This is a genomic window from Kitasatospora sp. NPDC048545, from assembly GCF_040651155.1.
In the GTDB taxonomy this organism is placed as follows: Bacteria; Actinomycetota; Actinomycetes; order Streptomycetales; family Streptomycetaceae; genus Kitasatospora.
In genome coordinates this window covers 1-57671 of the sequence record NZ_JBEZIQ010000047.1, presented here as the reverse complement: position 1 = coordinate 57671, position 57671 = coordinate 1, and the positions used below count along the sequence as shown (strand labels likewise).

44 protein-coding genes (1 of these 44 running past the window's edge) are annotated in these 57671 nt (G+C 73.8%); 20 read left to right on the top strand and 24 right to left on the bottom strand.

Translation table 11 applies throughout. From position 1 onward, the window contains the following. From AB0D10_RS33910 to AB0D10_RS33900, 3 genes are all read left to right on the top strand, one after another. Positions 1 to 1182, top strand: partial view of a glycosyl hydrolase family 65 protein gene (locus tag AB0D10_RS33910; RefSeq protein WP_360262862.1) — the 3' end only. 1212 nt of this gene lie to the left of the window's left edge; only the last 1182 of its 2394 coding nucleotides appear in the window; the start codon falls outside the window, past its left edge; its stop codon occupies positions 1180 to 1182. 361 nt (positions 1183 to 1543) lie between these two features. Continuing rightward, the gene (locus AB0D10_RS33905) at positions 1544 to 2770 is read left to right on the top strand and encodes a SpoIIE family protein phosphatase (RefSeq protein ID WP_360262904.1); all 1227 of its coding nucleotides are present in this window, start codon (positions 1544 to 1546) and stop codon (positions 2768 to 2770) included. Between the two features lie 454 nt (positions 2771 to 3224). Then, entirely contained in the window at positions 3225 to 4265 is a 1041-nt protein-coding gene (locus tag AB0D10_RS33900; RefSeq protein ID WP_360262860.1) for a zinc-dependent alcohol dehydrogenase family protein, read from the top strand. 73 nt (positions 4266 to 4338) lie between these two features. Here AB0D10_RS33900 and AB0D10_RS33895 read toward each other — a convergent pair whose 3' ends face one another. Next, positions 4339 to 4782, bottom strand: a complete 444-nt coding sequence (locus tag AB0D10_RS33895) for a hypothetical protein (RefSeq protein ID WP_360262858.1) — start codon at positions 4780 to 4782, stop codon at positions 4339 to 4341. Between the two features lie 194 nt (positions 4783 to 4976). Between AB0D10_RS33895 and AB0D10_RS33890 the strand changes: the two genes are divergently transcribed. Then, positions 4977 to 5429, top strand: a complete 453-nt coding sequence (locus AB0D10_RS33890) for a hypothetical protein (protein ID WP_360262856.1) — start codon at positions 4977 to 4979, stop codon at positions 5427 to 5429. Next, a complete protein-coding gene (locus tag AB0D10_RS33885) occupies positions 5315 to 5731 on the top strand; it encodes a hypothetical protein (protein ID WP_360262854.1) in 417 nt (138 codons plus the stop codon). Before AB0D10_RS33890 ends, AB0D10_RS33885 begins: the two co-directional genes overlap by 115 nt. Before the next feature lie 112 nt (positions 5732 to 5843). Here the strand turns inward: AB0D10_RS33885 and AB0D10_RS33880 are convergent, their stop codons facing one another. The 3 genes from AB0D10_RS33880 to AB0D10_RS33870 all read right to left on the bottom strand — a co-directional run bounded on the left by AB0D10_RS33880 (position 5844) and on the right by AB0D10_RS33870 (position 9153). Further along, entirely contained in the window at positions 5844 to 6989 is a 1146-nt protein-coding gene (locus AB0D10_RS33880) for an NADH:flavin oxidoreductase (RefSeq protein ID WP_360262852.1), read from the bottom strand. Positions 6990 to 7172: 183 nt separating this feature from the next. Then, positions 7173 to 7718: a MarR family transcriptional regulator gene (locus AB0D10_RS33875; protein WP_360262850.1), complete on the bottom strand. Its 546-nt coding sequence runs from the start codon at positions 7716 to 7718 to the stop codon at positions 7173 to 7175. 112 nt (positions 7719 to 7830) lie between these two features. Continuing rightward, positions 7831 to 9153, bottom strand: coding sequence for an NAD(P)/FAD-dependent oxidoreductase (locus AB0D10_RS33870; protein ID WP_360262848.1), 1323 nt, complete (start codon positions 9151 to 9153; stop codon positions 7831 to 7833). Positions 9154 to 9225: 72 nt separating this feature from the next. Here AB0D10_RS33870 and AB0D10_RS33865 point away from each other — a divergent pair, with 72 nt between their 5' ends. Further along, positions 9226 to 9519, top strand: coding sequence for a SpoIIE family protein phosphatase (locus AB0D10_RS33865; RefSeq protein ID WP_360262846.1), 294 nt, complete (start codon positions 9226 to 9228; stop codon positions 9517 to 9519). Here the strand turns inward: AB0D10_RS33865 and AB0D10_RS33860 are convergent. The 8 genes from AB0D10_RS33860 to AB0D10_RS33825 form a co-directional block, all read right to left on the bottom strand. Then, positions 9401 to 10465, bottom strand: coding sequence for an NAD(+)/NADH kinase (locus AB0D10_RS33860; RefSeq protein ID WP_360262845.1), 1065 nt, complete (start codon positions 10463 to 10465; stop codon positions 9401 to 9403). The two genes, AB0D10_RS33865 and AB0D10_RS33860, sit on opposite strands and share 119 nt — an antisense overlap. Positions 10466 to 10609: 144 nt before the next feature. After that, positions 10610 to 10966, bottom strand: a complete 357-nt coding sequence (locus AB0D10_RS33855) for a UBP-type zinc finger domain-containing protein (protein ID WP_360262903.1) — start codon at positions 10964 to 10966, stop codon at positions 10610 to 10612. A 425-nt stretch (positions 10967 to 11391) separates the two neighbouring features. After that, entirely contained in the window at positions 11392 to 12492 is a 1101-nt protein-coding gene (locus AB0D10_RS33850; RefSeq protein WP_360262843.1) for a D-TA family PLP-dependent enzyme, read from the bottom strand. Positions 12493 to 12666: 174 nt separating this feature from the next. After that, on the bottom strand, positions 12667 to 13434 hold the full coding sequence (locus AB0D10_RS33845) for a 3-oxoacyl-ACP reductase (protein ID WP_360262841.1): 768 nt from the start codon (positions 13432 to 13434) through the stop codon (positions 12667 to 12669). A gap of 5 nt (positions 13435 to 13439) precedes the next feature. Beyond that, a complete protein-coding gene (locus tag AB0D10_RS33840; protein ID WP_360262840.1) occupies positions 13440 to 14813 on the bottom strand; it encodes an aldehyde dehydrogenase family protein in 1374 nt (457 codons plus the stop codon). Then, a complete protein-coding gene (locus tag AB0D10_RS33835) occupies positions 14810 to 15538 on the bottom strand; it encodes a gamma-glutamyl-gamma-aminobutyrate hydrolase family protein (RefSeq protein ID WP_360262838.1) in 729 nt (242 codons plus the stop codon). The genes AB0D10_RS33840 and AB0D10_RS33835 overlap by 4 nt, the downstream gene beginning before the upstream one ends. After that, positions 15535 to 16893, bottom strand: coding sequence for a glutamine synthetase family protein (locus AB0D10_RS33830; RefSeq protein ID WP_360262836.1), 1359 nt, complete (start codon positions 16891 to 16893; stop codon positions 15535 to 15537). The genes AB0D10_RS33835 and AB0D10_RS33830 overlap by 4 nt, the downstream gene beginning before the upstream one ends. Next, positions 16890 to 18455 carry an amino acid permease gene (locus tag AB0D10_RS33825; RefSeq protein WP_360262834.1) on the bottom strand — a complete coding sequence of 522 codons (1566 nt, stop codon included), beginning with the start codon at positions 18453 to 18455 and terminating at the stop codon, positions 16890 to 16892. The genes AB0D10_RS33830 and AB0D10_RS33825 overlap by 4 nt, the downstream gene beginning before the upstream one ends. Before the next feature lie 215 nt (positions 18456 to 18670). Here AB0D10_RS33825 and AB0D10_RS33820 point away from each other — a divergent pair, with 215 nt between their 5' ends. From AB0D10_RS33820 to cydB, 6 genes are all read left to right on the top strand, one after another. Continuing rightward, on the top strand, positions 18671 to 19420 hold the full coding sequence (locus tag AB0D10_RS33820) for an FCD domain-containing protein (RefSeq protein WP_360262832.1): 750 nt from the start codon (positions 18671 to 18673) through the stop codon (positions 19418 to 19420). Positions 19421 to 19615: 195 nt separating this feature from the next. Further along, positions 19616 to 21274 (top strand): beta-1,3-glucanase family protein, encoded by a 1659-nt coding sequence (locus tag AB0D10_RS33815; RefSeq protein WP_360262830.1) that lies wholly within the window; start codon positions 19616 to 19618, stop codon positions 21272 to 21274. A gap of 430 nt (positions 21275 to 21704) precedes the next feature. Further along, positions 21705 to 21947 carry a DUF6296 family protein gene (locus AB0D10_RS33810; protein WP_360262828.1) on the top strand — a complete coding sequence of 81 codons (243 nt, stop codon included), beginning with the start codon at positions 21705 to 21707 and terminating at the stop codon, positions 21945 to 21947. 149 nt (positions 21948 to 22096) lie between these two features. Further along, positions 22097 to 22630 carry a hypothetical protein gene (locus AB0D10_RS33805; protein WP_360262826.1) on the top strand — a complete coding sequence of 178 codons (534 nt, stop codon included), beginning with the start codon at positions 22097 to 22099 and terminating at the stop codon, positions 22628 to 22630. A gap of 458 nt (positions 22631 to 23088) precedes the next feature. Further along, the gene (locus tag AB0D10_RS33800) at positions 23089 to 24471 is read left to right on the top strand and encodes a cytochrome ubiquinol oxidase subunit I (protein WP_360262824.1); all 1383 of its coding nucleotides are present in this window, start codon (positions 23089 to 23091) and stop codon (positions 24469 to 24471) included. 9 nt (positions 24472 to 24480) lie between these two features. After that, positions 24481 to 25494, top strand: coding sequence for a cytochrome d ubiquinol oxidase subunit II (cydB, locus tag AB0D10_RS33795; RefSeq protein ID WP_360262822.1), 1014 nt, complete (start codon positions 24481 to 24483; stop codon positions 25492 to 25494). Positions 25495 to 25674: 180 nt separating this feature from the next. Here cydB and AB0D10_RS33790 read toward each other — a convergent pair whose 3' ends face one another. Both AB0D10_RS33790 and AB0D10_RS33785 read right to left on the bottom strand, forming a co-directional pair. Next, a complete protein-coding gene (locus AB0D10_RS33790) occupies positions 25675 to 26031 on the bottom strand; it encodes an STAS/SEC14 domain-containing protein (protein ID WP_360262820.1) in 357 nt (118 codons plus the stop codon). Between the two features lie 431 nt (positions 26032 to 26462). After that, entirely contained in the window at positions 26463 to 27953 is a 1491-nt protein-coding gene (locus tag AB0D10_RS33785) for a hypothetical protein (protein ID WP_360262818.1), read from the bottom strand. A gap of 391 nt (positions 27954 to 28344) precedes the next feature. Here AB0D10_RS33785 and AB0D10_RS33780 point away from each other — a divergent pair, with 391 nt between their 5' ends. Both AB0D10_RS33780 and AB0D10_RS33775 read left to right on the top strand, forming a co-directional pair. Continuing rightward, complete coding sequence (locus AB0D10_RS33780; protein WP_360262816.1) at positions 28345 to 29697, top strand: histidine kinase; 1353 nt, start codon at positions 28345 to 28347, stop codon at positions 29695 to 29697. Continuing rightward, positions 29694 to 30356, top strand: a complete 663-nt coding sequence (locus AB0D10_RS33775; RefSeq protein WP_360262814.1) for a response regulator transcription factor — start codon at positions 29694 to 29696, stop codon at positions 30354 to 30356. The genes AB0D10_RS33780 and AB0D10_RS33775 overlap by 4 nt, the downstream gene beginning before the upstream one ends. Before the next feature lie 358 nt (positions 30357 to 30714). On the opposite strand, the gene AB0D10_RS33770 is transcribed toward AB0D10_RS33775, so the two are convergent. Next, positions 30715 to 31461 carry a phosphotransferase gene (locus tag AB0D10_RS33770; protein WP_360262812.1) on the bottom strand — a complete coding sequence of 249 codons (747 nt, stop codon included), beginning with the start codon at positions 31459 to 31461 and terminating at the stop codon, positions 30715 to 30717. Positions 31462 to 31806: 345 nt separating this feature from the next. Here AB0D10_RS33770 and AB0D10_RS33765 point away from each other — a divergent pair, with 345 nt between their 5' ends. Beyond that, positions 31807 to 32613, top strand: a complete 807-nt coding sequence (locus AB0D10_RS33765) for a SpcZ (RefSeq protein ID WP_360262810.1) — start codon at positions 31807 to 31809, stop codon at positions 32611 to 32613. Between the two features lie 24 nt (positions 32614 to 32637). Here AB0D10_RS33765 and AB0D10_RS33760 read toward each other — a convergent pair whose 3' ends face one another. From AB0D10_RS33760 to AB0D10_RS33740, 5 genes are all read right to left on the bottom strand, one after another. Next, positions 32638 to 33510 (bottom strand): TauD/TfdA family dioxygenase, encoded by an 873-nt coding sequence (locus AB0D10_RS33760; protein WP_360262808.1) that lies wholly within the window; start codon positions 33508 to 33510, stop codon positions 32638 to 32640. Between the two features lie 33 nt (positions 33511 to 33543). Next, complete coding sequence (locus tag AB0D10_RS33755) at positions 33544 to 34239, bottom strand: hypothetical protein (protein WP_360262806.1); 696 nt, start codon at positions 34237 to 34239, stop codon at positions 33544 to 33546. Then, positions 34202 to 35248, bottom strand: coding sequence for a GSCFA domain-containing protein (locus tag AB0D10_RS33750; RefSeq protein WP_360262805.1), 1047 nt, complete (start codon positions 35246 to 35248; stop codon positions 34202 to 34204). The genes AB0D10_RS33755 and AB0D10_RS33750 overlap by 38 nt, the downstream gene beginning before the upstream one ends. Before the next feature lie 71 nt (positions 35249 to 35319). Beyond that, the gene (locus AB0D10_RS33745; protein WP_360262803.1) at positions 35320 to 45045 is read right to left on the bottom strand and encodes an amino acid adenylation domain-containing protein; all 9726 of its coding nucleotides are present in this window, start codon (positions 45043 to 45045) and stop codon (positions 35320 to 35322) included. Beyond that, entirely contained in the window at positions 45045 to 49202 is a 4158-nt protein-coding gene (locus tag AB0D10_RS33740; RefSeq protein WP_360262901.1) for an amino acid adenylation domain-containing protein, read from the bottom strand. The genes AB0D10_RS33745 and AB0D10_RS33740 overlap by 1 nt, the downstream gene beginning before the upstream one ends. A gap of 862 nt (positions 49203 to 50064) precedes the next feature. Between AB0D10_RS33740 and AB0D10_RS33735 the strand changes: the two genes are divergently transcribed. Beyond that, positions 50065 to 50418 carry a nitrilase-related carbon-nitrogen hydrolase gene (locus AB0D10_RS33735; RefSeq protein ID WP_360262801.1) on the top strand — a complete coding sequence of 118 codons (354 nt, stop codon included), beginning with the start codon at positions 50065 to 50067 and terminating at the stop codon, positions 50416 to 50418. 108 nt (positions 50419 to 50526) lie between these two features. Then, positions 50527 to 51594 carry a tRNA (adenosine(37)-N6)-threonylcarbamoyltransferase complex transferase subunit TsaD gene (tsaD, locus tag AB0D10_RS33730; RefSeq protein ID WP_360262799.1) on the top strand — a complete coding sequence of 356 codons (1068 nt, stop codon included), beginning with the start codon at positions 50527 to 50529 and terminating at the stop codon, positions 51592 to 51594. 117 nt (positions 51595 to 51711) lie between these two features. Here the strand turns inward: tsaD and AB0D10_RS33725 are convergent, their stop codons facing one another. Together AB0D10_RS33725 and AB0D10_RS33720 are read right to left on the bottom strand one after the other, a co-directional pair. Beyond that, positions 51712 to 52713 (bottom strand): LacI family DNA-binding transcriptional regulator, encoded by a 1002-nt coding sequence (locus tag AB0D10_RS33725; protein WP_360262797.1) that lies wholly within the window; start codon positions 52711 to 52713, stop codon positions 51712 to 51714. A 121-nt stretch (positions 52714 to 52834) separates the two neighbouring features. Then, on the bottom strand, positions 52835 to 53317 hold the full coding sequence (locus AB0D10_RS33720; protein ID WP_360262795.1) for an Imm21 family immunity protein: 483 nt from the start codon (positions 53315 to 53317) through the stop codon (positions 52835 to 52837). 95 nt (positions 53318 to 53412) lie between these two features. On the opposite strand from AB0D10_RS33720, the gene AB0D10_RS33715 reads away from it, so the two are divergent. Continuing rightward, positions 53413 to 53547: a hypothetical protein gene (locus AB0D10_RS33715; protein WP_360262793.1), complete on the top strand. Its 135-nt coding sequence runs from the start codon at positions 53413 to 53415 to the stop codon at positions 53545 to 53547. 163 nt (positions 53548 to 53710) lie between these two features. On the opposite strand, the gene AB0D10_RS33710 is transcribed toward AB0D10_RS33715, so the two are convergent. Continuing rightward, positions 53711 to 56302, bottom strand: a complete 2592-nt coding sequence (locus tag AB0D10_RS33710) for an IPT/TIG domain-containing protein (protein WP_360262791.1) — start codon at positions 56300 to 56302, stop codon at positions 53711 to 53713. 113 nt (positions 56303 to 56415) lie between these two features. Here AB0D10_RS33710 and AB0D10_RS33705 point away from each other — a divergent pair, with 113 nt between their 5' ends. Both AB0D10_RS33705 and AB0D10_RS33700 read left to right on the top strand, forming a co-directional pair. Continuing rightward, positions 56416 to 56832, top strand: a complete 417-nt coding sequence (locus tag AB0D10_RS33705; RefSeq protein ID WP_360262899.1) for a recombinase family protein — start codon at positions 56416 to 56418, stop codon at positions 56830 to 56832. An 83-nt stretch (positions 56833 to 56915) separates the two neighbouring features. Continuing rightward, a complete protein-coding gene (locus AB0D10_RS33700; protein ID WP_360262789.1) occupies positions 56916 to 57236 on the top strand; it encodes a hypothetical protein in 321 nt (106 codons plus the stop codon). On the opposite strand, the gene AB0D10_RS33695 is transcribed toward AB0D10_RS33700, so the two are convergent. After that, a complete protein-coding gene (locus tag AB0D10_RS33695) occupies positions 57223 to 57459 on the bottom strand; it encodes a recombinase (RefSeq protein WP_360262787.1) in 237 nt (78 codons plus the stop codon). The genes AB0D10_RS33700 and AB0D10_RS33695 overlap by 14 nt on opposite strands. Positions 57460 to 57671 lie beyond the last annotated feature (212 nt).

The window sequence follows — 57671 nt, the reverse complement described above, 5'->3', positions numbered from 1 at the left end:
GCCGGCGACGGCCGGGAGGAATCCCAGCAGGTGCACCGCAACCCCCTGTCCGGCCGCTGGCTGCCCGACCACAGCCACCTCCAGCGGCACGTCGGATCGGCCGTCGCCTACAACGTGTGGCAGTACTACCAGTCCACCGGGGACCGGGACTTCCTGGCTGCGGCCGGCGCCGAGATGCTGCTGGAGATCGCCCGCTTCTGGTCCTCCGCCGCCGACTACGACCAGGACCGGGAACGCTGGTCGATCCGCGGCGTGCTCGGCCCCGACGAGTACCACGACGCCTACCCCTGGGAGACGCGGCCCGGCCTGGACGACAACGCGTACACCAACGTGCTGGCCTCCTGGGTGCTGGCCCGCGCCCAGGACGCCCTGGACGTCCTGCCCGGCTACCGTCGCGACGAGCTGCGCGAGCGCCTCGCCCTCGACGCCGCGGAGCTCGACCGCTGGCAGGACGTCGGCCGGCGCCTGCACGTCCCGTTCCACGACGGCGTCCTCAGCCAGTTCGACGGCTACGAGCGGCTCGCCGAACTCGACTGGCCGGGCTACCGGCGCCGCCACCCGGACCTGCGCTGGCTCGACCGGATCCTGGAGGCCGAGGGCGACACCGTGAACCGCTACAAGGCCTCCAAGCAGGCCGACGCGCTGATGCTCTGGTACCTGTTCTCCGCCCGGGAGGTGCGCGACCTGCTGCGGCGCCTCGGCCACCCGGCCGGCCACGAACTGCTGCGCCGCACGACCGACTACTACCTGCGGCGTACCGTCCACGGCTCGACGCTCAGCTCGGTGGTGCACGCCTGGGTCCTCACCCGCTCCGACCGCCGCGCCTCGTGGCACTACTTCCGGGACGCCCTGGTGGCCGATCTCCGGGACAGCCAGCACGGCACCACCGCGGAGGGCGTCCACCTGGGCGCCATGGCGGGCGCGGTCGACCTGCTGCAGCGCTGCTACACCGGGCTGGAGGTTCGCGAGGACGCCCTCTGGCTCGACCCGCACCTGCCCTCCGCCCTCCACCGGCTCGACCTGGACCTGCGCTACCGGGGCCACTGGGGCCTGGCGATCACCGTCGAGCGCCGAGCGGTCACGGTGAGCCTGCGCGAGGACCGGCAGGAGCCCGTCCACGTCCGGCTGCGCGGCACCGAGGTGACGATCCGGCCCGGCGAGACCCGGCTCCTGCACCTCTGACGAGCCCGAACCGTGACGGGCCCGGGCTCGGTGCGCCGTCCCGGACGCCGTCGGGGAGCGGGGACGCCGCTCGACGGTCCGGCGGCTCCCGGCGGACACTGGCAGGAACGGAGCCCCCGGCGCGCCCGGCGCCGCCGGGTCACCCTGCCGGCGCCGCCCGGAGGCGGCTCCGCCGCGGAGAGGAACACGGTGGCCGACGCCGAACCGCGCCGCTGAGACGCCCCCACGGAGGTGAGTGATGAGCGAGAGTGCCGAACGACCGGCCCCCGTCGTCGGGGGAGTGGACGTTTCTCCGGCCGCCGGGACCGCCTCGGGCCGGGCGGTGCGGCACACCGGGGGCGGCGGGGCCGGCGCGGATGCCGTGACCGGCCCGGCGGCCGACTACCGGGCGGTGTTCCGCGCCCTGCCCGGCATGGTCGCCCTCCTCTCGCCGGACCTGGTGTACGTGGACGCCAACGAGGACTTCGTACGGATGTCGGGCCACAGCCGGGACCGGCTCGTCGGCCGGTACCTGTTCGACGTGTTCCCCGACAACCCGGAGGACCCGACCGCCACCGGTGCCCGCAACCTGGAGGCGTCGCTGCGCAGGGTCCTGGCCACCGGTGAACGCGACACCATGGCCCTGCAGCGCTACGACGTCGAATCGACCACCGTGCCCGGCGACTGGCAGGAGCGGTACTGGAGCCCGGTCAACGAGCCCGTCCTCGACGCCGACGGCCGGGTGGTGCTGCTCGTCCACCGGGTCGAGGAGATCACCGAGCTGATCCGGGCCCACGGCCTGCCGGAGGGCAACCGCGCCCGCGTCCTGGAGGCCGAGCTCTACACCCGTGCCCGCGAACTGCAGGAGGTCAACGAGCGCCTGCGCGCGGCGCACGCCCGTGAACGGGAGGTCGCGCTCGCACTCCAGGAGGCCATGCTGCCCGCGCCCAGACCGCTCGGGCAGCACGACGCCGCAGTCCGCTACCGGCCGGCCGTGGGCACGCTCAACGTCTGCGGCGACTGGTACGACCTGGTCGAACTCCCGGGCGAGCGCATCGCGGTCGCCGTCGGGGACGTGGTCGGCCACGGGCTGCTGGCCGCCGGTGTGATGGGCCAGCTCCGCAGCGCCCTCAGCGCCGCCTCACGGGTCGCCGCCGGACCGGCCCAGGCCCTGGAGGTCCTCGGGCTGTACGCCCGCTCGGTCGACGGCGCCGAATCCACCACCGCTGCCACCGCCTTCGTCGACTGCACCGCGCGGACCGTCACCTACAGCAGCGCCGGGCACCCCCCGCCCGTCCTGGTGCGCGGCGACGGCACCGTGGAGTTCCTCGACGGCGCCACCGACCCACCGCTCGGCGCCCGCCCCGAACACCGACCCCGGCCGGAGGCCGTCACCGGCTACGCCGAGGGCGACACCCTCGTCCTCTACACGGACGGGCTCGTGGAACGCCGCCGGGAGGACATCGACACCGGCCTGGGCCGGCTCGCCCGGGCGCTCTCCGACAACCGCCGCGCCGACCCCGGCGCGCTCGCCGACCGGGTCCTGTCCGCGCTGCTGCCGCCCGGCGGCGCCACGGACGACGCCGCGCTGATCATCGTCCGGCTGTGAGGCACCCGCCCGCCCGGCCACGGACCGACCGGCCCGCCCCGCGCACCCGGGCCGACCGGCCGGCGGCGCGGGACCGACCGGCCGTCGGCCCGGGACCGACCGGCCCTGCCGCCCCGCGGCCGGCCGCGGTCTGCTGGAACCGGGCACCCGTCCCGCCGCGCCGGGCCAGGACGGCCGCAGGCACCGGCCGTGCCGATCGGCGTGCTCACCGGCGGCCCCACCGCGGACGCATCGGAACGGGACTCATCGGCCGGCCGGAGCCGAGGGCCGCCGCCCCGGCGGTCACCGGCACCTGCCCCCGTGACCCGTTCGACCTGGTCACCGGCCTCGCCCGCAGGGTCGCCCGCGCCGCGGCCCGCACCGCCCCGATGACCGGCGAGTGCCCGCCGCCCTCCGAACCCGACCCGAACGGCCCCGCCCCCGAGGGCCGCGGAAACGCAGACGGGAGACCGCGATGAACACGGCGCAACCGGTGCCGGCCGAGACCGGGGCCTGGGTGGTGGCCCGCCCCGGGCCGGTCGACGGAACTCGACCGGGCCCGTTGGCGTGGGAGCGACGGCCGGTGGACGCGCCCGGGCCGCACGAGCTCCTCGTGGAAGTGGAAGCCTGCGGGGTGTGCCGCACCGACCTGCACCTCGCGGAAGGCGACCTCGCCCCTCACCGCGCGAGGTGCACGCCCGGGCACGAGGTGGTCGGGCGGGTACGGGCGGCCGGCCCGGAGGCCCAGGGGTTCGCCGTCGGGGACCGCGCCGGAGTCGCCTGGCTGGCCGGGACCTGCGGCAACTGCGCCTACTGCCGCAACGGGCGCGAGAACCTCTGCCCCGACTCGCGTTACACCGGCTGGGACCGGCACGGCGGCTACGCCGGACACCTGACCGCCGACGCCCGCTTCGCCTACCGCCTGCCCGAAAGCCCGCCCGCCGAGGAGCTCGCCCCGCTGCTGTGCGCGGGGATCATCGGCTACCGGGCCCTGGAGCGGGCCGACCTGCCGCCGGGCGGGACCCTGGGCATCTACGGCTTCGGGGCGTCCGCGCACCTGACCGCGCAACTCGCCCTCGCCAGGGGCGCACGCGTCGCCGTGTTCACCCGGACCCCCGCGGCCCGACGCCTGGCGCTGGAACTCGGCGCCCACTTCGCCGGCGACTCGTACGACCCTCCGCCGCGCCCGCTGGACTCCGCCATCCTCTTCGCCCCGGTAGGCGAACTCGTGCCCGTCGCCCTGGCGGCCCTCGACCGCGGCGGCACGCTCGCCGTCGCCGGCATCCACCTCACCGACATCCCGACGCTCGACTACCGGCACCACCTCTTCCAGGAACGCACCCTGCGCAGCGTCACCGCCAACACCCGGGCCGACGGCGTGGCCTTCCTCGCCGAGGCGGCCCGGATCCGCCCGGTCGTCCACCTGACCCGCTACCCGCTGCGAGGGGCCGACACCGCGCTCGCGGACCTCGCCGCGGACCGGGTCACCGGTGTGGCCGTACTCGTCGCGGAGTAGCGGACGACGGAACAGGCGAACAGCGGAACAGGCGAACGGCCGACGCCGCCGGGCGGTTCCGGACCGGGATCCGTCAGTACGGGAGGTTCCGAGCGGGCCGCCCACTGGTGTGCGACGCGGTGTTCCCGTCGTGCCGGGCCGTCGACGGCGGCGGCACCCGGCCGTCGTGGGCACCCGGGCCGGGACCGGCACCCGGGGCGGGCCGCCCCTGCAGGCAGGCGCGGGCGCACGCCAAGAGCAGGGCGGCGCACCGCAGATGGTGGTTGACCACGGGGACCGGGGTGCCGCGCAGGCGGTCGGCGGTGTGCAGCGCGGCGGCGGCCTGCTGCAGCAGCTCGCCGGTGCGGTGTATGGCGTGCCCCCGGTCGCTGGCCCGGTATTCCTTGGCCAGGGCTTCGGCGGCGTGGGCGAGTTCGCCGACACCCGGGTCCTCGACCGGTTCGGCACCGAAGAACTCCAGCGCGTACGCCAGTTCTGCCAGCCGGGCGCTGCGGCGCCTGTCCCACCACGTGCTCACGCTGCGATCATGCACCACGACGCGCCGTGGTGGGTGCGGAATCGGCCAACTCCCCCGCACCGGCGCCGACTCGGCGACCCACGCCCCCGTCGGCCGGACGGGACGCCGGCTGCGGCCCACCGTCCCCGGCGATCACCGGTGCGGCGCCCCGGTGGTACGTTCACCGACACTGCACCGAAGGGGAGCGCAAGCCGATGGACAACGAACTGCGGCAGGCAGCCGTCGCGGCGCTCGGCGCACTCGGGCGAAGCCACGACTACCGCGACCGCGCGGATGCCGGGCAGGGCCTGGCCGGGTTCGCCGAACTGCCCGAGGCCGTCGGGCCACTGCTGGAGCTCGTGCTCGACCGGGGTGACACCTTCGTCACCCGGCAGACCGTACGAGCCCTGCTGCGCCGAAAGGACCAGGCCGGGCTGGCAGTGGTCGCCTCCGCGCTGGCCGTCGCCGACGAGAACCACGCCGACTGGATCCACACCGCCGTCGACGACGTGTTCGGCGTCTTCGCCGACGACCGGGACGCAGCGATGCGGCTGTGCGAGGAGATCTCCCGGGACGCCGTCGGCGACGGTCCGGCGCGGGCGGCCCGTCAACTGCACCTGATCCTGGCCGAGATCGACCCCGTCCTCGGGCCCGCGCGGCACCCGTAGGCCGCGGGCCGGTCGGAACGGCGGGACAGCGGGACAGCGGGACAGCAGCGGTCGACTACCGCTACGCCCACCACGACGGCGGCCGGGCCGAACTCTCCGCGTACCGGCTCCCGGACGACCTGGCCGAGCGGTGCGTACGGCTGGCCGGGGACCTCGGGCTGGTCCTGGCCGGGATCGACCTGATGCTCGCCGACGACGGCGGGGTCTACTGCTTCGAGGTCAACCGCAGCCCGGCCTTCACCTACTTCGAGTCCCACACCGGCCAGCCGATCGCCCGCGCCATCGCGCTCGCGCTCCGCTGACACCGTCGCCAACGGCACGGCCCGCACCGGCACCAGCGGATGTCGCCGCGCCCTCGTGGGCTGCCGGGTCCCGGCCGCACTCGCCGTGCGGCCGGGACCCGGGGCGCTGTGGTCAGCTCAGGGTGCGGACCGCGGCGGCGTCGTAGGAGCGCAGGTCGGCGAAACGGCCGGAGAGGACCTTCTCCGCCCACTGCGGGTCCTGGAGGAGGGCGCGGCCGACTGCGACCAGGTCGAACTCGTCGCGCTCCAGCCGGTCGAGCAGGTCGTCGATGCCCTGGACCGGGGCGCCCTCGCCCGCGAAGGCGCGGATGAAGTCCCCGTCGAGGCCGACCGAGCCGACGGTGATGGCGGGGCGGCCGGTGAGCTTCCTGGTCCAGCCGGCCAGGTTGAGGTCCGAGTCGTCGAACTCGGGGACCCAGTAGCGGCGGGTCGAGGCGTGGAAGGCGTCGACCCCGGCCTCGGCGAGCGGGGAGAGGATCGCCTCCAACTCCTGCGGGGTCTCTGCGAGGCGGGCGTCGTAGTTCTCCGACTTCCACTGCGAGTAGCGGAAGATCACCGGGAACTCCGGGGAGACGGCCCCGCGCACCGCGGCGACGAGCTCGGCCGTGAACTTCGTCCGGGCGACCGGGTCGCCGCCGTATCCGTCGGTGCGGCGGTTGGTGCCCGCCCACAGGAACTGGTCGAGCAGGTAGCCGTGGGCGCCGTGCAGCTCGACACCGTCGAAGCCGATCCGCTCGGCGGCCGCGGCGGCCTCCGCGAACGCACCGATGACGGCGTCCAGGTCGGCCCGGGTCATCGCTCGGCCCGTCCCCTCGGTGCCGTCGAGCCGGATGCCGGACGGGCCGACGGCGGGGGCGTCGGCGAACGGCGGGTCGCCCTGCTTGCGCACCATGCCGATGTGCCAGAGCTGCGGCACGATGGTGCCGCCCGCCGCGTGGACGTCCTCGGCGACGCGGGCCCAGCCGGCCAGCTGCTCCTCGCCGTGGAAGCGCGGGATGCTGTCGCTCTGCCCGGCGGACTCGTGGCCGACGTAGGTGCCCTCGGTGACGATCAGGCCGACGCCTGCGGCGGCGCGGCGGGCGTAGTAGGAGCGCACGTCCTCACCGGGCACGCCGCCCGGGGAGAACTGGCGCGTCATCGGCGCCATCACGATGCGGTTGGGCACGGTCAGCCCGTTGATCGTGACGGGCCGGGACAGGATCTCGGCCGCGCGGGAGGCGGAACGGTCGGCGGCCGCGGCGGGCTCGGTGACGGTCATGGGGTTTCCTCGCGGGTAACGGTGGTGTGCGCCGGATCGAAACGGTTGCCCGTGCCAACCGCCCCGGCGGCCTCCGCATTTCGCCGACCGTGCCGACCTCGCCGTGATCCGTGCCACACCGGCGCCGGGTACCCCCGTCGGCCATGGCGGGGCGGCGTTCCGTCCCGCCGGTCGCGCGGCGGGTCAGCCGCGCGCGGTGGTGGAGCCGGTGCGGGTCCGGGTGGGTTCGGTGGTGCGCAGGCGTTCGATGTGGTGCCGGGTCAGGTCGCGGGCGCGGTCGAGGAAGTCGGTGATGACGTCGAGCTGCTCGGGGCCGAAGTGCGCGAGCACCTCGCTGCGGGCGCCGTCGACCAGCGGGCCGATCAGTTCGTGGGCGCGGGTGGCGGCCCGGGGGGTGGCCCGCACGACGGACTTGCGCCGGTCGGTGGGGTGGGCGGCGCGGGTCAGGTAGCCGGCGCGTTCGAGCCGGTCGAGCATCGTGGTGACGCTGCCGGTGGTCAGCCCGAGCCGGTCGGAGAGGTCGGTGGGGGAGGATTCCTCCACCTCCCGCAGGAGGATCTCCAGACACCGCAGGTCGGTCTCGTTGACACCGAGAACGCGGGCGCATTCGCGGTCGAAGTCGTCGACGGCCGCCTGGTAGGCCTCGACGCTGTCGTTGAGCCGGGTTTCCCCGGCGGTGCGCTCGTCGTTCAAGGCGTCGTGTCCCCCGGGGCCGGTTTTGCTGGACATTCAAGATACCTGGCTTCCGTGATGGCCCGTGGCCGCGTGCCGGGCCCCGGCCGGGCGGGGCGAGCACCCGGGCCGGCGGGGCGGAACGGGCACCCCTCGGGCGGGCGGGCGTCTACGCGTCGCCGCGGTAGGCGGACAGCTGGTCGAGGAACCTGTTCCTCAGCACCGGGACCCTGCTCGTGACACTGAAGTAGCTGCGGGCCCCGAACAGGGCCAGACGGCCGATGCCGGGCCGGTAGAGCGGGTCGGCGGCGGTGGTGCCGTTCTGTCCGAGCGAGTCGGCGACGCGCCGGAAGCCGTAGGGGATCATCTCGGCCTCGTAGTCGCCGACCGCCTGCAGCAGGGGCTTGTGGCCGTTCGCGGCGGCCGTCACCTGGCGGCACAGCAGCGCGGCGTCGCGCAGCGCGGTGTTGGCCCCCACGCCCTGGCCGGGGGTCATGGTGTGGATCGCGTCGCCGAGCAGGGTGATGTCGGTGGTCTTCCAGGGCTCGACCGGCTCGGAGGTCGCGATCTTGAGCGGGAAGGCGGTCTGCGGGTCGGACAGCTCGAAGATCCGGCGCAGCCCGGGGTGCCAGTTGCGGGTCGAGGCGAGGATCGTGTCGATCAGCTCCCTGCCGCGCTGCCGGGTGACGTCCGCCGGGAAGTTCTCGTGCCGGCTCCAGACCGAGAGGTTGAGGTAGTCGCGGGTGTTGTCGAACTGCAGCCCGGACCAGTCGTCGAGCAGCGCCCGGTCGGCCGGGTCCTTGGGGTTGCCGTCGGCGTCCCACTTGAACTCCATCGAGTGGAGCATGCCCATCATGCCCTTGGTCCCGAAGATGAGGGATATGCCCTCCAGGGCCTCGGGCGGGACCAGTGCGCGGGTCTCGGGGGTGAGCGCCGTCTTGGTCGCCAGCGCGGTGATGCCGGTGTCCTTGACCCGGGCGTGCGGCAGGAACTGCTCGCGCACCTTCGAGCGCGAGCCGTCGGCCGCGACCAGGAGGTCTCCGGTGGCACTGGTGCCGTCACCGAAGTCGGCGCGGACCCTGCCCCCGGGGATCCGGTCGTAGCCGATGAACTCCTTGCCGTAGTGCACCACGTCGTCCATCCCCGTGAAGAGCACCTGGCGCAGGGTGGAGCGGGAGACGGAGCGCTCGGCGTCGACCGCGTCCTCGGCCTCCGGCAACCGGAAGGTGGCGGTGGTGCGCATCGACTGCGTCAGCACGTTGAAGCGCCGCGGGTCCCTGGCGCAGGTGGCGACGAAGGTGTCGAACAGCCGGGGCGGCAGGCAGTCGTGCAGGGCTCGGCTGCCGGTGGGGTCGATTCCGACCCGGTAGCCGTACAGGCCGTCGCTGCGCGACCCGTAGCGCTCGTAGACGGCGACCGACACGCCGGCCTTCTTCAGGCCGTGGGCCAGGCACATCCCTCCGGTGCCGCCACCGATGATCAGTACGTGCACGGGCAAAACTCCTTTGAAAGCCATTCCTCTTGAAGTTCAAGATAAATATAGCTTGGAGTCCGAGACACTTGATTGTCAAGCAATCTGCCGCGGCGCCTGCCGACCGGCAACGGGAGCCCCCCCCGGATCGGCGGCATCCTGCTCGGCGCGATCGCTCAGGCCGAGTACGAGGAGCACGAGGCCCGGCTCGAAACGGGCGACACCCTCGTGATGTTCACCGACGGGCTCATCGAACGGCGCGAACCGTTCAGCGGGCCGCGGCGGGAGGGGGCAGGCGCAGGTCCGCCAGGTCCGGGGGGACGGGCGAGTCGAGGCGGAAGAACGGCGCGGACTCCCCGTCGGTCGCGGTGGCGGGTGCGTCGGTGAGCCGGAAGCGGTCCCGCAGCCGGCCGTAGAAGTCCGTGGGCCGGAGACGGATGAGCCGCACGCGCTGCGGGGCCCGGTAGACGCCGATCCAGTCACCCGGGTCGATGATCCCCCGCGGCTGCCCGTCGATGCTGACCGCGGCGCGGCCGGAGTGCGGCAGGATGCGCAGCGCGATCGGTTCGTCGGGGGCGGCGACGACGGTGCGGTTGAAGGTCATGTGGGCGGCGATCGGGGTGAACACCACCGCGTCCATGTGCGGGGATAGCACCGGGCCGCCGGCGGCGAAGCTGTACGCGGTCGAGCCGGTGGGCGTGGCGACGACGAGGGCGTCGGCCGAGTAGGCGGCCAGCAGCCGGCCGGAGATGTAGACGCCCGCGCTGAGCTGGTGGTCGCGGGCGAGCTTCTCCACCACCACGTCGTTGAGGGCGTTGACGTCCAGGGCCACGCCCCAGCCGTCGCCCGCGGTGTCCTCCGGCCGCACCTGCGGCGGCGGCAGGGCGGGGCCGCGCCCGTAGCAGAGGAAGGCCTCCATCTCTGCGGGTATCTCCGGCGGCCTGGAGGCGCGCATGGTCAGCGTCATCCGCTCCTCGACCGGGGCGTGCCCGGCGTGGACGGCGTCGAGGGCGACGGTGATGTCGCGGGCCGGCACCTCGGTGAGGAAGCCGACCTTCCCGAGGTCGACGCCGAGCACGCTGGCCCCGGTCGTCACGGCGATCCGGGCGCCGCGCAGGAAGGTCCCGTCCCCGCCGAGGGTGACGACCAGGTCCGGGTCCCCGGCGGCGTGGGCCTCCTCCCGGCCGGAGCGGAGCCGCCCGTCCGGCGACCGGACGTCGGTCTCGGTGCAGGGGACACCGTGCGCCTCGCACCAGGCCCGCACGACGCGCGCACCGTCCCGCGCGGCGTCACGGCCGTGATGGACGACCAGTCCGACGCGGTGCACGGACATGGGGACCTCGCCTTGTCGCCGCGTTGCCGCGGTCCCGCCCGTCGGGGTGCGGTGGCCGCGCGCTCCTACCCGACCCATGGTGGCGCCTCGACGGGCGATCGGCTCGCCGGGGCGGGTGCCCGCTGACCGCCGGGCACCCGGCGGTCAGCGGGCGCCGAGCAGGTCCTGCCAGTCGGCGGGCACCCGGCCGGCGGGACCGGGAATCGGCTGGTCGACCGGATGGTTCCGCGGTGGCGCCAGCTCGGGCCCGGTCTCGAAGTACTCGGACGTGGCGTAGTTCCAGAACCACGCCTCGTCGGGTTCGAAGCTGCGGATCACCGGGTGTCCGGTCGCCCTGGCGTGGGCGGTGGCGTGCTTCGCGAGGGAGTCGTCGCAGCAGCCGATGTGCCCGCACAGGGCGCACCGCCGCAGGTGGACCCACCAGCCGCCGGCCGCGTCGCACTCGACGCAGCCGGTGCCGCTGGGCGGTACGAGCGGGCTGACGGCGTTCTCGGGGATCATGGGCGTTCCTCCGGTGGTCGTGCCTTCACGGTAGTCGCCGCCGTCCGCACGGGCTTGCCGGGTGCCGCCCGTACCCGGCTCTCCGCGGGTTCGCACCGGGAACGTGAGCAACTGCTCGTTGACCTCGTCGGCGTAGGTCCGGCGGAGGCCGTGGTCGGCGCCCTCGATGGGCACGAAACCGCTGTCCCTGATGAGTTCGTGGCTTCGCGGGCCGCAGGCCTCGACGGGCGGGACGCGGTCCGCGGTGCCGTGCAGGACCAGCACCCGAATGTCGTACCCGGGGTGCCCGGGGTGCCCGGAACTCCGGCACCGGACCACCCGTCCACCCCACCACCTCGTGGGCGACCTCACCCGTCCGACCGCCCGACGGCCGCGCCGCGCCCTGACGGCGACGGCGCGGCCCCGGCCCCGGGTGGGCCCCCCGGTCAGGCGTTCCTGCCGCGGGCGGCGACGCGCCAGCGGTCCACGAGCTCGCCGTCGCGGACCACGGCGACGTCGTCGACGAGGTTCACCGCCACGCAGACGTGATTGGGGATCACCCGCAGCCGCTCGCCCAGCGCGGGGAGGTCGCCGTCGGCGGGCCAGACCACGGTGGCGTGGTGCTCGGACAGCGCCGTGATGCGGGCCTCGGGGTGGTCGATGAGCCGGCCGAAGCCCGTCGCCCAGGCGGGCCGGTCGCCGCCGAGGACCTTGCTGCCCGCGTCCACGACCACCCGGCGGGGTGTGGCCCCGTCCCCTTCGTGCCGACTGACCACGGTGGCCGCGACCGTCAGGGCGATGTCCTCGACGGCGCACCGGCCGAGTTCCCACTGCTGGGCGTCGCCGAACACGTAGACGCCCGGCCGTGCTTCGGTGATGGCCGAGGTCCCGGTCAGTTCCGCGGTGGGCGTGGAGCCGCCGCTCACCCGGGTGACCTCGAAGCCCGCGGCGGTGAGCGCCTCGGCGGCCTCGCCGAGGGCCTGTTCCTCCTGCGCGGCGGCCTTGGCGGGCATCTGCGGTGCGTAGCCGTGGCCGGGGAAGGTGAACACGCCGGCGACGCGGAGTCCGGCGCGGGCCGCCGCCCCGGCCACCTCCACGGCCTGGGCGGGGCTGACGCCGCTGCGGTGGTGTCCGCTGTCGATCTCCACCAGGACCTCGATCCCGCCGGCCGCGTCCCCGAGGTGGCGGCCCGCCGTCTCGGCCGCTTCGACGGAGTCCGTCCCGATCGCGATCCTGGCCGTCGTGGCGAGCCGGCGCAGCCGTTCCGCCTGCCGGGGCCCGATCCAGAGCGGGTAGGCGATGAAGAGGTCGGTGGCGCCGTGCTCGGCGAAGACCTCGGCTTCGCCGATGGTCGCCACCGTCAGTCCGACCGCCCCGGCCGCGAACTGCCGCGCGGCGATCTCCGGCATCTTGTGGGTCTTGGCGTGCGGACGCAGCCGCAGGCCCTTGGCGCGGAGCGCGGCCGCCATGCGCTCGATGTTCCGCTCCAGCACGTCCAGGTCGACCATGACGTCCGGGGTGTCGACCTCCACCGGGATTCTGGGCATCTGCTTCCTTTCGGCTCGAATCGCGCCCCCATTCTCGCCCTGGCAAAGATCGGCCCGGGCACACACCCCCCCCCGGGGCCGGGACGCCCACGGGCCCGGGACGCCGGCGACCCGCCCGTCCCCGTGGCGGGGCGGGCGGGCCGGCGGTGTCCTGCGGCCGCGGCGGGCGGCCCGTTACTGCGGCGTCACGTAGGCGCCGGAGATGCCGCCGTCGACGAGGAAGGTGTTGGCGGTCATGAAGGACGAGTCGTCGGAGGCGAGGAAGGCGACCGCGGCGGCGATCTCCTCGGGTTCGGCGAAGCGGCCGAGCGGGATGTGGACCAGGCGGCGGGCGGCCCGCTCCGGGTCCTTGGCGAACAGTTCCTGCAGCAGCGGGGTGTTGACCGGGCCGGGGCAGAGCGCGTTGACGCGGATGCCCTCGCGGGCGAACTGCACGCCCAGCTCGCGGGACATGGCCAGCACGCCGCCCTTGGAGGCGCTGTAGGAGATCTGGGAGGTGGCGGCGCCCATGACGGCGACGAAGGAGGCGGTGTTGATGATCGAGCCCTTGCCCTGGCGCTGCATGTGCGGGATCGCGTACTTGCAGCACAGGTAGACGCTGGTCAGGTTGACCTCCTGGACCCGCTTCCAGGCGTCCAGGCCGGTGGTGAGGATGGAGTCGTCGTCGGGTGGGGAGATGCCGGCGTTGTTGAAGGTGATGTCGAGCCGGCCGTACTCGTCGACGGCCCGCTGGAAGAGGCCGCGCACCGCGTCCTCGTCGGTGACGTCGGCCTGGATGAACAGGCCGCCGACCTCGTTCGCGGCCTTGGCGCCGGTCTCCGCGTCGAGGTCGACGCAGACCACCTTGGCGCCCTCGGCGGCGAAGCGGCGGGCGGTCGCCAGGCCGATGCCGCTGCCCGCGCCGGTGATGACGGCCACCCGGCCGTCGAGTCGCTGGGTCATGGTGATCATTCCTCCGTGGAGATGAAGACGTTCTTGGTCTGGGTGAAGGCGTCGAGGGCGTCCGGGCCGAGTTCGCGGCCGAGGCCGGACTGCTTGAACCCGCCGAAGGGCGTGGTGTAGCGCACCGAGGAGTGCGAGTTGACGGAGAGGTTGCCGGCGTCGACGCCGCGCGAGACCCGCAGGGCGCGGCCGACGTCCCTGGTCCAGATGGAGCCGGACAGTCCGTACTCGGTGGCGTTGGCGATGCGCAGGGCGTCCTGTTCGTCGCGGAACGGGACGACGGTGACGACGGGGCCGAAGATCTCCTCGGTGAAGGCGGGGTCGTCGTGCCGTACGGGCGCGAGCACGGTCGGCGGGTACCAGAAGCCGGGCCCGTCGGGGGCGGTGCCGCGGATGGCGACGGCGGCCCCGTCCGGGACGTAGGCGGAGACCCGGGCCCGGTGGGCGGCGGAGATCAGCGGGCCCATCTCGGTCTTCTCGTCGGCCGGGTCGCCGACCCGCACGCCGCGCACGGCGGGCTCCAGGAGTGCCAGGAAGTCGTCGAGGACGGATGCCTCGACCAGGATCCGGGAGCGGGCGCAGCAGTCCTGGCCGGCGTTGTCGAAGACGGCGTAGGGCGCGGTCGCGGCAGCCTTGGCGAGGTCGGCGTCGGCGAAGACGATGTTGGCGCTCTTGCCGCCGAGTTCGAGGGTGACGGGCTTCACCTGGGCGGCGCAGCCCGCCATGATCTCCTTGCCGACCCGGGTCGAACCGGTGAACACGACCTTGCGCACGTCGGGGTGGGTGACGAAGCGCCGGCCGACGACCGGGCCGCGGCCGGGCAGGACCTGCAGCACGCCTTCCGGGATCCCGGCTTCCAGGGCGAGTTCGCCGAGGCGCAGGGCGGTGAGCGGGGTGAGTTCGGCGGGTTTGACGATGACGGTGTTGCCGGCGGCCAGCGCCGGGGCGAGGGCCCAGGCGGCGATCGGCATGGGGAAGTTCCACGGCACGATGACGCCGACCACGCCGATCGGTTCCTGGAAGGTGACGTCGATGCCGCCGGCGACGGGGATCTGTCGGCCGAACAGCCGCTCGGGCGCGGCGGCGTAGTACTCGATGACGTCCCGCGCGTTGCCCGCCTCCCAGCGGGCGTTGCCGATGGTGTGGCCGGCGTTGGCGACTTCCAGGGCGGCGAGGTGCTCGCGGTCGGCGTCGACGGCGGCGGCGAAGGCGCGCAGCAGCCGGGCCCGGTCGGCGGGGGCGACCCGGCGCCAGGTGTCGAAGGCGGTGCGGGCGCGGGCGACGGCGGCGTCGGTCTCGGCGAGGCCGGCCAGTTCGACGGTGGTGATCACCTCCTCGGTGGCGGGGTTGACGACCTCGTGGAGGTCCGGTTCGGTCATGGAGCTGTCTCCCTGTGCGTGGAGGTGGTCTGGCCGGCGGCGACCAGGGCCTGGAAGAGGCGCAGGTCCTCGGGGTTCGCCTCGGGGTGCCACTGGACGCCCAACGCGAAGCGTTGGCCCGTGAGTTCGATCCCTTCGACGGTGCCGTCGGCGCTGCGGGCGGTGACCTGCAGGCCGGCGCCGAGCCGGTCGACGGCCTGGTGGTGGTAGCAGGAGACCTCGGCGGTCGGCCCGAGGAGGTCGGCGAGCCGGCTGCCCGCCACCAGGGTGACCCGGTGGCGGACGTAGCGGGCGGGGACGATCTGGTGGTTGCCGTCGGGCAGGTGCTGCAGGAGGGTGCCGCCGAGTTCGACGTTGAGCAGCTGCATGCCGCGGCAGACGCCGAGCACCGGCAGGTCGCGGGTGAGGGCGGTGTGCAGGAGCAGGCTCTCCCAGCCGTCGCGGGCGTGGTGCGGCGGGCCGGTGCGCGGGTCGGCGTCCGCCGCGTACCGGGCCGGGTCGATGTCCGGTCCGCCGGCGAGGACGAGTCCGTCCAGGGCGTCGAGCAGGTGGTCGGCGCCGCCGGGTTGCGGTGGCAGCAGCACCGGGGTGCCGCCGGCGCGGACGACGGCGTCGACGTACGTCTGGGGCACGAGGGAGGCGCGCTGGTTCCAAACGGACCAGGCGGCGTCGTCCTGGTAGCTGGTGATGCCGATCAGCGGTCGTCGGCGGTCGTCGCGCGTCACAGCCGCTCGAATCCGCGGCGCCGTTCCCAGTCGGTCACCGCCCTTTCGTAGGAGGCCAGTTCGGTGCGTCCGGCGTGGGTGTAGTGCCGGACGACGTCCTTGCCGAAGGCCTCGGTGGCGACGGCGCTGCGTTCGAAGGCGTCGACCGCGTCGCGCAGGGTGGCGGGCACCCGGGGCGCGGCGGAGGTGTAGGCGTTGCCGGTGGACTCCGGTTCCAGTTCGAGCTGTTGCTCGACGCCGTGCAGTCCGGCGGCGATCAGGGCGGCGACCGCGAGGTACGGGTTGACGTCTCCGCCGGGGACGCGGTTCTCGAAGCGCAGCGACTGGCCGTGGCCGACGACGCGCAGGGCGCAGGTGCGGTTGTCGCGGCCCCAGGCGATGGCGGTGGGCGCGAAGCTGCCGGGCACGTAGCGCTTGTAGGAGTTGACGGTGGGGGCGAGCAGCAGGGCGAAGTCGGCGAGGCAGGCGAGCTGTCCGGCGAGGAAGTGCTCCATGGTGCGGGAGAAGCCGTGCGGGCGGTCTCCGGCGAACACCGGGGTGCCCTGGTCGTCGCGCAGGCTCAGGTGGATGTGGCAGGAGTTGCCCTCGCGTTCGTCGTACTTCGCCATGAACGTGAGGCTGCAGCCCTCCTGGGCGGCGATCTCCTTGGCGCCGGTCTTGTAGACGGCGTGGTCGTCGCAGGTGGTGAGGGCGTCGGCGTACTTGAAGGCGATCTCGTGCTGGCCGAGGTTGCACTCGCCCTTGGCGGACTCGACGGTGAGGCCGGCGCCGGCCATGCCGTTGCGCAGCCGGCGCAGCAGGGGCTCGATCCGGCCGGTGCCGAGGATGGAGTAGTCCACGTTGTACTGGTTGGCCGGGGTGAGCCGGGCGTAGTCCTTGTCCCAGGCCTGTTCGTAGCTGTCCCGGAAGACGATGAACTCCAGCTCGGTGGCGGCGTGGGCCTGCCAGCCGTAGCCGGCCAGCCGGTCGAGCTGGCGCTGCAGGATCTGGCGCGGCGAGACGGCGACGGGGCTGCCGTCGTGGTGGACGACGTCGCACTGGACCATGACGGTGGCGGGGTGCCAGGGGATGGTCCGCAGGGTGGCGAGGTCGGGGCGCAGCGTCAGGTCGCCGTAGCCGTTCTCCCAGGAGGAGACCTCGTACCCGTCGACGGTGTTCATGTCGACGTCGACGGCCAGCAGGTAGCCGCAGCCCTCCGCGGCGCCGGGCACGACGTCGTCGAGGAAGTACTCGGCGGCGACGCGTTTGCCCTGGAGGCGTCCCTGCATGTCGGTCATGGCGAGCACGACGGTGTCGACGGATCCGTCGGCGACGCGGGTGCGCAGCTCGTCGAGGGTGAGCCGGGGGCTGGTCATCGGACCTCCAGTTCGGTGTCCAGTGCGTCGGGGTCGGACGGTGCGCCGTGGACGTGCGGCCCGGTGAACCAGTGCCGGGCGGAGGCCAGCCACCAGATGCCGGCGAAGCCGACCACGATGGCCACGGCGACCGGGGTGTAGTTGAAGCTGTCGACGGTGATCGGGCTGGCGGTGGGGAGCATGAACAGGACGGTGATCACCGCGGTCCAGGCGACCGCGACGATGCCGATCGGCCGGCTCCACCGTCCCAGGTGCCAGGGGCCGCGTGTGAAGGCCTCGCCCTGGCGCAGTCGCAGGTACACCGGGATGACGTAGGAGATGTAGAGGCCGATGACGGAGATGGAGGTCACGGCGGTGTAGGCGGTGGTGTTCCAGAGCGCGGGCAGTCCGAGCAGCAGCGCGCCGCCGGTGGCGAGCCAGACCGCGTTGGTCGGGGTCTGGGTGCGCGGGTCGATGCGGTGCCACAGGCGGGAGCCGGGCAGTGCGCCGTCCCGGGAGAAGGCGTAGATCATGCGGGAGTTGGCGGTGACGGAGGCCATGCCGCAGAAGAACTGGGCGCCGATGACGATCAGCAGCAGGACTTCGGCTCCGCCGGCGCCGATCGCGTCGATGAAGATCTGCGCGGGCGGGACCTGGGTGTCGCTGTTGAGCGCGCCGTCGTAGTCGCGGATCGCGAAGGTGATGCCGAGCAGCAGGATCCAGCCCGCCGCCAGGGAGACGGTGATGGCGTTGACGATGCCGCGGGGGCCGGAGCGGGCGGCGTCGTGGGTCTCCTCGGTCATGTGCGCGGAGGCGTCGTAGCCGGTGAGGGTGTACTGGGCCATCAGCAGGCCGAGCATCGCCACGTAGAACTGGTTGTGGAAGCCGGTCCCGTTGACGAACTCGGTGAGGACGAACGAGGCCGAGGCGTGCTGGTCGGGGAGCACGGCGAGGGCGCCGACGATGATCGCGACGCCGATCAGGTGCCACCACACGGACACGCTGTTGAGGACGGCGACCAGGCGCACCCCCAGGGTGTTGAGCAGGCCGTGCGCCAGCAGGATGACGGCGAAGATCTCCATGGTGTGCGCGGGGCTGGCCTCGATGCCGAAGCGCAGCGTGAGGAAGGCGTTGGTGAAGAAGGCGGCGCCGAAGTCGACGCCGGCGGTCACCGCGACCTGGCCGAGGAAGTTGAACCAGCCGGTGAACCAGCTCCAGGCCGGTCCGCGGCTGCGGCTCAGCTTGGCCGCCCAGTAGTAGAGCCCGCCGGCCGTCGGGTAGCTGGAGCAGATCTCGGCCATCGCCAGCCCGACGCAGAGCGTCAGCAGGCCGACCACCGGCCAGCCCCAGATGATCAGGACCGGGCCGCCGGTCTTCATCCCCGTCCCGTACAAGGTCAGGCAGCCGGAGAGGATCGAGACGATGGAGAAGGAGACGGCGAAGTTGGAGAAGCCCGACATCGAGCGGGCCAGTTCCTGGGTGTAGCCCAGCTCGCGGAGCCGTTGTTCGTCGGCGGAAACGGGGGCGGTGTCCGCCGGAAACGGCTCGGGGGCAGGGTGGTCGGGTGAGCGTGCGTCGGTCATGGGCACCCCTGGGGGTTGAGGGTGTGCCGGGGAGCACGCGGCCACGACGGCGTGGCACGGGTCGCCCCCGGCGGGTTCGACGGTCTGACGGCTCTTCAATGGTCTGGAATCAGTCCATTGGGTGGGTGAGCAGCATCGTTCCGGCTGCATCGGGGCCGCGTCAAGAGCGACGGGGGAACACGTCCGGGAAACCCGTTCGTAGGTACGATTCCGGCGTGGACGTGGACGAAACGCGTGAGCGGGCCCGGCTCGACTGGCAGGCCGGGGCGATCTTCCGCCCGGTCCGGACCGGCAACGCCTTCGAGGAGACCGTCGAACGGCTGCTCCAGGCGATCAAGCTCGGCGTCTTCGGCTTCGGCGACCGGCTGCCCGCCGAACGGGACCTCGCCACCCGCCTCGGCGTCAGCCGGGAGACCCTGCGCGAGGCCCTGCGCACCCTGCAGCAGGCCGGCTGCGTCGAACCCCGCCGCGGCCGCTACGGCGGCACCTTCGTCACCTACCTGATGCCCGCACCGGACGTCGCCGACCTGCGCCGCGCGGCCCGCGACCTCGGCGGCGCGCTGGAGGACGCGCTGACCTACCGCCAGGTACTGGAGACCGGCGCCGCCGAGGCCGCCGCCCGCCATCCCCTCACCCCCGACCAGCGCGCCCACCTGGAGAGCCGGCTGGCCGAACTGGAGGAGGCGCCTCCGGAGCAGTACCGCCAGCTCGACTCGCGCTTCCACCTCGCCATCGGCGAACTCACCGGCTCCCCCACCCTCGCCGCCGCCATCGCCGAGGCCAGGATGCGCCTCAACGACCTGCTCAACGCCATCCCCATGCTGGACCGCAACATCGAACACGCCGCCGAGCAGCACCGGGCGATGGTCCGGGCCATCCTCGACGGCGACGGCGACGCCGCCCGCCGGGCCACCGAGGAACACCTCGCCGCGACCGCCGCACTGCTGCGGGGCTTCCTGGCCTGAGACCTCCCGGGACTCGCGGGGAATCGCCGGGGCTCCCGACCGACATCGTTCAAGTAATCAACGGACTCCGGCTTAAGAGCCGCTTATGGTGACAGACATTGACGTGTCCGGGTCCGGGCGGGAGGGTGATGGGCAGCCGGCGCAGCGCGCGCCCGCGGCCCTCCCCCCACGTCCCCCACCGCCCCCGGAGCCCCCGTGATCACTCGCAGGACCCTGCTCGGCGCCTCCGTCGCGGCCCTGACCGCGCCCGCGCTGTTCGCCCTGTCCCAGTCCGCCGACGGCAGCACCACCCCGCAGCGGCTCGACGTCGACCTCGTCAACACCGTGTCGTCCCAGCCGGTCTACGCCTACGTCCTCGGCCTCGACCCGGCCCAGGGCAACAGCTGGGCCTTCCTGCGCTCCGACGGCAGCACGCTCTACCACCCGCCCTCCCCCGGTGCCCCCGGCGCCCCGCTCGGCGCCGACTGCGCCATCGCCCTGGGCGCGCCCGGCGACACCCCGCGGCGGATCCACCTTCCGTACCTCTCCAGCGGCCGGATCTACTTCTCCGTCGGCCGCGAACTGACCTTCCTGATCAACCCGGGCCCGGGCATCGCGCTGCCCTCGGTGAGCAACCCCACCGACCCCAACATCGCCACCGCCTACGGGTTCTGCGAATTCACCTACGGGCCCGACCAGTTGTACGCCAACATCAGCTACGTCGACTTCGCCGCCGTCCCGATCGCCTTCGACCTCACCGCCGGCAGCGGGCGGCAGAGCGTCAGCGGACTGCCCGTCGGCGGCCTGGAGTCCGCCGCGGACGCGCTGCGCACCCAGGCCGCCGCCGACGGCGGCGACTGGGCCCGACTGATCGTCCCGGACTCCGCCGGCCGGACCCTGCGCATCCTCAGCCCCAACACGGCGATCAGCGCCAACCCGTCGCTGTTCGACGGCTACCTGGACAGCTACCTCACCGCCGTGTGGCAGAAGTACCGGAGCACCGACCTGGTGATCGACACCCAGGCCGGCTGGGGCACCGTCACCGGCCGGGTCGGCAACGGCGTGCTCGCCTTCCCCGGCGTCGGCGGCTTCGCCAAACCCTCCACCGCCGCCGTCTTCAACTGCAGTTCGGCGCCGTTCACCACCGGCAACGACCTGATGGGCAACCTGAGCGCACGGCTCGCCGCCGCCCTCAACCGCACCACCCTGCTGGACGACCCGCACCAGCCCGACGGCGAGAACCCGGCCGCCTTCTACACCGCCGCGCGCACCAACCACTACGCCCGCGTCCTGCACGCCACCAACCCCGACCACCTCGGGTACGCGTTCCCGTACGACGACGTCCACCCGGCCGGCGTCGACTTCGAGGGCAAGGTGCAGTCGGCGAACCCGACGCTGCTGTCCGTCACCGTCGGAGGCGCCCAGGGCCCGGTCGGCCCCGGGCCGTCACCCCAACCCGGCGGCGGTACCAGCGCCTTCGCCACCATCCGGGCCGAGTCCCACAGTTCGCAGTCCGGCACCGCGCTGGAGACCTGCGGCGACACCGGCGGCGGCCGCGACGTCGGCTGGATCGCGAACGGCGACTGGCTCGCCTACACCGGCGTGGACTTCGGCAGCTCCGGCGCGACCCGCTTCCAGGCCCGCGTCGCCTCCGGCGCCGCACCCGGCGTCAGCGGACTCGTCCAGGTACGGCTGGACAGCCCGACCGCCGCACCGGTCGGCAGCTTCGCCGTCGGCACCACCGGCGGCTGGCAGACCTGGCGGACGGTGCCCGCCGACATCGCCCGGACCACCGGCACGCACACCGTGTACCTCACCTTCGCCAGCGGGCAGAGCGCCGACTTCGTCAACCTCAACTGGTTCACGTTCGGCTGATCAGCACGGGCCCGGCCGGTCCGGGTCCGTCCGGCTCGGTCCCGCCGAACCGGACGGCCCCGGACCGGCCGCCACAGGCGGTCCTCCATCCTGACGGCCGCCGGCGCGTCCCCCTCGCGGGCCGGGCCAACGGCACCACGCGGCACGCCTTCGTCCACGGCCTGCTCCACGAACACGAGCGGCACACCGCCGACGCGGCGCAGCGACGGCTGCCGGAGCTGCGCCGCCGCGCGGACCGGCGCAAGCTCACCCGGCTGCCCCGAGCACCGTCGTCCGGCCCCCGCGGCCCTCGGCACCTCCGAACACCCCCCGCAACCCCACGGACGACCGTCGACCGGTTGCCCGCCGCGCAGGCGGGCAGCGGGCGGACAATGGACCCCCACCCGGTTTCGGGCCGGGACCGGATGCGCGCTGAGGACGGGATGTGGTCGTGGTGGCAGGGGATGCGGCCCGCTGGATGCTGACGTTCCCCGGACCCGTGGGGTCCCACGGCGAGCAGGACACGGTGGTGGTGGAGCGCCAGGCCGGGCACGGGCCCCACGGGCACCCGGTCTACACGGACACGGACCGAAGGGTGCGGGTCGAGATCGACGGGGAGGGCCTGGTCCACGTCCTGGAGTGCCTGGACCGGCCGGTGCCGGACACCCCGGTCCATGCCCACCCCTTGCGCTGACCGGGCCGCGGGTCGCGGCCGCGCCCGGCCTGCCGGGGCGCGGCCCCTCAAGCCGGGTGAACGCCCGCGACCCGCGGCCCGTACTGAGGGGTGCGCCGCCCGCAGGACCACCGCACCGGGGCCGGCGCCCCCCAGAAGGAGCCCCTCTCATGCGACGTCTCGCCTGGGCAGCGGCACTGCTGCCCGCACTCGCCCTCGGAGCAGCGGCCTGCGGCAGCAGTGGTGGAGCCAAGTCCGCCCCCGCACCCGCCGCCCCCTCCCCGCCCGCCACCTCCTCACCCGCTCCCGCCAGCCAGCCGCCTGCGCAGTCCGCCGCCGGTGGGACCACGGTCGCGGTGCACGATTCGAAGCTCGGCACGATCCTGACCGACGGTCAGGGCCGCACGGTCTACCTCTTCGAGAAGGACAGCCCGAGCATGTCCGCCTGCGACGGCACCTGCGCCGTCGCCTGGCCCCCGCTGACCACCACCGGCACCCCCCAGGCGGGCAGCGGGGTCAACGCAGCCGACCTCGGCACCGTCACCCGTGCCGACCACAGCATCGAAGTGACCTACCACGGCCATCCGCTGTACTACTTCGCCGGCGACCACGGTCCCGGCGACACGAACGGCGAGGGCTCCAACGCGTTCGGCGCGGGCTGGTACGTGCTCGGCCCGAACGGCGGCAAGATCGACAACAGCTGACGGGAGCGGCCTGCACCGTTCCCCCCTGACCGGGCGCACCTCGGTCATGACCGGACGCACCTCGGCGCCCCGGGACGACTCGCGTCGTGGAACCCGGGGCGCCGAGGTGGGTGTGCGGTCAGTACGGGAGCGGACGGCCCGAGGGCGTCCGCAGATCGAGCGGTGGCCGCGGGCGTAGTGGCGCGGGGCGCTTCTTCACCGTGATCGTGGTCATCTCCGTCACCTCCTTGAGCCCGGAGGACCCACCGGGAGTCTGCCCAACCAGCGGGATTTCTACCGGATCCGGCGGCATCGGCTCGGGCGCGCGCGGGGTCACGCTCCCCACCACCGCCGGCGCCCCCGGCCGGCCGGTTCCGCCGATCGGCCGACACTCGCCGGGGCTAACCCCGGCGGCGCCGCCCCGCCGGGGCCGCAGGTGCGTGGTTGACTGGGGCCCAGCGCCCCGCGATCGGATCCACATGAGTCAACTCGACCTGGCCAGGCTTCAGTTCGCCATGACGTCGGTCTACCACTTCCTGTTCGTTCCGGTCACCATCGGCCTGGGCTTCCTGACCGCCCTGCTGCAGACCGGCTGGCACCGGACCGGCCGACCCGAACTCCTCAGGCTCACACGGTTCTTCGGCGTCCTCCTGGTGATCAACATCGCGGTGGGCGTGGTGACCGGCCTGGTGCAGGAATTCCAGTTCGGCATGGACTGGTCGCAGTACTCACGCACCGTCGGCGACGTCTTCGGCGCGCCGCTGGCGATGGAGGGCCTGGCCGCGTTCTTCCTGGAGTCGACCTTCCTCGGGCTGTGGCTGTTCGGCTGGGACCGCCTGCCACCGAGGGTGCACCTGGCGACGATCTGGGCCGTGGCCGTCGGCGGGGTGCTGTCCGCGGCCTTCATCATGGCGGCCAACTCCTGGATGCAGCACCCGGTCGGCTACACGATCGACCCGTCCACCGGCCGGCCCGTCCTCGACGACGTGTGGGCGCTGTTCACCAACCCGGTGTTCCTGCGCGGGTACCTGCACGTGGTCCTCGCCTCGGTGGTCACCGGGTGCGCGGTGATGCTCGCGGTCTCCGCCTGGCAGCTGCGCAAGGGATCGTCCCCGCTCGCCTTCCAAGCGACCGCCAAGCTGGCCCTGGTCGTCATGGTCCCGGTGCTCCTGGTCGCGATGCTGGTCGGCAGCGAACTCGGCGTCACCGAGGGCAAGTACCAGCCGATGAAGATCGCCGGCGCCGAGGCCCAGTGGGACACCTGCCAGCCCTGCTCGTTCTCGCTGTTCCAGATCGGCGGGGGCAAGAACGACATGACGCCGACCCGCATCCTCGCCGTCCCGCACCTGCTCTCCCTGCTGGCCACCAACCACTGGAACGGGCAGGTCCTGGGCCTCAACGCCGTCCAGGCCCAGTACGAGCAGCAGTACGGGCCCGGCAACTACGTCCCGAACATCTTCATCCAGTACTGGTCGATGCGGGTGATGGCCTACCTCGCCGTCGTGCTGCTCCTCGTCGGGTTGTGGGGCCTGTGGCTGCTGTGGCGCAAGCGGCTCGGCACCGCGCACCGGTTCCAGCGGGTGGCGGTCTGGGCCTCGGTGCTGCCGTTCCTGATGAACACCGCCGGCTGGCTGCTCACCGAGAACGGCCGCCAGCCGTGGATCGTCCAGGGCATCCAGCTCACCCGCAACGGCGTCTCGCCGTCGGTGAGCACCACCACGGTCGCCATCAGCATCCTGGTGTTCCTCCTGCTCTACGCGGCGCTCGCGATCGTCGAGGCCGTCCTGATCACCCGGTACGCCCGCAAGGAGCTGTCCCCGCCGCCCGCCGAGGACGCCCCGGTCCCGGCCCTGAGCTACTGAGGCCCCTCGATGGCGCTCGCCACGTTCTGGTTCATCGTCACCGCCGTCCTGTGGACCGGCTTCTTCGTCCTGGAGGGCTTCGACCTCGGCGTCGGCATGCTGCACACCGTCGTCGCCCGCGACGAACCCGGCAGACGGGCGGCGATCAACACCATCGGCCCGCTCTGGGACGGCAACGAGGTGTGGCTGATCGTCGCCGCCGCCGCGATGTTCGCCGCCTTCCCCGACTGGTACGCCACCGTGTTCTCCGGGCTCTACCTGGTGATGATCCTGCTCCTGGTCGGACTCATCGTGCGCGGCGTCTCGTTCGAGTTCCGCGGCAAGGTCGACGGCGTGCGCTGGCGCCGCACCTGGGACACCCTGCTCACCGCCGGCAGCCTGCTGGTGCCGCTGCTGATCGGGATCGCCCTCGGCGACCTGCTGCACGGCCTGCCGATCGACCAGAACCACGAGTTCACCGGCTCCTTCGGCGACCTGTTCTCCGGGTACTCGGTGTTCGCCGGCCTCACCCTCGTGCTGCTCTGCCTGCTGCACGGCGCGACGTTCATCGCCCTCAAGACCACCGGCGCGGTGCAGGCCCGGGCCAAGCTCCTGGCCCGCCGGACCGCACCGGCGACCGCCCTCGCCGTGCTGGCCTTCCTGCCGTGGACCCACTCCACCGCGGGCAAGGGCGTCCTGCCGGACATCCTCGAACTCGTCGCCGTCCTCGCGGTGGTCTCCGCCGCCTGGCTGACCGTCGGACGGCACGACGGCTGGGCGTTCGTCGCCACCGCCGTCACCATCGCGACCACCGTCCTGTCGCTCTTCGTCGACCTCTACCCCCGCCTGCTGGTCTCCAGCACTGACCCCGCGTTCGACCTGACCGTCCAGAACAGCGCCTCGGGCAACTACGCGCTGAAGGTGATGAGCGTCGTCGCCATCGTCTTCCTCCCCCTGGTGCTCGCCTACCAGGGCTGGACCTACCACGTCTTCCGGCTGCGCATCTCCGCCGAGGACTTCGGCCCGTCCCGCACCGCGGAGTGACGGGGCGGGGCGGGGCGTCGACGGTGGCCGGCCCACACTGCCCGACCCGCGGACGGCTGGAACGTCGTCCTGCAGCCGTCCGGATGCTCCGCCCAGGACCTCGACACCCTCAGGGGCATCAGCGCGGACGGCGGGTGACCGGGGGCCGGTGGGCGGCACCGGCCCCGGTGACCGGTGCCGTCACCCGAGGACCCAGGCGACCGCCGCGTCCCGGTCGTCGAGGGCGAACACCCTGGTCTCCCCGGGAGTCATCCAGCCGAAGAGGGACGTCATGTGGTGCACCCAGTCGATGTCGGTCACCACGGCGATGCGCTTCCACGCCTTGAGGTGTCCGAAGCCGACCTTGAGGTCCTGCCACAGCGCCCCGCCCGACATGCCCTGGAAGTCGCGCATGACGATCAGGAACCGGACCTCGCCGGCCTCGGCCGCGAGCTCCAGCGCCGGGAGCACCACATCGCGGTAGTCCTCCGCCGCGAGCTTCCCACTCGCCTCGAACCCGATGACCCCCGCAGGCATGCCATCCAACCGGTCGATCACGACATCTCCTCTCCGCCCCGCACGCGGAACGCCCGAGAAACCGGGACCTTCACGCCGTCGGTCGCCGTGGCCGCAGCGTAGGCCCTGACAGCCGGGACGGGCCGACGAAACGCACGGCGGACGTGACTGCGCTTCCGGGCGGCCGGGACGGCGTACGAGTCCGGCCCGGATCGGCACCCTCCGGCACCGACGGCTGCGCAGGCGACGATCCGGAACCGCGCCGGGCCGACGAACCATCACCGCATCCCCTCCGGCCAGTGCCGCTGACGGCCGGCGCACGTTCCCGCGCGCGGGAGGAGTCGACGCGCGGACGGCCCCGGGCCGTCGGTGAACGACGACCCGGGGCTGCCCGCCGGCGGTTCCGGCGCGACCGTCCGGTCGGTGGATCCCGTCGTGCCCGGCCGGCCGTCGTGGGTGCCCGGGGCGGCCGGTCAGCGGCTGCCGTCCGGGTGGTGGACGGTGAGGTCGCCGTAGGCCCGCAGGACGCCGGCCAGGTCGCCGGGTTTGCCCCGCAGCGCGGCGTCCAGGAAGGCGAGCGTGGCTGCGGCGACGACGCGCGGACTCCCGGTGCGGCCCAGGGAACCGACGATCGTGGGCACCGGCGGCAGGTACAGCGGGCCGTCCATGAACGTGAGATGGGCGGCGCCGGGGACGGTGAGCCGGTAGCTCGTCGCGGTGCCGGCGTCGAGCGCCTCGGTGAGGCGGGGCAGGTAGCGCGGATCGGTTCCCGGGGTGATCGCCTGGGTGAGGGCGAGCGTCGGCTGGTCGAGGGCGGGCGAGGCGGGGCCGTGGGGGTAGCCGTCCAGGTCGATGACGGCGTCGAACCGGCGGTCCTGCCGGGCTGCCTGCAGGGCGGCGGCACCGCCCATGGAGTGGCCGGCCACCGCGACCCGGCCGGTGTCCAGGCGCCCGGTCAGCGGGTCGGCGGCCTCGCCACGGTCGAGACCGTCCAGCCGGGTGAGGACGAAGCCGAGGTCGGCGGCCCGAACGGCCGTCCAGCCGGCCGCCAGCTCCTCGTCCTTGTCCGCGTCACCGGACGAGGAGGTCTCGCTGGTGATCGTCCGGCCGTCGGCGAGGACGACGGCGGCGGAGTCGTACGGGTGGTCGAGCGAGGCGACCACGTAGCCGTGGCTGGCCAACTCCTCCGCCCAGGCGGTGTTCTGGGTGCGCACCCCGCCCGAACCGGGCGAGAACAGCACGACCGGGAACCGCCCCCCGCCGCCGTCCACCGGAGCGTCGAACACCGACCGGCTGCGGGCCCGCGGGACACCGTCGACCAGGAAGCCCGGCAGGCCGACCCCGCGGGCGAGGGCCTCGGAGACGGTGCGCGCCTCCTGCTCCGTCCGTCCGAGGTACCGGGCCCGCTGCGCGCCCGCGGGGCTCTTCTGCGCCGGGTACCAGAGCTGGACCACGACCGTGCGCCGGTCGTCCGGATCGGCGGTGAAGGTCTCGGGGCGGCCCGGATCCGTCCACTGCAGCACCCGGGTGCCGACCGCGAACTCGCCCGACGGCTCGGGGAACACGGGCACGGGAAAGGCCCAGGCGGCCACCGGGCCCGTGGCGATCAGGCCGACGCAGGCCACCGATCCCGGCAGCGCCAGCCACCAGCGGGCCCGCCACGCCGGCCGGCCGGAGCGGCGTCGTAGCAGCGGGGAGAGGGCGAACGGCAGCGCGAGGGCGGCGCCCGCCAGGACCGGCAGCATCTGCCAGCGGATCCCCGCCACCGCGAGCACGATCGCGGACAGTACGAGAACCGCCCCCGCCGCGATCGTGACGCGTGGACGGGCGGCGGGGGGAAGCCAGCGCGCCACCACCAGCGCGGCGGCACCCAACAGGGCGAGGACTTCCAGGGGGGACATCTGCGGTCCCGTGATGATCTCGGTCACGTGGCCATGCTCGGCGCCGGGCGTGCACGGCCACATCGCTCCCGGGTCGCCGTCGTCTGCAACCGGGGTCGCAATCCGCGGCGGTCCCCGTGCGACCGGGGCAGCGATCGAGCACACCGGATCAGCGTCCGCCCTGCGACCACGGGAGGTAGCGGCCTCCTCCTCAGGTCGCATTCCGGCGTGGTGCCGTCAGACGGTGGGGTCATGTGCTCCGCGGGGCCCGGGGTCTACCGTGACAGGGCCGCGGGACGGGCCCAGCAGCGGGACGGGCCGAGCAGCGGTACGGGCCGAGCAGCGGTACGGGCCGAGCAGCGGCAGGTGCCGGGCGGCGCGACGCGTACGCGCCCGACTCGACTCGGATCCGGCTGTACGCAGTGTGTCGGCCCCGGCTGGGGTCGGCATGACGCCGAATCGACAGGGACGTGTGATGACCGAGGCGGCCGCGGAACCCGGCCATGCCCACCGGGCAGGCCGACCGGACCGGGACCGGGTGCAGGCCCGGGTACAGGACCGGGTGCAGGGCCGGGTACGCCGCCTGGACCGGGCCCGGTGGGCGGGGACCGCGTCACGGCCGACGAGCCACGCCGGCAGTCCGGCCGCCGCACGCGCGGCGCGGCTGGTGACGGCCGCCGGGCGCCGGAGTTCCCGGCTGCCGCCCGTGCTGTGGGACTCGCTGCTGCCGGTGCTCCTCCTGCTCAACGTCATGACCACGCGCGTGCCGCACGAGCTGCCGGTGGCCGTGGCCCTCACCGCCGCCCTCGCGGTGCCCCTGCTGTGGCGGCGCCGGGCCCCGCTCGCGGTGTTCGGCGCCGTGGCCGCCGCCGCCCTCGTCCAGTGGCTGACGGACGTCCAACTGCCCTCGGACGTCGCCCTGTTGGTGGCCCTCTACACGGTGGCCGCACACACCGGCCGGCGCGGCGCACTCGTCGCCGGTGCCGTCGTGGAGGCAGGGGTCCTGCTGGCCTGCCTGCGCTGGGCACCGGAAGGCGCGTTCCTGACCCCCTTCGTCGCGGTCACCGCGATGACCGTCGCCGCCGCCGTCCTCGGGGTGAACGCGCGCACCACCCGCGCCTACCTGGCCGCCCTGGTGGAACGGGCCGCACGCCTGGAGCGGGAACAGGAACAGCAGGCCCGACTGGCCGTCGCCGAGGAACGGACACGTATCGCCCGGGAGATGCACGACATCGTCACCCACAACCTGTCCGTCATGGTCGCGCTCACCGACGCCGCCGTCTACGCGCAGCACCGGTCACCCGACAGGGCCACCGCCGCGATGCTCCAGATCTCCGAGACGGGCCGCCAGGCCCTCACCGACATGCGGCGCTCGTTGGGCATCCTGCGGACCGACGAACCGGACGCGCAGCGCCACCCGCTGCCCGGCATCGCCCAACTGGAGGCCCTCGCCGACCAGATGTGCGCCGCCGGGCTGCCGACCCGGCTCGACGTCCACGGCGGCCACGCCCACGTGCCCGCCACCGCACAACTCACCGTCTACCGCCTGGTGCAGGAAGCCCTGACCAACACCCTCAAGCACGCCCCCACCGGCACGCGCGCGACGGTCCGGATCCACTGCTCGACCGGGACCCTCACCGTGGACGTCACCGACGACGGCCCCTGCCCGCCACCCCCCGGCACCGCACCGTCCGGCCACGGCATCCCCGGCATGCGCGAACGCTCGGCCGCCTACGGGGGGACGTTGCGCGCCGGACCGCTACCGGGCGGCGGCTGGGAAGTCCACACCCGCCTCCTCCTCGACAACAGCGGAGCGGCGTCCGCATGACGATCCGCATCCTGATCGCCGACGACGAGGCGCTGCTGCGCATGGCCTTCGGCACCGTCCTGGAGGCCCAGCCCGACATGACACCGGTCGGCGAAGCCGCGGACGGCGGCCAGGCCGTACGCCTCGCCCGGGAACTGCGCCCCGACGTCGTCCTGATGGACGTCCGGATGCCCGGGACCGACGGAATCGAGGCGACCCGGCAGATCGTCAGAACCGCCCCGCGGAGCCGCGTACTGATCCTCACCACCTTCGACCTGGACGAATACGCCTTCGCCGGACTCGGCGCCGGAGCCTCGGGCTTCCTGCTGAAGAACACCAGGCCCGAGGAACTGCTCACCGCGATCCGCAACGTCGCCGCGGGCGACGCGGTGCTCTCCCCCCGGATCACCCGCCGCCTCCTGGAGGACCTCCGCCCGCACATCCCCGTCGGCGCCGGCGACGGCCCCGACGAGCGGCTGGGCCGGCTCAGCGCCCGTGAACGCGACGTACTCGTCCAGGTCGGCCGCGGCCTGTCCAACACCGAGATCGCGGCCACCCTGCACCTCGCCGAGGCGACCGTGAAGTCCCACCTGGGGCGGATCCTGCACAAGCTCGAACTCCGCGACCGGATCCAGGCCGTGGTCTTCGCCTACGAGAACCGCCTCGTCCGCCCGGCATGAGCGGGCTCCGCCGGAGCCGACGGCCATGTCCTCGGCCCGGGTGCCGACGCGCCGCACCGTCGGGTACCGGATCACCCCGCACCCCGCCGGGCACGGCACCGGGCACGGCGCCGCACCGGGCCCGTACCGCCGGGTCGCGGACCGAGCGACCGCGCTGCGGCACCGGTTCCGCCGCCCGCGCATCCGCGGGGAGATCCGCGACGACAGCCGTCAGGCGTTCGTCACCCTCGGCTGCGCCGTCATCTGCCGGCGACGGCTGCGCACCGCACCCTGCCGGGAGCACGGGCGGGCGATGCGCCGCGGGGACGGCCTGTTCGATGCGTCAGAACGCATACGTGGCAGTCGGGCCCGCGCGGTCTCACATCCGGGATCTCAGCACGTCGACCTCACAGCCCGGCGCGTAGGGGTCGAAGCCGTGCTCGGTCAGCCAGCGCACCACCAGCAGGCTTCGCAACGACCACCACGCGTGGATCACGTCGAGGTCGACGTCGGTGCCGTAGCCGGCGATGACGTCGCCGAGGTGCTCCTCGTGTCCGAGGGTGAAGGTGGCGAGGTCGTAGAGGGCATCGCCCTGGCCCGCCTCGGACCAGTCGATGATGCCCGTGACCTCGTCGCCGTCGACGAAGACATGCGCGATCTGCAGGTCGCCGTGCGTGAAGGCCGGAGTCCACGGCCGGAGCGCGGCCTCGGCGACCTGACGGTTGCGGGTGACCAGGTCGGCGGGCAGGAGGCCGTTCGTCACGAGCACCTCGCACTCGTCGTCGAGTTCCGCCGCCAGCGCGACGATGCTCCGGCCGGCCCGTCCCGGCCGGGCCGGCAACGGCGCGTCATGCAGCCTCCGGATGGCGGTGCCCGCCGCGGCCCACGCCGCCGGCGACCCGGTCGACGGCCCGCCGAGGCGCCCGAGCGTCGTCCCCGGGAGCGCGGCCAGCGCGAGCACGGGCGGCCTGCACCACAGGACCTCCGGGGTCGGGACCGGCGCGAGGGACATCGCCTCGACCTCGACGTCGATGCGCGCCTGATCGGCGTCCACCTTCAGGAACACGTCGCCGACGCGCAGAGTCACACGCTCGGCATGGGCGACGACGACTTGGACCTCATCCATGGGCGACCAGTATCCCGGGGATGACCGCCGACGTCGCCGGGTTTGTCACGTGCGAGGAGGAGTCCTCAGTGCGTGTCCACGGTTCTTCCCAGGTCAGGGGACCGGTGGACCGTCTCGGCTCGCCGTTCCACCACACGGCGACGATCCGGCGCATCCCGTCGGGTCGGCGGCCCGGTGAACCGTCCGTGTCGGGAGACCGTCAGGGTGGGTAGCGGGATTCGATCAGCCCGGCAGGAAGGGCCGAGGTGATCCGCAGCCGTACGGGTCGGAGCGTCACGGCCCGCAGCAAACGGCCTGCAGCAAACGGCCCGCAGCAAGCAGACCGCCCAGACAGGAGCAGAGCAGATGACCTCAGCGGAGACCTTCTCGGCCTTCCACGCCTCACTCGACGCCGTCGCGGGGGATGCCGGGCACCCGGCAGCAGGAGAACGGTCGGCCGTGCCGGCCTGGCTGGCGCAGGTGGCGGAGGTGCTGTTCGACGGCCTGGACGCGGACGCGGCGGCGGACTGGGCGCGCCGTGTCCGCCGGGAGGTGCGGCGGTCGGACGGCGGGGTGCCGTTCAGCGTGGTCCATGACTGGTACTGCTCCGCGGTCGGCCCGGTGCTGGCCGAGGCGACCGCGCGCCGCGGCGGGTCCGCCGTACCGCAGCAGGTCGTCCTGGCCCTGCACGCAAGGGCCTTGGGGGGCGGCCGGGTCGACGAGGGCACGTGGCGGGCGGCGCTCGAACCGGAGCTGCGGGAGCTCTTCCGGCACGCGTACCCGTACGCCGAGGCCTACGCCACGGCCGCTGCCGCCGCCGGTTCCTACGCGCTGGCCAACGGCTACGACGAGGCCGAGGCCGCCCGGTACGGCGAGACCTACGCGGAGCTCAACACCACGGCCAACGTGCGCGCCCACGCCGACGCGAACGCCCTGGCCAACGCCGCCGCCGTGGCGGCCGCGTACGCGGCGGCGGACCCGGACGCCTACGCCGAGACGTATCCGTCCGCCCGGGTCCGCGCGGTGGTGCGGGTCCACGCCGACGGGCAGGGCGAGCGCGGCGAGCGTGCCGCCTGGGCGCGGCTGGCCGACGGTCTCGCCGCCGCCCTGGCCCGGGCGGCGGCGAGGACCGAGGACGGGGCGGAGGCGAGGAAGGCGGCGCACACGGGCTGAGCCCGGACCCGGCCCCCGGTCGGCTCAGCCCTTGAGCGGTCCGCCGTCGATGGCGACCCGGCGGCCGTACCGGGTGTGCGGGTAGTAGTCGTACGTGGCGTGGTGCTGGACGCAGCGGTTGTCCCACAACACCAGCGTGTCGGGGGTCCACCGGATGCGGCAGGTCAGCATGGGCCGCTGGGCGGGCAGGGCGAACAGCAGGTCGAGCAGGGCCCGGCTCTCGTCGGCCGACAGCTGGGGGATGCGCGCGGTGTAGGCCTTGTTGACGTAGAGGATCCTGCGGTCGGTCTCGGGGTGGCGCACCACCAGCGGGTGCTCGTTCTTGGGTATCACGTACCCCGGGGGCGGGGTGTAGCCCTGGAAGGCGACGAGGCCGTCGTGGATCGCGGTCAGGCCGTCGAGCAGTTCGCGCATCGTCGGGGAGAGCATCTCGTACGCGAGGTGCATGTTGGCGAACAGGGTGTCGCCGCCGCTGCCGGGTTCGGGGACGCGGGTGATGTAGAGCATCGACCCGAGCGAGGGTTCGGCGTCGGCGGTGCCGTCGGCGTGCCAGCCGTTGCCGGCGACGTTCTCCGCCTCGGCGCTGGTGCGGATCTCCAGGACGTACGGGTCCGCGTCGACCGGGGGCGGGTTGACCGGGCGCAGTTCGCCGAAGTGCCCGGCGAAGCGCTTGTGGTCCTCGTCCGTGAGGTGCTGGTCACGGAAGACGAGGACGTGGTGGTCGAGGAACGCCCGCTTCACCTCGGCCAGTTGCTCGTCCGGCAGCTCCTGGGAGAGGTCGATGCCGGAGATCTCGGCGCCGATCACCGGGGTGACCGGGTCGACCGTGATGGTCCGGTACGGGTGGGCGGGCCTGGTGGTGACGGCCTTGACGGCGTCCAGTTCGTACTGCTCCATGGCGTGCTCCTGTGGTGGGGGGGGTCGAGGTCGTCACAGGCCGCGGGCCAGCAGATCCGCGAGGATCAGCCGGCCGAAGGCCAGGTTGCCGTGGATGGCGTCGTCGGTCTCGCAGAACTCGGGGCGCTGGAGGCCGTCCGGTCCGGTGGTGCGGGCGCGCAGGTCGACGAGTTCGACGCCGAGGGCGTCGAGCGCGCTGCGGACGGTCTCCTGCGCGGCCGTGAACACCGCCGGGTCGGACTGCTCCGGCACCCGCTGCGGCGGCAGCACGGCCAGGACCCGCAGGCCCAGGCCGAGTGCGTGGCGGTAGAAGGCCAGCGCGTCGCGGACGGTGGCACGGACGACGGCGTCGAACAGCGGCCCGGACAGGAAGCCCGGAGCGAAGCCGCCGTCGCGGTGGCGGTAGAGGCGCCAGTTCTCCCGGGTGGCGACGAAGTGCGCGCTGAGGCCGAAGGTGGACACCAGCGGGACCGTCAGACGTCCGAGGACGTCGACGTCCAGGTCGGTCAGGAAGCCCCGGTAGTACTGTTCGGCCTCGGTCTTGCGGAACACCACGTCGTGTTCGCGCGGCTCGAAGAAGTCGTCGGTGAACTCGCGGCCGGCGCCGATCGGACCGCCCTGGAAGGGGATCCGGGCGGCCTTCGCGGCCCGGCCGATCGGGCCCGCGTGCGAGTCGCCGAGCAGCAGGAACCTAGCGGGGGCGGTAGTAGTCGAGGACGGCGTCGTCACAGGTGTCCCCTCCCTTCGGCTCCGCCGCCGGGCCGGTCCGGTCCGGTCGCGGGCCGGCGGTGGGCCGCGACAGTGCGGTCATGAAGTGGCGCATGACGAAGTCGACGCCCTCGGGCGTCACTTCACGCAGGTTGCGGGCGTAGAACCGGCTCCGGAACGGGATTCCGGTGATGAGTTCGTAGGAGGGGAAGTAGTCGACGTCGTCGAGGTCCAGGGTGAGCTGCCCGGCCACCGTCCGCAGCAGCGACTTGGAGTGGGTGTTGGCGGTGAGCACGTGGTCGCCGGTCGCGGTCGCGGTCAGCGGGTGCGGGGACACGGTCAGCAGGACGCGCAGCCGCGGATTGGCCTGGCGGGCGAGTGCGACGGCCTCCGCCAGGTCCCGGTACACCTCGTCGAAGGTGAACCGGTGGAGGACGTGGCGCTCCGGGTCGAAGGTGCCGCGCACCGTACCGGGGCAGGACGGGAGGACGGTGCCGTCGGCGCGGTCCCGCCAGGCCTCGGTCAGGCCCAGGGTGAAGACGAGGCAGCCGGCCTCGGTGACGGCGTCGCGGATCGCGGCGAGGGTCGTCCCGCGGGCGGCCAGCATCTCCTCGGCCGAGGCGTGGCCGCCGGGTTCGACGGACGGGCGGTAGGGGTCGTAATAGCGGCCGTCCTCCGACCACGCCCCGGTGGGCGGGGTCGTGCGGCCGAAGGCCCAGGAGAGCCACTGCCGCAGCACCGCGGCGGTGTAGATCGTCCCGGTGCGGAACGAGTACACCCCGTAGTGGCGCGCCCGGCGCTCCTCCTCGGTCAGCCCCGGCGGGGCGGGCTCCGCGTCGTACCAGTTCATGCCCCGCTCCAGCAGGGCGCGGCCGATGTGGGCGGCGAAGCAGGACCCGGCGGTGAGGACCGGGTCGTCCTGCCCGATCTCGAACGCGGGCGTCCACAGCTCGTCGATGGCGAGCGGGTCGGGCTCGGCCACGGCGGACCGCCAGAACGAGCGCGCCGGTAGGGACTGGTAGGGGTTCACGGGGGTGGTCTCCGATGGTCGGACGGTGGTGGGGGTCGGACGGGACCGCCGGTGCGGGGAGCGCGCCGGGGTCACGGCCGGGGACGGTCGACGCCGCCCCCGGGCGGGTCGTCCGTCGCCGCGTCGATCGCCGCCGCCACGGCATGCACGTGGGGCGGGCGGACGATGCCGTAGTGCGTGGTGTCCAGCCGGTGCCAGGTGCTGGGTTCCGGCAGGTGCGGGCGCCACAGCTCCCGCTGCTCCTCCGGGGACGCCGGTACGGGCAGTCCCTCCACCGGCCGCTCGGCCAGCCACAGGTGGCTGGGGGTGGCGCTCAGCAGCGGCATCCGGTGGTCGGCCATGCTCCGCAGGTTGGCCCGGCAGCACCGCACCAGGCGGTCGGCGTAGCCCTGTGCCTCGGGGCCGGCCACCGCGGACCCGCCCTGGCTCAGCTCGTTCGCGAACACAGCCTGGAGCCGGCCCTCGTCGTAGTCCTGGAAGTGCACGCCGGCACCGGGCGGCGGCGGATCGATCAGATGGAGGCCGTGGACCGGACGGCCGATCGCCTCCGCCTGCGCCGCCATCCCCATCGCCGCCCAGGCGCCGAAGGACCAGCCGGCCAGGTGCAGCCGGTGGGTGTCGTCCGCGAAGCGCGCTCGCAGGGCGGCGGCGTAGCGGCGCGCCCGCTCGGCCAGGCTCCAGTCCGCCGTCCCCGGCCGCGCCAGCGCGGGGTCGGCGATCAGACAGACGGTCAGCCGGGGGCCCAGGGCCGACACCAGGGACCGGTAGGCCTGGATGTCGCCGCCGACGGGGTGCACCAGGCAGAGCACGTCGTCTCCGGTGCCCTGCTGCCAGACCTCGGGGACCACGTCGTCCGCACCGGCACTGCCGGCGGGCGCCGCCTCCGCCAGCCGGGTCAGGATCTCGGTGAGGGAGACCCGGTGGCTGAGCCGGGTCAGTTCAAGCTCGACGTCGAAGTGACGTTTCACCAGGCCGATCAGGTCGAGCAGGGTCAGCGAGTCGACGCCCAGGTCGTAGAGCGGGGCGTCGGGGTCGACGTGGTCGAGGTCCAGCCAGTCGCACAGCCAGTCGCCGAGCAGGACGGCCGCGCTCCCGCGAGCCGCCTCGGCCGCCGCGGTACCGCCGCCGGCGGGCACCGGCGTGGCTCCGGTGGTCCCGGTCGACGCCGTCGGCGCCGTTCCGGTGGTCCCGGTCCACGCCGTGGGCGCCGTGGTCGCGGGCGGCACGACGGCCCGGGTGGGCGCCGCGTAGAACGCGCGGGACTCGTCGAGGCCGGTGGTGGAGACCAGCACCTGCGGCAGCTGCAGTCCCACGGCCCGCGCGAACACCCGCTTGCCCTCGGCCACCGTCAGCCCGACCGACAGGTGGGCCCGGTGGCGTGCGTCGGCCGGCGGCGCGTGCAGCGCCATCCCGGCCTCGCTCCACACGTCCCAGTTCACACCCAGCCGGACCGTGGTATCGGCCTCGCCGGACCGGTACTGCGCGAAACCGTCGAGCAGGCTGTTGGCGGCCGCATAGTCGAACTGGCCGACGCCGCCCAGCTCCGCGGACATCGACGAGCAGTACACCGCCACCGACGGCCGGTAGCGCTCGATCAACTGCTCGACCAGCAGGGCGCCCTGCAGCTTGGCGGCGGAGCCGCGCCACATCGCCCCGGCGTCGCGCCGGGCGATCAGGCCGCCGTTCGCGACCCCGGCGGCGTGGACCACGCCGTCGAGGCGGCCGGTGCGCCGGCCGATGCGGGCCGCGATCTCCTCGGGCGCCGACTCGGCGAGATCGGCGTCGACCAGCTCGACCCGGTCGACCCAGGGCATCAGCTCCTCCGGCAGCCGGGGCCGCCGCGCCAGCAGCAGCACCCGCGCGGCGCCGTGCTCCAGCAGCCACGCGGCGACACTGCGGCCGATCCCGCCGGTGCCACCCAGGACCAGGTGCACGCCTCCGGCGGGCAGCCCGACGGGGCCGGGGCCGGTCGCGGAGACCGGCAGCGCGACCTGTTCCCACCAGTGGCCCCGGCGCAGGGCCAGCCGGCGCGGGAGTCCGCCCGCGGCCGCGGGCGGTGGTCCGGCCGCGGGCGGTGGACCGGCCGTCGCCGCGTCCCGGGCCGTCGCCGCGTCCGGGGCCGTCGTGGCGTCCGGGGCCGTCGTGGCGGCCCCGGCCAGCAGGGCGGCCAGCGGCGCTGCCCAGTGGGCGGGGTCGGCGTCGGGCAGGTCGATCCAGTGGCCGTCCGCGGCGCCCTCCTGGGACGCCACCTCGGCGGCGCCCGCCAGCAGGCCGGCCTCCGGCCGCCGGACCGGGCCGTCCACCGGCCGCGCCCCGTACGACAGCCACCACGGCCTCAGCCGCAGCGGCCCGGCGGCCTCGGCCGCGGCGCGCACCAGAGCGGCCGGAGTGTCCAGACAGGCCCAGCGGGCCCGGGCCAGGCTGTCCCGGCCGACCGGACCGCCGATGCCCAGCGGCAGCGCGTGCAGCCAGTCGATTCCGGTGTCGCCCTCGGAGCCGGTGTCGCTCTCGGAGCCGGTGCCGCCCACACCGAGGGCCGCGCCCGCACCCGCGCCCGCACCCGTCAGCGCGTCGAGGAGCCGGCCGAGCGAGGCCGGATCGGCCGGATCGACCTCGTAGACGTCCTCACCGCGCCGGGCGAACGCCCCGGCGGCGCTGACCCGCACCACCCGGGCGTAGGCGGCCTCGAAGGCGCGGACCGCGTCCGGGGGTGCCGGTCCGTCGGTGAGCAGCACCAGCAGCCGGGAGCTGCGCGCGCCGATCGCCGTGTCCGCGCGGCGCAGCCGTGCCCAGTGCGGCTGGTGCAGCCAGGCGTGCTCTGGAAGGCGCGGCGGAACGGCGGCGGCCGGACCGGTGCGGTCCGGTGCCGCTGCGGCGCGGGGGAAGTCGAACTCCGTCAGCTCGAAGGCCGGTGGCGGGAAGTCCCACGGTGCCTGCGCCGGGCCGGCGGGACGGCCGATCCGCTCGCCGGACAGCCAGGCGGCGGCCGTCTCCTCGGCGGTGAGGCCTTCGCCCGAGGCCGCCGGCCGGTACCGGGTGTCCCCCGTTCCGGTCCGGGTGTCCCCCGCTCCGGCGTCGGTGATCCGGCCCGCGTCGCGCAGCCAGGCCACGGCGGTGGAGGCGTCGGGGCAGACCGCTGCCAGCCGACGGCGGCGCGCGGGACGGCCCGCCTGGAGGTGGCGCAGCACCTGCGGGTAGGCGGCGGGACGGGCCGCCAGGTAGTCGGCGATCCGGGCGGCGTCGGCGCGCAGGCCCGCTTCGCTGCTGCCGGAGAGCACCAGGCAGGGGAGCACGGAGGTGTCCGCTGCCGCGTCGCCCGTCGTCAGGCCCGCGGCGCCCGCCTCCGGGCCGGATCCGGCTTCCTCCGCCGTCCCCGGGGCCGGCCTGTCGGCCTCCAGCACCACATGGGCGTTGGTGCCGCCGATCCCGAAGCTGCTGACCGCCGCGATCCTGTCCCGGTCGGTGGGCCAGGGCCGGGCCTCGGTGGGGACGTAGAACGGCGTCGGGTCGGCGCCGAGCTGCGGATTGAGAGCGTGGAAGCCGACGTTGGGCGGGATGACGCCGTGGTGGACCGCGAGCGCGGCCCGTACCAGTCCGACCACGCCCGCCGCCGCGCCCAGGTGCCCTATCTGGCTCTTGACCGAGGTCAGCGCGCAGTGGCCGGACCGGTCCAGGTCGAAGGCCTGGCGCAGGGCGCCGACCTCGACCGGGTCGCCGAGCCGGGTGGCGGTGCCGTGGGCCTCGACGTAGCCGAGGTCGGCGCCGCTGCGGCCGCTGCGGCGCAGAGCAGCCCGGATCACCTCGCGTTGCCCGGCGAGCGAGGGGGCGCTGTAACTGAGTTTGTCGGAGCCGTCGTTGTTCACCGCCGAGCCGGTGATCAGGGCGTAGACGGTGTCGCCGTCGCGGCGGGCCAGGCGGAGCGGCTTGAGCACCACCACGCCGACGCCGCTCGCGCCGATGGTGCCGCTCGCGTCGTCACTGAAGGGCCGGCAGAGGCCGTCCACGGAGAAGATGTGCTGCGGCTGGTACCGGTATCCGCCGGTCAGGGTCGGATCGACCAGGACGCCGCCAGCCAGCATCACCTCGGCATCACCCTGGCGCAGCAGCCCGGCGGCGACGTGGACGGCGACCAGCGAACTGGCGCAGGCCGCCTGGGTGGTGAAGGCGGGACCGGTCAGCCCGAGGTGGTAGGCCGCCTTGGTGGCGAGGTAGTCCTTGTCGTGGTGCAGGGCCAACTGGAAGACGTCGGGCAGGCGTTCGGGGTCGGCCTCGCGGAGCATGGACTGGAAGTAGGTGTTCTCGCCGGCCCCGGCGACCAGGCCGACGCGCCGGCCGGACGGATCGGCGATGCCGGCGTGTGCCAGTGCCTCGACACAGCTCATCAGCAGGTGTCGTTGCTGGGGGTCCATCAGCCGGGCCTCCTGCCGGCTGATGCCGAAGTGGTCCGGGTCGAAGGCCAGCGGGCCGTCCAGCTGGCTGCGCGCCCCGACCAGGCCGTCGGCGGCGTCGAAGTGCTCGATGCCGATGCCGCCCGTGGTGACCATCCGCCAGAACGCGGCGAGGTCGGCGGCGCCCGGAAGGCGTACCGCCATCCCGACGACCGCGATCGGCTCGTCGGCGGCGATCGGCCCACCGGCGGCAAACGCTTCCTCAGCGGTGACCGGTCCGTCGGCGACGAGCCGTCCGGTGGCGCCGATTTGCCCGGCGACGCCGGCCGGCACCACGGTCACCACAGAGGTCGACACAGCGGTGTCGGCGGCCGGTGCCGAGCGGTCCAGGAAGCCGGCCAGCGCCCGCACGGTGACGTGTTCGAACAGGTCGGCGACGGTGAAGCGCAGGCCCAGTGCGGTGGTGCAGTGGAGCTGGAAGCGCATCAGCCCCAGGCTGGAGGCTCCGGCCTCGAAGAAGGTCTGTCCCGGGTCGATCGCCGCACCGGTGACCGTCTCGAACGCCACGGTCAGCTGGGCTTCGCGTGCGGACAGGCCGATGCCGCAGGCCGTCGGCCGGAGCAGTTCCCGCCCGGCGGAGCGCAGGGCGCCCCGGCGGTCGAGCTTGCCGCTGGGGGTCCTGGGCAGTTCTCCCAGCACTCGGAAGCGGGCGATCCGGACGTGGCCGGGCAGGATCGGCGCCAGGTGCGCGGTGAGCTCCCGAACCGTGGGCGCCTCCCCGCGGCACTGCAGGCAGGCCACCAGGTCGTCGCCGTCGCGGACCACGACGGCGTTGACGACGTCCGGGTGCCGCAGCAGGGCCGCCTCGACCTGGCCCGGTTCGAGGCGGTGTCCGCTCAGTTTGATCTGGTCGTCGTCCCGGCCCAGGAAGTGCAGCAGGCCCTGCCGGTCGAAGCGGGCCCGGTCGCCGCTGCGGTAGCACAGGCCGAGGCCGGGCAGCTCGACGAAGCGGGCGGCGTCGAGCGCCGGGTCGCCCAGGTAGCAGCGCGCGGCCATCGTGCCGCCGATCAGCAGGGCGCCGGGGCGGCCGGGCGGAACGGGCTCGTCGGCCTCGTCGACCACCGTGAGCACCGCGTTGGCCACCGGCCGGCCGATGGCGGGACGCTCCGGCCAGCGGTCCGGATCGCCGTCCAGGCACAGGCTGCTCACCACGTGCGTCTCGGTGGGGCCGTAGTGGTTGAACAGCCGGGCACCCGGCAGGCCCGCGAACCAGCGGCGGATCGCCTCGGTGCACACCAGCTGCTCGCCGGCGGTGACCACGTCCTTCAGCCGCGACGGGTAGCGGCCCAGGTGGACGCCGTGTTCGGCGAGGAGTTGGAGTGCCACGTAGGGCATGAAGACGCGCTCGGCGCCGGCCGTCTCCAGCTGCTCCAGCAGCGCGGGGGCGTCCTGCCGCCAGTCGGGCCGCACGAGGTGGAGGAGGCCGCCGGCGCACAGCGTCCCGAAGACCTCCTGGAAGGACACGTCGAAGGAGAGCATGGAGAACTGCTGGGTGACCGCCGGGCCGGCCAGCCCTCCCGCTTCCGCCTGCCACTGCAACAGGTTGCACAGGGTGCGGTCGGAGACCTGCACGCCCTTGGGAACGCCGGTGGAGCCCGAGGTGAAAAGGGTGTAGAGCGGCCGGGCGCCGCGGTGCACCGGGCCGGCGGTGGCCGTGCCGGCGGTGGCCGTGCCGGCGGTGGCGGTGGCCGTGGCGGTGCCGGTGGTGGCCGGGTCGGGCGAGGCAGGTGACAGCACCACCGGGTGGCGCGCGATGCGGCCCGGGTCGACGGCGTCGAACTCCGGGTCGCCGTCCGGCGGGAGCAGCACGCACACCGGTTCCACCTGGTCCAGTACCTGCCGGCGCAGGGCCGGCGGGTAGGACGGGTCCAGCGGCACGATGGTCACGTTGAGCCGGGCCAATGCCAGCAGCGCCACCACGTGCTCGACCGACGGCCGCAGGTGCAGCGCGACGCAGTACGGACGGTCGTCCTGCTCCGGCAGCGGGTGGGCGGCCCGCAGGTCGGCGGCGAGCGCCGCCGCGTGGGCGTCGAGCGCGGCGTAACTCACCGACCGGCCTTCGGACATCAGCGCCGGTGCGTCGGGTGTGCGCGCGACCTGCCGGGCGAAGCCCTCGGCCACCGTCGTCCAGGTCGGCGCCGTCGCGGTGCCGCGCCCGGGTCGGGGCAGTCGGCGGCGGTAGGGTGCGGCGAGTTCGGCCGGGGTCGCCGTCCCGCCGTCGGCGAGCAGGTCCAGGCCCCGCCGAAACAGGCCCGCCATCGCCGCGACCTCGTCGGCGTCGAAGCGGTCGTCGGCGTACTCCCACAGGCAGTCGAGGCCGCCCTCGTGCTCGACCACGGACAGCGTCATCGGGCACTTGGCCTCCGCCGGGGCCCACCACAGCGGGCGGGAGGCGCAGCCGGGCAGGGCCAACGCGGCGAAGTCGGTGTTCTCCAGCACGAAGAGGTAGTCGAACGGGGAGTCGGCTCCGGTGGCCGGCTCCCGGTCGGCCAGGACGTCGGCCAGCGCGACGTGCTGACGGTCCAGCACCCGGCGCGCGTCGGCGCCCAGGCGCAGCAGCTGGGCGCGCAGGTCCTCGCGGGGCGTGACGGCCTGCGGCAGCAGCACGGTGTTGGCGAACATGCCGACGCTGGCCTCGAACTCCTGGACCGGTCGGTTGGCCACCGGCGCGGCGATCCGCGGTCTGGTCCCGCCGGTCACGCCGTACAGGCTCCAGGCGAACACGCCGAGCAGCACCTCGAAACGGGTCATGCCCAGGTCGGCGCAGAGCCGGTCCACGGCGGCGCGCCGCACGACGTCGAGGGAGGTGTGCAGCAGGCGGGCCGGGGGGAAGGCGGCAGTACCGGTCGGGTCCGTCCGGTCCCGGTCGGCGTCCTCGTCGGCGCGGGCGTAGTGGGCCCGCAGTTCGGCGCGCTGGGCCAGGTAGGCGGGGCCGGCGAACCAGTCGGCCTGCCAGGCCGCGTAGTCCAGCGGGGTGGGGACAGGAGTGGGGGGCGAAGCCTCCGCAGCTCCGACGATCACCTGCCGGTAGCCGGACGACAGGTCCGCCAGCAGGACGTTGAGCGACCAGCCGTCGACGGCGATGTGGTGCAGGTGGAGCAGCAGCACGCCGCCGCCGTCCTGCGGCAGCCAGCGGGCGCGCAGCATCCGGGGGTCGGCGAGGTCGAACGGCTCGGCGAAGAAGCCGCCGGCGGCGGCGCGCGCGCCGTCCCCACCGGCGCCGTCCCCACCGGCGACGTCCTCACCGGCGTCGTCGGCCGCCTCGGGGCCGGGTCCGGTCCACGGGTCGTAGGGCTCCCCGACGGTCTGGCGCAGGCCCTCGGGCGTGGCCTCGAAGGCCGTGCGCAGGGCCGCGTGGTGCCGCACCAGCGCCTGCAGCGCAGCGTGCAGCGCGTCGGCGTCGACCGTGCCGTCCAGGCGGAAGGCCAGCTCCACGGCGTAGGCGCGGGAGTGCGGCGCCCGCTGCTGCAGCAGCCACAGGCGCTGCTGCTCGCTGGTGGCGGGCGCCGAGCGTGCCCGGGTGGGGGCGGGCGGTGCCGGGTACGGCGAGTCGGCGGCGGGTCCGGCTTCGGCGACGGCCCGGGCGATCGCGGCCAGGTCCCCGGTCAGCACCCGTGCCTGCGGCAGGTCGCAGCCCCAGCGCCGGCGTGCCTCGAAGCGCAGCCGCAGGGCTTTGAGCGAGTCACCGCCGCAGGCGATCCAGCGGTCGTCCAGCCGCAGGTCCGGCACTCCGAGCACCTCGGCCGCCAGGTCCAGGACCTCCCGTTGGAGGGCGGTGGTGGCCCCGGTGTCCGGACGGTCGCCGTCCGGACGGCGCCAGGGCCGGTCGTCCCTGCGCAGCAGTGCGGCCCGGTCGACCTTGCCGTTGGCGGTCAGCGGGAGCGCGTCCACGAGGTGGATGTGATGGGGCCTCATGTAGGCGGGCAGTCCGGCCGCCAGATGGCGGTCGAACTCCTCGAACGGGATCTCCTCCCCGAGGACGACGTAGGCCAGCAGCTCGTTCGGGCCGTGCTCGCCGACCCGGCGGGTGCAGACGTACGCCTGCCGGACCGCCCGGTGCGTGACGATCTGCCGCTCCAGCTCGCCGGGCTCGATCCGGAAGCCGCGGACCTTCACCTGCCGGTCGGCGCGCCCGACGTACGCGATCCGGCCGTCTGCGTCGGCGCGCACCAGGTCGCCGGTGCGGTAGTACGGCGTGCGGCCGCCGTCGTGCCAGGGCAGCCGGACGAAGCGGCGCTCCGTCTCCTCGGGCAGGTTGCGGTAGCCCGCCGCGAGGGCCGCGCCGGCCAGGTGGAGTTCGGCCACCTCGCCGGCCGATGCGGCCCGTCCGCCGTCCGGGACCACCAGCAGGGCTTCGGTCTGCGGCAGCGCCCGTCCGATCGGGACCAGGTCACCGTCGAAGTCGCGCGGGATGGGGTGGCACAACGCGAAGGTGGTGGCCTCGGTGGGGCCGTAGACGTTGTACAGCCGGGTGGGGGCCGCCGCGTTGTGCCGGTACCAGCGGCGGATCAGCCGGGCGTTCAGCTGCTCGCCGCCGACCAGCAGCTGTCCGACCCCGGCGAAGCAGGACGGCTCCGTGTCCACCACCGCGTTGAACAGGGCCACCGTGACGAAGGCCGTGTCGATGCGCTCCCGCAGCAGGGTGGCGGCCAGCCGGTGCGGTGTCTGGACGGCCTCGTCGCCGAGGACGACGCAGCAGCCGCCGGTCAGCAACGGCACCCAGACCTCGAAGCTGAGGGCGTCGAACGCCGGATTGGACAGGCAGGCATAGCGCGCGCCCTCCGTGATGCCGATGTACGCGGGTGCCGCCAGCCGCAGGATGCCTGCGTCCCGTACCTCGACGCCCTTGGGGCGGCCCGTCGTGCCGGAGGTGTAGAAGAGGAAGGAGACCGGCGCCCCGGTGCAGACCTCCGTGGGGTCGCCGGGTCCGGCCGCGAGCAGCGCCGCCGCCTCCAGCGGACGCACCCGGCCCGGCAGGTCGTCGGGGGCCGTGCCGCCGTGGATCAGTGCCACGCTGGACGAGTCGGTCAGGATGTGGCGCCGGCGTTCCGCAGGGCTCTGCGCGTCCAGCGGGACGACCCGGGCGCCGAGCCGCAGGACGCCCAGCATGGCGCAGACGAGCTGCCAGGAGCGCGGCAGGCAGACGGCCACCGCCTGGCCGGGCCGGACACCGGCCCGGCGCAGCCCGTGGGCCACGGCCGCGGCGGCGGTGTCGAGGCCGGTGTAGTCCAGCCGGACGTCGCCGTCGACCAGCGCGGGGGCCTGCGGGGTGCGCAGGGCCTGCTCGTGCACGGCCCGGGCCAGGCCGGTGGCAGGGGGTGCGACGGGTACGGCGTTCTCGGCACGCATCAGGCCTCCCCGGCGGACGTGGTGGACGCGGTGGACGCGGTGGACGCGGTGGATCCGGCGGCCGGGTGTCCGGCTGCGGGCACGGCCGGGACCGGGGCAGGGGCCGGGACCGGGGCAGGGGACGGCGGTGGGGCAGGGGACGGCGGTGGGGAAGCCGGGACGCGGTCCAGTTCGGCCGTGATCAGCGCGGCGATCCGGGGCACCGCCGCGCTCTCCAGCAGGTCCCAGTGGCCGCAGGCGACCGGCTCGACCAGCAGACCGCCGCCGGCCCGCGGCTTCCAGAACGCGCGCACGTCACCGGCCTGCTCCTGGGCCTGGGCCTGCCCCTCCGCCTGCGACTCGTCCTGCTCCGGGGTTCCGTCCCCGGTTCCGTCCCCGGCCGCCTCGACCAGCACCAGCCGGGCCGCCGTGGGCTGCGCCCGGTAGTCGCGGGCGGTCATCCGGTTGTGGTTGTAGATGCGGAAGTACCGGTCGATCTGCTCGTCCTCGATCCCCGGGTACATGCCGTTGAACCTGATGAGCTTGTCGCGGAAGTCCGCCATGTCCACGGGCTCGATCGCGGCGAGTTCCTCCGCGTCCTCGGTCCCGTGGGTGTCGAGCATCACCACGCTGAGCCGGGTGTGCCCGGCCAGGGCCAGTCGGCGCCCCATCTCGTGGGCGACCAGGCCGCCGTAGGAGAGTCCGCACAGCACCAGTGACTCGTCCGGCCGGGGGTCGACCAGGGACAGGTAGTGCTCGGCCATGGCCTCGACCGTGGGAAGCGGCGTCTCACCGGGGTTGATCCCGGGCGACTGCACGCCGAGGACGCCGACGTGGTCGGGCAGCGCCGCGGCCAGCGGCAGGTAGCAGAAGGCGGTGCCGCCGGCCGGGTGGACGCAGACCACCCGCTGCCGTCCGTCCCCCGCGCGGAACTCGACCAGGTTGCCGTCGGGTGCGCCCGACGCCCCCGCTCGGAGCCGTTCGGCCAGGGCCTCGATGGTCGGGTTCTGCACGATGTCGCGGATCGGCAGGGTCTCGCCGAACTCCTCGCGGACGGCCAGGGCGACCTTGATGGCGGATAGGGAAGTGCCGCCCAGGTCGAAGAAGTTGTCGGATATCCCGATGCCGGGGTGGAGCAGGACTCGGCGCCAGATGGTGTGCAGCGCCATCTCGACGTGGTCCCGCGGGCTCGCCGTGTTGACCTGGGTGTGGGTGGCGGCGCGGGCCGCGGTCAGCAGCGCGGCACGGTCCAGCTTGCCGCTGCGGTTGAGCGGCAGGTGCGGCAGTTCCACGAACAGTGCGGGGATCATGTAGTCCGGCAGGCGCCGCGACAGGGCGGCGCGCCACTCGTGCGGCGGGCGCGGCTGCGCGTCGCCCCGGCCCAGGCCCGCGACCAGGCGCAGTTCGCCCGCGGCGTCGCGGTCGGCCAGCACCGCCGCCTCCTGCACGCCGGGCAGGGCCAGCAGCGCGGCCTCGACCTCCCGGGGTTCGATCCGGAAGCCGCGCAGTTTGACCTGGTCGTCACTGCGGCCGAGGTACTGGGCGTTGCCGTCGGGAAGCCAGCGGGCCAGGTCGCCGGTGCGGTAGAGGCGTTCGCCGGGCACGAAGGGGTCGTCGACGAACCGTTCGGCGGTCAGGTCCGGGCGGTGCAGGTAGCCCCGGGCGAGGCTCGCCCCGCCGAGGTGGACCTCGCCGGCCACCCCGGTCGGCACCGGCCGGAGCCGCCGGTCGAGCAGGTAGAGGCGGGTGTTGTCCAGGGGGCGGCCGATCGGGCACTGCCGGTCCAGCGGCTGCGGGTCGGTGTAGGCGGTGCTGTAGAGGGTGGCTTCGGTCGGACCGTAGCCGTAGCAGATCCGCAGGCCGGGCAGCGCCTGCCGGATGCGGTGCAGCGCCTTCTCCGGGAGGGGCTCCACCCCGGTGAGCAGTTGACGCAGCGCCAGCCCGTCCAGGCACGCCTGCGGGTCCTCGTCGATCCACGTGACGTAGGACGGCGGCAGGAACGCCTGCACGATGCGGTGTTCGCGCATCCAGGCCAGCAGTTCGCCCGGGTCGCCGCGCAGGTCGTCGGGGACGAGGTGCAGGACGGCGCCGGTGGTGAGCGGCAGCAGCAACTCGTGCACGGAGGCGTCGAATCCGATGCTCGACCAGGCGGAGACCGCCTCGCCGGGGGTGTCCCCGAACCGGGCCAGCCAGGTGTCGAAGAGGTTGGTGACGCTGCCGCGGGTCACCGCGACGCCCTTGGGGCGGCCGGTGGAGCCCGAGGTGTAGATGACGTAGGCCAGGTGCGTCGGTCCGGCGGTGGTCCCCGGGGCGTCGTCGCGCTGCGCCTCGGCCTCGACCCCTCGCAGGGACTGCCGGCTCCCGGTGGGGTCGTCGGTGTCGCTGAGCACCAGGGCGGGTGCCGCGTCCTCGACCATCGCGGCCAGCCGCTCGATGGGCTGGCCGGGGTCGAGCGGCAGGTAGGCGGCGCCCGCGGTGAGGATGCCGAGGACGCCCACCACCAGTTCGGTGGAGCGCCCACAGTGCAGTCCGACCACCTGGTCCGGGCCGACGCCGCGGGCGATCAGCGCGTGCGCCAGCCGGTTGACCCGGCGTCCGAGCGTCGCGTAGTCGAGCCGCTCCCCCTCGCGGACCAGGGCGGGAGCGGCGGGGCGGGTCCGGATCTGGGCCTGGAAGCGCTCGACCAGCCCGGCCGGGGCGGTGGGCTCCTCGGTCCCGTCGGTCTCGTCGGTCTCGTCCCCACGGTCGCCCGCGACGGCGCGGCCGTTCCGGTGGGCCCGGTCGGCGCCGCTCCACTCCGAAAGCACCCGTCGGCGCTCCGCCTCGTCCATGAGCTCCAGGTCGTCCACGCCCAGGTCGGGCCGGTCGACGAGTCCGGTCAGCACCCGGTGCAGGTAGCCCGCGTACCGCTCGGCCGTGGCGTGGTCGAACAGCGCGCCGGCGTAGTCGAGATGGCCGACCACCCGGCCGTCGTCCTCCTCGGACAGCGACAGGGCCAGGTCGAACTTGGCCCCGGCGTAGGGGATGGCGAGCGGCTCGGCCTCGATCCCGGGCAGGTCCAGCAGGCTCCTCCGGGAGGGCTGCCAGGCGACCATGGTCTGGAACAGCGGCGGGTGGGCGGTGCTGCGCGGCGGGTTGACCAGTTCCACCACCTGCTCGAACGGCAGGTCCTGGTGTTTCAGGGCGTCGCGCAGCGTGCCGCGCACCTGCTTCAGCACGGCCGATCCGGTCGGCGAGTCCGACAGGTCGACGCGCACGGCCAGGGAGTTGACGAAGAACCCGATGAGGTCGGAGTAGGCCCCGCGGTGGCGGTTCGCGGTCGGGACGCCGATGACGACGTCGTGCCGGCCGGTCAGCCGCGACAGCACCACGGACCAGCCGGCCAGGACGGCCGAGAACAGCGTGCCGCCCTGCTGCCGTGCGAGCGCCCTGAGGGCGGCGCCGAGTTCGCCGTCGAGGGCGACGGGCACCCGGCCGCCGCGGTGGTCCTGCACCGGCGGGCGGGGGCGGTCGGTGGGCAGTTCGAGCAGGATCGGCGCGCCTGCCAGGGCTTCCCGCCAGTACGCGGCCTGCGCCGCCGGTTCGTCACCGGACTCCCATTCCCGCTGCCGGCGGGCGTAGTCGGCGTACTGCAGGGGCAGCGGCGGCAGCGGGGACGCCGCACCGTCGCGGAAGGCCGTGTACAGCGTGCCGAGTTCGCGCATCATCACGTTCATGGACCAGCCGTCGAAGACGGCATGGTGCAGTGTCAGCAGCAGCACGTGGTGGTGCTCGGCCAGGGCGATCAGCCGGCCGCGGGCCAGTGGGCCGCGGGCGAGGTCGAAGGGCGTTGCGGCTTCGGCGCGCTGGAGGGCCGTGACGCGCGTTGCGGCGTCCGGGAGCCGGGTCAGGTCGTCCGTCGCGAGGGTGTAGCCGGAGTCGGGCGGGCCGATCAGCTGGTGGACGCCGCCTTCGGTGGCGACCAGCCGGGTGCGCAGGACCTCGTGCCGGGCGACCAGTCCGTCGAGCGCGCGGCCGAGCGCCGCGCGGTCCAGCGGGCCGCGCAGGGTGAAGGCCAGGGTCTCGTTGTACGCCTCGTTGGCACCGTCGGACTGTGACAGCACCCAGAGCCGTTGCTGTCCTGCCGTCGGCTCCGCGAGCCGGCCGTCGTCGGCCGCCTGGGTGCCCGGCGTGCGCACGGGACGCGCTGGGTGCGCGGCGGCCTGGTCGGTGCTGGTGCGGTGGGGGTGGCGCGTATCCGACAAAGCCAGACCTCTTTCCTGGGGGAGGGTGGTCAGCGCGGGGGTCGACGGCGCGGTGCCGGTGCGTGGTGGCACCCGACCTGATCGCTTTCGACCGGGCACGGAGCACCGAGGTGCAGGCCGGTCAGCGACCCTGGGAGACGGGCGGAACGGGGCAGCGCATGGGGGTGCCGTCGAGGTCAGCGGCGACGGATCGCGGTGGATCCGCTTCCATGGATGCATAGTTAAGATCACTTACTCGGCCGGAGGCAAGAGCCGGAGGCCTCTTCTCCAGATCACTCCCGATCGCTCCCGGCCCGATCGCTGCCGGTCGCTGTCGATCGCTGTCGACGGACGCGCCGGAGCGCCGGACCGGCCCGCCACCGGAGCGCCCGTCCTCGGAGTGCCGCGTTCCCGGGTCGGCCGGCCCTTGCCGGAACGTTCCGGCAAGGGCTGCATTCCGCTTCACGCCGATGGTCCTGACTGAAATTTCAGCCAGCTTGACACAGGTGAGCAGCCCCACACACCGAAAGCCCCTCTGCCCGCGCCCACCACCACCGGCCGTCCGGCCGCCGCGAGGCCCGTCGCCCGCACCCGCCGGACGACCCGGCCGCAGTCCGAGGCGGTCCGGCCGTGACCGAGTACGCCCTCCTGACGTCCTTCGGCTCCCCCTCGGCTCCCCCGGCCGCACCGAGCCCGCCGAACGCGAGCCGCTGCGCGTCGGACTCGTGCAGATGCGCTGGTACAGCGACCCGAACGAGCACGACGACCGGCTGCGCGAGGGCGTGGCCCTCGCCGCGGCGCAGGGCGCGACGGTGGTGTGCCTGCCCGAGCCGACCCGCAACCCCTACTTCTGCAACACCGACGACCCGATGGCGGACGGCGCCGCCCGCTACCTGGAGGACGTCGAGACCGGGCCCACCGTCCGCCTCGCCGCCGAACCGGCCACAGGTCTCGGCGTCAGCGTCCACGCAACGTCCACGCGTCCCTCTACGAGTGCGCCGAGGACGGCGGACTCGGCTACAACACGGCCGTCTGCGTCGACCGGAACGGCGAACTCGTCGGCCGCACGCGCAAGAACCACATCCCGGCCTTCCCGGGGTACCGCGAGGACCTGTGTTTCCGCCCCGGGGACAGCGGCTTCCCCGTCGTGGCCCACCAGGGCGCCGGCTGAGCGGCGCTCCGGGCCGGGCGGCAGGTCGCCCGGCCCGGAGCGAGCACCCGGCGGCACTCTTGCTAATCTCTTGCAGTTGCAGTTGATAGGCAATAAGGGAGTCGTGCGATGGCGGAACCACCGGTGGTGCTCGGAATCGAGTCGTCCTGCGACGAGACCGGCGCCGGCCTGGTGCGCGACGGCGTGCTGCTGGGGCACGCCGTCGCGTCGTCCATGGACGAGCACGCCCGCTACGGCGGAGTCGTCCCCGAGATCGCCGCCCGCGCCCACGTCCACGCCGTGGCCCCCGTCGTCCAGGAGGCCCTGGACCGGGCCGGGCTCACCCTGGCCGACGTCGGCGCCGTCGCCGTGACCACCGGCCCCGGCCTGTCCGGGGCGCTGCAGGTCGGCCTCGCCGCCGCCAAGGGCTACGCCTTCTCCATCGGCGTCCCGCTGCACGGCGTCCACCACCTCGCCGGGCACGTCGCCGCCGCCACCCTCGACGGCGGGCCGCTGCCGAACCCGTGCATCGCGCTGATCGTCTCCGGCGGGCACACCTCCCTGCTGCTGGTGCGCGACCTCGCCCGCGACCCGATCGTCCACCTCGGCGACACCTTGGACGACGCAGCCGGCGAGTGCTTCGACAAGGTCGCCCGGATCCTCCGGCTGCCCTACCCCGGCGGCCCCGCGATCGACCGCGCCGCCCGCGACGGCGACCCGGCCGCCGTCCGCCTCCCCCGCCCGCTCAGCGGACCGGACGACCCGCCGTACGCGTTCTCCTTCTCCGGGCTCAAGACCGCCGCCGCCCGCTGGGTCGAGGCCCAGCACGCCGCCGGCACCCAACCGCACGTCCCGGACGCCGCCGCCGCCCTCCAGGAGGCCATCGCGGACACCCTCACCCACAAGGCCGTGCGGGCCTGCACCGACCACGGCATCGACACCCTCGTCGTGGTCGGCGGCGTCGCCGCCAACTCCCGTATCCGCGCCCTCACCGAGCAGCGCTGCGCGGCCGCCGGCATCACCGTGCGCGTCCCCGCCCTGCGGCTGTGCACCGACAACGGCGCCATGATCGCCGCCATCGGCGACCTGCTGGTGCGCTCCGGCGCCCGGCCCGCCCCGCTGGACCTCTCCATCGATCCCTCCGCGCCACTGGCGTACGCCGCCCTCACCCCGCTCGCCGCGACCCGCGCCGTGTGACAGCCGCCCCAGCCTTGACCGATCGTCACCGAGCCCTGCCGACAGCGGTGTTGAAGAAGCGGCCGTCGATCGGTCCCGACGACGGCGGACGGGAACCGGCCCGGCTCCGCACCGGTGTCAGGCCCGGCCCGCCGTGGACTCCCGGACCTTCAGCGTCCAGTCGTGCCGCCGTACGGCTCCGGGCCCGGCCGCCCCCGCCGGCAGCTCACCGAGCAGGGCCGCGCACGCACGCCCGTACTCGGCCGGGCGCAGGTCGACCGCGGTCACCCGGGGGTTGGAGCCGCGGGCCGCCGCGCCGTCGACGCAGGCGGCCACCAGCAGGTCGGAGCCCACCTGCCTACCGGCCCGCGCCGCGGCCGCCAGCACGCCCGGAACGGCGCCGTCGGGGGCACGGACCACCGCGTCGGTGCCCGGGCAGCCGCCGATCAGGTCCGCGGTGGCGGCCTCGGCCTCGGCCGGCGTGGCGGCGAACGGGACCGTCCGCACGACCACTTCGACGCCCTCGCGCGCGCTCCAGGCGTCGGCGGCCGCCCGCAGCGCGGCGGCCCAGTCCGAGCCGGGACCGGGCGCGAGCAGCGCCGGGCGTCGCGCGCCGCGCTCGGCGAGGTGGTCCGGCAACGCGAGCAGCAAGGCGGCGTTGTCGCACAGCACCGCTCCGCTCGGGGCGACGCCCCCGCCCAGGTAGCGTTCGCCGGTGACCACCGGGACGCCCGCGGCCAGCAGGTCCGGGACCTGCGGGTCCTCGACCTCGGGGTCGATGACCAGCAGGCCGTCGACCCGGGCGGCGAGTCCGCCGCCCGCCGCCGTCCCCGGTGCGAGCAGGACGAGGTCCAGCCCGTCCTCCCTGGCCCGCTCGACCGCGCCGAACGCCAGGTTCATGTAGTAGTCCTGACGCGTGGCGGTCCGCGGCAGGTGCAGACCGATCGCCCCCGTACTGGACCGGCGCAGACTCCGGGCCGCCGTGTTGGGCCGGTAGCCGAGGTCCCGCGCCACCGCCCGGATGCGCTCTCGGGTGGCGTCGGCGACGCGGCCGGAGCCCTGGAGCGCGTCGGAGGCGGTGCTCTTGGACACCCCGGCGGCCCGGGCCACGTCGAGCAGGGTCACGGGGCGGCCGGTCACAGCGCGGAAGTCCAGTGCTCCGACCACACGCGTTCACCGGGTCGGTGATCCCTCACGTCAGGAGCCGAGCCTCGGGATCACCGGGAGGTACCCGGCCGACCTTCTCTGCACCAACGCCGCGTCAGGTCAGCTCAACGAATCGGTGGACGCGAAAGGACGTGAGGCGGTCGGGCTCGATGCTTGCCGAGTCCACTCGGTAGCTGCCGGCGCCGAGTTCAAGAACAGTGCTGTCAGTGAGTGTCCCGACCTCGGTGCCGAAGTAGGCGGCGTCGAACATGACGAGCTCGCCCGTGGTCTTCAGTACGGGTCCTTCTTCCCAATCGGCGGTGGGAAGTCCGGCCAGGACGATGTCAGCGACGCCTTCCTCGCTTTCTGCGTAGCACCAGCGGACGAGGACGCGGTGCTCGGGAAGGTAGGCGGTGGAGAGCGGTTCATCCCCGAGGACAAGCGCCTCGGCGTCACCGGGGAGAGCGAGGACACCCACCAGTTCCACCACCTCGCAGGCCCGGTCGTAGTCGCCCTCCGTTCCCGACCAATGCGACAGAGCATCGCGAGGAACCACGATGAACGGGCCGCCCTCCGTCTCCAACCACGTCAAGGACATGCCGCCTCCAGCTCCAAGATCTCCGTTCCGTCGCGACAGCGTATGCGCCGGATCGGACACCGCAGCCTCGCGCCCGCGGCGGTCGGGGGTGCGCGGTGACCAGCATCGAAGAGCTGACCACACTGGCGACGTTCGGCTCGACCTGGGCCGTGCTGGCAGTCGGTCACAACGTGGCCGACCACGTATTCGGCCAGAGTGACCACCAGGCCGCAAACAAGGGGTTCCGGTAAGAACGCTGTCACCAGCCGCAAACGGCGGTGATCTTGCGGGGCGTCACCCGTGTGGGTGAGTCCGGGGCCGTACGGCTGCGGTGGGTGAAGCTCTGCGACGACGATCGGCGATCGTGGCCCGTACTCCGTTGGACCTGGACGCGACGGACTGAGGGGGCTCCGGTCAGCCCACCACGACGACGGGCACGACGTTGCTCGCCCCGCTCCCGGTCTGGATCAGCACGTTGTACGTGCCGGCGGCTACCGGCGGCATGGTGAAGGTGAGCGCGGCGAACGACTTCGTGGTGATCGTCCCGACGAGATTGGTGATGGAACCGATGTAGACCCGGACGGCGTCGTCGAGGTTCTTGCCCGTCACCGTGACCGTGTCGCCGCCAGCCGCGCGGATGGTTCCCGGCCGGACGGAGGAGATGACGGGCACTGCGGCGCTGACGGCACCGCGCTGGGTCCACCGGCCGCTCATCGAGTTGACCAGGGAGAAGTAAAGGGTCAGGATCCGCCCGCGGGGCAACGAGACACTGCCGCCCGGCTCGCAGTCGAGGACGAGGCCGGTTCCCAGGGTGCCGGCGGGGGCGAGCCTGCAGTCATGGAAAGTCAGGGGGTGTTCACTGACGTTGCAGACCGCGATCTCCTGTCCGTCGGCGCCCGCTGGGAACGTGGGCGTGGCGGTGATGTCCGCCGCCGAGTCGATCGTGCCGCGGTCCTCCACGAAGTTGAGGTTTCGTCCGATCACCGGAATCGTCGTGGTCCAGGGGCTCCGGTCGATGATCACCGCCGCGCCCGACGACGGCATGGTGAAGGTGCCGAAGTTCGTGAGGTTCTCGCCGCGCAGGGCGGGGATGCCGCTCGCGGTCGTCGAGCCGACCGGTTGCAGGCCGCCGACGGTGCCATCGGGCTTCAGCCAGTCGGTGAAGCATCCGATGATGCCGGAGTTGCGGTCGTTGACCTCGTTGAGGACCAGTCGGCGATGGGCGGGGTGCCCGAGCCACATCGGCTGGTCGATGGTGAGCCCCCGAGCCACGGCGATGAAGATGCAGCCACCGAAGAAGGGGGTGCCCTCGAAATAGGGGTGGGAGATGATCGTGTTGAGGCCCAGGCCTTCCGCCGGATCCAGCGTGCCGATGACGATGCCGGCGAATCCGCATCCGGCGAACTCCTGGTTCACCAGTAGCGGACCGTATCTGGAGCGGCTCACGATGCCGCTGCCGGCGCACGAGTAGAAGTGCCCGGTGTCCAGGAGAGTGCGGCTGCAGTCTGGCTGTACTCCGAGGTTCGCACCCGCGCCTGTGAGCGCGTCGACCCAGCCGTCGCCGACCCCGATGGCGAAGGGTTCGCTCGAAATCGTCCGGGCTGGTGGGTGGTTCGCCTGGACCGTGATCTGGGCCGGCCCGTCGATGCTGACGATCTCCAGTCGTTCGAGGGTCGCGTCGTCCGCGGCCCCGATGACGATGAAGTCCCCGGGCCGGGCCGGGATCGATGTGAAGTCCGTGCCCGTACCCCTGAGCGTCACGCTGCCGGGCTGGCCGGACACCGACCCGTTGACCGTCTTCACCGACCGGACGCTCGGGTAGCGGGAGGCGAGCGTCGGCGAGCAGTACAAAGTCCCGCACCGCAGGGCCCATACCTCCCGGCCGTAAATGTTGTCGTTGTTCGCGATCGGATGCCCCGCGTCCGGTCCCACCATCCGGTAACCGTCCTTGACCGTCTCGGAGACGAGCACGTCGTCGAGGTGCAGCCGCGCGGCGCCCTGGAGGTGGATCCCGTGGTCGGCGACGCCGCCCCCGTGGAAGCTGACGCCCTGGACCGTGACCCAGCCGGTGCCGATCGACAGGACCGACCGCATGCCAGCCCCGCCCGCCCTGATCTGCGTGCCGTTGCGGAGGGCCTGCCCTGACCCTCCCGCGCCACTGATCGAGAGCCCCTGGTCCGAGGCCGGGCCCACGTTGTTCTCCAGGGCGATCTCGGCGGTGGTGAGGAACGTCCCGCCCGGAAGCCGGACGGTCCCGGTGACCGTCCGCGTCGCGCGGAGCGTGGCGACGAGCGATTCGGTGTCATCGACGGCACCGTTGCCGACTGCGCCGAACCACGCGACGCTGATGTCCGGGGTGTCGCGCCGCCGCACCCAGCGACCCGAGGCGTGCGACGGACGCGCGCAGGGGAACGACAGGCCGCGGTCACCGACCGAGCCGCCACCCGTGTACGAGCCGATCGGAGCGGCGGGAAGGCTGAACGTGTCCGGCGCCGTCACCCCGACGGGCAGGTACTGGGCGTCCAGCACGAACCCGTTCTTTCCGTTCACCCCGTCGACCTTCGCACGCCCGCCCGGCGCGAGGCCGTGCGGCCCGGAAGTGGTCACCGTGACGCTCGCCACCGTACCGCCGCCCGCGTACGGATGGTTGCCCTGGGAACCGATCAAGGTGAGCGCGTCCGGCGTGTGCGGATCGACCGCGATCATCCACCGGCCGAGGGCCGCGGTGTTCCCGGTGACGCCTTCGATGAGCACAGCCTGGCCGTCGGCGAAGTGGTGGCCGGGGGCCGTGATGACGACGGGCCCGGGGGCGGCCGGGTCGAAGCTCGCGCCCGTGATCCGGACGGAGGCGGGCACGGCGCCGGTGATGTGCGTGCCGTCGAAGAAGAAGGTCCCGCCACCGGCGTCCTCGATCGAGGTGTAGTTCGCCGTCTCGGCGACGTCCCCGGGCTGCGGGGAGCGAATGGCCTCCATGGCGTCCACGTTGGAGCAACTGAAAACGGTCACGACGCACACCACCCGGCGCGGTGCCGAGCATCTTCGGCCGCTCGGCACCGTCTGGTTCGGAGGAAGGCCCCTTCCAAGCTTAGGCAGGCCCTCCGCGGTCCGCGCGCCGCTCCATCCAGGACCTCATCGCGATCGTGTCCGGCCTGCGCAAGCATGGCGTCGGCTTCACCTCGCTGCACGAGGCGCTCGACACGACCACGCCCGGCGGGCGCCTGGTCTTCCACGTGTTCGCGGCCCTGGCGGAGTTCATCCGCGAACTCATCGTGCAGGGCACTAATGAGGGCCTGGACGCCGCCCGCGCCCGCGGCGCCCGACTCGGTCGCCCGCTGGCGATGACCGACGAACAGGTACGTCACGCCCGCGACCTGCTCGCCCGCCCGGAGAACACCGTCACCTCGATCGCCAAGCTCCTCGGGGTCTCCCGCAACACCATCTACAACTACGTACCCGAACTCAAGGGCGGCCGTCTCGCACTCGCCGAGTCGACGAGCACACCGGAACTGCCCCGACCCACCAGGCCAGAGGGCTGATCACCGCCGTTTGCGGCTGGTGACAGCGTTCTTACCGGCACCCCAACAAGGGGGCGCCGACGGCCGAGGACGTGGCCGCCGGGGTGAACCCTCGCCGGGGATGGGCCGCGTGCCTGGCCCACGTCAGCCAGTACCACCTGGTCCTCGCCGCGCCTCTCGCCCTGGTGCGGCTGTTCATCCCGCTGCCGCTGTCGATGACCGGCTTGGCCGCCGGGTTCGCCTGGTCGGCGGCCACTCATGCCCTGTTGGACCGGCGGTGGCCGGTGCGCTGGCTGCTGCAGCGCACCGGCTCGCCGGCCTTCGCCGAGCTGCGGACGGCCGGGCTCAATGGAATGTATTTGGCAGATCAGGCCCTGCATTCCGGAGCACTGCTCGTCTCGGCGCTGCTGATCACACGTCTGTGACCTGGGGTTCTTGATGAGGAATCACCGGGAGGCCGAGCGAGACGGGGCCCTGACGCGGGAAGCGTCGTGCCTGCTCGCGCTTGCTTCGCAGGAAGGTGAGGGTGAGGTCGAGTCCTTCGATCTCACCCTGCCAGCCCTCGGCGGTAGCCCGATCGCGGCGTGCGAGGAGATCTTGCTCCAGTTCATCGAGCCGCGGGATCATCTTCGGGTTGATCGAGAGCATCGGGCAGCGGATGCAGGCTTCTCTGAACTAGTGCCGCATCAGGCAACGTTCGCCCTCTCGTGACGAGTCGTCTGGTGCTGCGGAGGGTGGCTCCGGACGGTCAGAATGATCACGTGACTGAACGCGTGCAGGTCCGGGAGATCGATGACGACGAGGGGAGACGGCTGCTGCGGATCGTCCGGAGGGGTACCGGGTCGGTGGTGACCTGGCGG

Bases quoted from the DNA above. Each gene is read 5' to 3' on its own strand.
- AB0D10_RS33800 (WP_360262824.1), top strand. From the start codon at position 23,089: ATGAGTCAACTCGACCTGGCCAGGCTTCAGTTCGCCATGACGTCGGTC.
- AB0D10_RS33760 (WP_360262808.1), bottom strand. From the start codon at position 33,510: ATGGAGCAGTACGAACTGGACGCCGTCAAGGCCGTCACCACCAGGCCC.
- AB0D10_RS33875 (WP_360262850.1), bottom strand. From the start codon at position 7,718: ATGTCCAGCAAAACCGGCCCCGGGGGACACGACGCCTTGAACGACGAG.
- AB0D10_RS33805 (WP_360262826.1), top strand. From the start codon at position 22,097: ATGCGACGTCTCGCCTGGGCAGCGGCACTGCTGCCCGCACTCGCCCTC.
- AB0D10_RS33890 (WP_360262856.1), top strand. From the start codon at position 4,977: ATGGACAACGAACTGCGGCAGGCAGCCGTCGCGGCGCTCGGCGCACTC.
- cydB (WP_360262822.1), top strand. From the start codon at position 24,481: ATGGCGCTCGCCACGTTCTGGTTCATCGTCACCGCCGTCCTGTGGACC.
- AB0D10_RS33780 (WP_360262816.1), top strand. From the start codon at position 28,345: ATGACCGAGGCGGCCGCGGAACCCGGCCATGCCCACCGGGCAGGCCGA.
- AB0D10_RS33720 (WP_360262795.1), bottom strand. From the start codon at position 53,317: ATGTCCTTGACGTGGTTGGAGACGGAGGGCGGCCCGTTCATCGTGGTT.
- AB0D10_RS33830 (WP_360262836.1), bottom strand. From the start codon at position 16,893: ATGACCAGCCCCCGGCTCACCCTCGACGAGCTGCGCACCCGCGTCGCC.
- AB0D10_RS33850 (WP_360262843.1), bottom strand. From the start codon at position 12,492: ATGCCCAGAATCCCGGTGGAGGTCGACACCCCGGACGTCATGGTCGAC.
- AB0D10_RS33765 (WP_360262810.1), top strand. From the start codon at position 31,807: ATGACCTCAGCGGAGACCTTCTCGGCCTTCCACGCCTCACTCGACGCC.
- AB0D10_RS33695 (WP_360262787.1), bottom strand. From the start codon at position 57,459: ATGCTCTCGATCAACCCGAAGATGATCCCGCGGCTCGATGAACTGGAG.
- AB0D10_RS33840 (WP_360262840.1), bottom strand. From the start codon at position 14,813: ATGACCGAACCGGACCTCCACGAGGTCGTCAACCCCGCCACCGAGGAG.
- AB0D10_RS33745 (WP_360262803.1), bottom strand. From the start codon at position 45,045: ATGCGTGCCGAGAACGCCGTACCCGTCGCACCCCCTGCCACCGGCCTG.
- AB0D10_RS33825 (WP_360262834.1), bottom strand. From the start codon at position 18,455: ATGACCGACGCACGCTCACCCGACCACCCTGCCCCCGAGCCGTTTCCG.
- AB0D10_RS33855 (WP_360262903.1), bottom strand. From the start codon at position 10,966: ATGATCCCCGAGAACGCCGTCAGCCCGCTCGTACCGCCCAGCGGCACC.
- tsaD (WP_360262799.1), top strand. From the start codon at position 50,527: ATGGCGGAACCACCGGTGGTGCTCGGAATCGAGTCGTCCTGCGACGAG.
- AB0D10_RS33785 (WP_360262818.1), bottom strand. From the start codon at position 27,953: ATGTGGCCGTGCACGCCCGGCGCCGAGCATGGCCACGTGACCGAGATC.
- AB0D10_RS33775 (WP_360262814.1), top strand. From the start codon at position 29,694: ATGACGATCCGCATCCTGATCGCCGACGACGAGGCGCTGCTGCGCATG.
- AB0D10_RS33770 (WP_360262812.1), bottom strand. From the start codon at position 31,461: ATGGATGAGGTCCAAGTCGTCGTCGCCCATGCCGAGCGTGTGACTCTG.
- AB0D10_RS33845 (WP_360262841.1), bottom strand. From the start codon at position 13,434: ATGACCCAGCGACTCGACGGCCGGGTGGCCGTCATCACCGGCGCGGGC.
- AB0D10_RS33860 (WP_360262845.1), bottom strand. From the start codon at position 10,465: ATGTCCGTGCACCGCGTCGGACTGGTCGTCCATCACGGCCGTGACGCC.
- AB0D10_RS33880 (WP_360262852.1), bottom strand. From the start codon at position 6,989: ATGACCGTCACCGAGCCCGCCGCGGCCGCCGACCGTTCCGCCTCCCGC.
- AB0D10_RS33900 (WP_360262860.1), top strand. From the start codon at position 3,225: ATGAACACGGCGCAACCGGTGCCGGCCGAGACCGGGGCCTGGGTGGTG.